The 48,225-nt window shown below is 62.2% G+C and carries 45 protein-coding genes and 3 pseudogenes (1 of these 48 running past the window's edge); 30 read left to right on the top strand and 18 right to left on the bottom strand.

Annotated features, from left to right (window positions below):
• The 5 genes from A3AC_RS0116475 to A3AC_RS0116495 form a co-directional block, all read left to right on the top strand.
• Window positions 1-617 carry the end of a S10 family peptidase gene (locus tag A3AC_RS0116475; protein WP_025600168.1) on the top strand. Its footprint begins 1,039 nt before the window's first position, so only the last 617 of its 1,656 coding nucleotides appear in the window; its start codon lies off the left edge, out of view; it ends in the stop codon at window positions 615-617.
• Between the two features lie 190 nt (window positions 618-807).
• Window positions 808-1,446, top strand: coding sequence for a hypothetical protein (locus A3AC_RS0116480; protein WP_025600170.1), 639 nt, complete (start codon window positions 808-810; stop codon window positions 1,444-1,446).
• A 303-nt stretch (window positions 1,447-1,749) separates the two neighbouring features.
• Window positions 1,750-2,109 (top strand): hypothetical protein, encoded by a 360-nt coding sequence (locus A3AC_RS0116485; protein WP_025600171.1) that lies wholly within the window; start codon window positions 1,750-1,752, stop codon window positions 2,107-2,109.
• 297 nt (window positions 2,110-2,406) lie between these two features.
• Entirely contained in the window at window positions 2,407-2,553 is a 147-nt protein-coding gene (locus A3AC_RS30700; protein WP_198017998.1) for a hypothetical protein, read from the top strand.
• 5 nt (window positions 2,554-2,558) lie between these two features.
• The gene (locus A3AC_RS0116495) at window positions 2,559-2,825 is read left to right on the top strand and encodes an RNA-binding protein (RefSeq protein WP_025600172.1); all 267 of its coding nucleotides are present in this window, start codon (window positions 2,559-2,561) and stop codon (window positions 2,823-2,825) included.
• Between the two features lie 239 nt (window positions 2,826-3,064).
• Here the strand turns inward: A3AC_RS0116495 and nadE are convergent, their stop codons facing one another.
• Window positions 3,065-3,925: an ammonia-dependent NAD(+) synthetase gene (nadE, locus tag A3AC_RS0116500; RefSeq protein ID WP_025600174.1), complete on the bottom strand. Its 861-nt coding sequence runs from the start codon at window positions 3,923-3,925 to the stop codon at window positions 3,065-3,067.
• 495 nt (window positions 3,926-4,420) lie between these two features.
• Here nadE and A3AC_RS0116505 point away from each other — a divergent pair, with 495 nt between their 5' ends.
• The gene (locus A3AC_RS0116505) at window positions 4,421-5,572 is read left to right on the top strand and encodes a L,D-transpeptidase (RefSeq protein WP_442856509.1); all 1,152 of its coding nucleotides are present in this window, start codon (window positions 4,421-4,423) and stop codon (window positions 5,570-5,572) included.
• A 304-nt stretch (window positions 5,573-5,876) separates the two neighbouring features.
• On the opposite strand, the gene A3AC_RS0116510 is transcribed toward A3AC_RS0116505, so the two are convergent.
• From A3AC_RS0116510 to A3AC_RS31030, 3 genes and pseudogenes are all read right to left on the bottom strand, one after another.
• Window positions 5,877-7,436 (bottom strand): ABC1 kinase family protein, encoded by a 1,560-nt coding sequence (locus tag A3AC_RS0116510; RefSeq protein ID WP_025600177.1) that lies wholly within the window; start codon window positions 7,434-7,436, stop codon window positions 5,877-5,879.
• 61 nt (window positions 7,437-7,497) lie between these two features.
• Window positions 7,498-7,803, bottom strand: a pseudogene (locus A3AC_RS0116515) (hypothetical protein); the annotation flags it as partial.
• A gap of 61 nt (window positions 7,804-7,864) precedes the next feature.
• A pseudogene (locus A3AC_RS31030) lies at window positions 7,865-8,107 on the bottom strand (sodium:solute symporter family transporter); the annotation flags it as partial.
• A gap of 110 nt (window positions 8,108-8,217) precedes the next feature.
• On the opposite strand from A3AC_RS31030, the gene A3AC_RS0116525 reads away from it, so the two are divergent.
• Window positions 8,218-9,747, top strand: a complete 1,530-nt coding sequence (locus A3AC_RS0116525) for a PAS domain-containing sensor histidine kinase (RefSeq protein ID WP_025600179.1) — start codon at window positions 8,218-8,220, stop codon at window positions 9,745-9,747.
• Window positions 9,748-10,178: 431 nt separating this feature from the next.
• Window positions 10,179-11,759 (top strand): trypsin-like peptidase domain-containing protein, encoded by a 1,581-nt coding sequence (locus tag A3AC_RS0116535; RefSeq protein ID WP_198017999.1) that lies wholly within the window; start codon window positions 10,179-10,181, stop codon window positions 11,757-11,759.
• 54 nt (window positions 11,760-11,813) lie between these two features.
• On the opposite strand, the gene A3AC_RS0116540 is transcribed toward A3AC_RS0116535, so the two are convergent.
• A complete protein-coding gene (locus tag A3AC_RS0116540; protein WP_442856508.1) occupies window positions 11,814-12,110 on the bottom strand; it encodes a hypothetical protein in 297 nt (98 codons plus the stop codon).
• Between the two features lie 146 nt (window positions 12,111-12,256).
• On the opposite strand from A3AC_RS0116540, the gene A3AC_RS0116550 reads away from it, so the two are divergent.
• The 3 genes from A3AC_RS0116550 (at window position 12,257) to oxlT (ending at window position 16,140) form a co-directional block, all read left to right on the top strand.
• A complete protein-coding gene (locus A3AC_RS0116550; RefSeq protein WP_025600183.1) occupies window positions 12,257-13,003 on the top strand; it encodes a GntR family transcriptional regulator in 747 nt (248 codons plus the stop codon).
• A gap of 168 nt (window positions 13,004-13,171) precedes the next feature.
• Window positions 13,172-14,740 (top strand): gamma-glutamyltransferase family protein, encoded by a 1,569-nt coding sequence (locus tag A3AC_RS0116555; protein ID WP_269664637.1) that lies wholly within the window; start codon window positions 13,172-13,174, stop codon window positions 14,738-14,740.
• A 110-nt stretch (window positions 14,741-14,850) separates the two neighbouring features.
• Entirely contained in the window at window positions 14,851-16,140 is a 1,290-nt protein-coding gene (gene oxlT / locus A3AC_RS0116560; protein WP_025600186.1) for an oxalate/formate MFS antiporter, read from the top strand.
• A 209-nt stretch (window positions 16,141-16,349) separates the two neighbouring features.
• Here oxlT and A3AC_RS0116565 read toward each other — a convergent pair whose 3' ends face one another.
• Entirely contained in the window at window positions 16,350-16,679 is a 330-nt protein-coding gene (locus A3AC_RS0116565; RefSeq protein ID WP_025600187.1) for a hypothetical protein, read from the bottom strand.
• Between the two features lie 180 nt (window positions 16,680-16,859).
• Window positions 16,860-17,810, bottom strand: coding sequence for a phosphodiester glycosidase family protein (locus A3AC_RS29680; protein WP_025600188.1), 951 nt, complete (start codon window positions 17,808-17,810; stop codon window positions 16,860-16,862).
• Between the two features lie 325 nt (window positions 17,811-18,135).
• On the opposite strand from A3AC_RS29680, the gene A3AC_RS0116575 reads away from it, so the two are divergent.
• Entirely contained in the window at window positions 18,136-18,429 is a 294-nt protein-coding gene (locus tag A3AC_RS0116575) for a hypothetical protein (RefSeq protein WP_025600190.1), read from the top strand.
• Window positions 18,426-18,683, top strand: coding sequence for a hypothetical protein (locus A3AC_RS30435; protein ID WP_156924628.1), 258 nt, complete (start codon window positions 18,426-18,428; stop codon window positions 18,681-18,683). The genes A3AC_RS0116575 and A3AC_RS30435 overlap by 4 nt, the downstream gene beginning before the upstream one ends.
• 15 nt (window positions 18,684-18,698) lie before the next feature.
• Here A3AC_RS30435 and A3AC_RS0116585 read toward each other — a convergent pair whose 3' ends face one another.
• Together A3AC_RS0116585 and A3AC_RS0116590 are read right to left on the bottom strand one after the other, a co-directional pair.
• A complete protein-coding gene (locus A3AC_RS0116585) occupies window positions 18,699-19,112 on the bottom strand; it encodes a RidA family protein (protein WP_025600191.1) in 414 nt (137 codons plus the stop codon).
• Between the two features lie 115 nt (window positions 19,113-19,227).
• Window positions 19,228-19,986, bottom strand: coding sequence for an IclR family transcriptional regulator (locus A3AC_RS0116590; RefSeq protein WP_025600192.1), 759 nt, complete (start codon window positions 19,984-19,986; stop codon window positions 19,228-19,230).
• A gap of 146 nt (window positions 19,987-20,132) precedes the next feature.
• Here A3AC_RS0116590 and A3AC_RS0116595 point away from each other — a divergent pair, with 146 nt between their 5' ends.
• The 5 genes from A3AC_RS0116595 to A3AC_RS0116615 all read left to right on the top strand — a co-directional run bounded on the left by A3AC_RS0116595 (window position 20,133) and on the right by A3AC_RS0116615 (window position 25,748).
• Complete coding sequence (locus A3AC_RS0116595; RefSeq protein ID WP_025600194.1) at window positions 20,133-21,404, top strand: aromatic ring-hydroxylating dioxygenase subunit alpha; 1,272 nt, start codon at window positions 20,133-20,135, stop codon at window positions 21,402-21,404.
• 60 nt (window positions 21,405-21,464) lie between these two features.
• A complete protein-coding gene (locus A3AC_RS0116600) occupies window positions 21,465-22,244 on the top strand; it encodes an SDR family NAD(P)-dependent oxidoreductase (RefSeq protein ID WP_025600195.1) in 780 nt (259 codons plus the stop codon).
• Window positions 22,245-22,255: 11 nt separating this feature from the next.
• Window positions 22,256-23,221: a PDR/VanB family oxidoreductase gene (locus tag A3AC_RS0116605; RefSeq protein WP_025600197.1), complete on the top strand. Its 966-nt coding sequence runs from the start codon at window positions 22,256-22,258 to the stop codon at window positions 23,219-23,221.
• The gene (locus tag A3AC_RS0116610; protein ID WP_232231949.1) at window positions 23,176-24,567 is read left to right on the top strand and encodes an MFS transporter; all 1,392 of its coding nucleotides are present in this window, start codon (window positions 23,176-23,178) and stop codon (window positions 24,565-24,567) included. Before A3AC_RS0116605 ends, A3AC_RS0116610 begins: the two co-directional genes overlap by 46 nt.
• A gap of 95 nt (window positions 24,568-24,662) precedes the next feature.
• Complete coding sequence (locus A3AC_RS0116615; protein WP_025600199.1) at window positions 24,663-25,748, top strand: porin; 1,086 nt, start codon at window positions 24,663-24,665, stop codon at window positions 25,746-25,748.
• Between the two features lie 65 nt (window positions 25,749-25,813).
• Here A3AC_RS0116615 and A3AC_RS0116620 read toward each other — a convergent pair whose 3' ends face one another.
• Genes A3AC_RS0116620 through A3AC_RS0116650 form a run of 7 tightly spaced genes read right to left on the bottom strand, consistent with a single transcriptional unit; the run spans window position 25,814 to window position 34,003 of the window.
• On the bottom strand, window positions 25,814-27,022 hold the full coding sequence (locus tag A3AC_RS0116620) for an HlyD family secretion protein (protein ID WP_025600201.1): 1,209 nt from the start codon (window positions 27,020-27,022) through the stop codon (window positions 25,814-25,816).
• A complete protein-coding gene (locus A3AC_RS0116625; RefSeq protein ID WP_025600202.1) occupies window positions 27,019-28,566 on the bottom strand; it encodes an efflux transporter outer membrane subunit in 1,548 nt (515 codons plus the stop codon). Before A3AC_RS0116625 ends, A3AC_RS0116620 begins: the two co-directional genes overlap by 4 nt.
• Window positions 28,567-28,626: 60 nt before the next feature.
• The gene (locus A3AC_RS0116630; RefSeq protein ID WP_051361635.1) at window positions 28,627-29,607 is read right to left on the bottom strand and encodes a glycosyltransferase family 2 protein; all 981 of its coding nucleotides are present in this window, start codon (window positions 29,605-29,607) and stop codon (window positions 28,627-28,629) included.
• A 22-nt stretch (window positions 29,608-29,629) separates the two neighbouring features.
• Window positions 29,630-31,198, bottom strand: a complete 1,569-nt coding sequence (locus A3AC_RS0116635; protein ID WP_025600205.1) for a DHA2 family efflux MFS transporter permease subunit — start codon at window positions 31,196-31,198, stop codon at window positions 29,630-29,632.
• A 24-nt stretch (window positions 31,199-31,222) separates the two neighbouring features.
• Entirely contained in the window at window positions 31,223-32,497 is a 1,275-nt protein-coding gene (locus A3AC_RS0116640) for a glycosyltransferase (RefSeq protein ID WP_025600207.1), read from the bottom strand.
• A gap of 17 nt (window positions 32,498-32,514) precedes the next feature.
• Window positions 32,515-33,081, bottom strand: coding sequence for a methyltransferase family protein (locus A3AC_RS0116645; protein ID WP_025600208.1), 567 nt, complete (start codon window positions 33,079-33,081; stop codon window positions 32,515-32,517).
• A 1-nt stretch (window position 33,082) separates the two neighbouring features.
• Window positions 33,083-34,003 carry an alpha/beta fold hydrolase gene (locus A3AC_RS0116650; protein ID WP_025600209.1) on the bottom strand — a complete coding sequence of 307 codons (921 nt, stop codon included), beginning with the start codon at window positions 34,001-34,003 and terminating at the stop codon, window positions 33,083-33,085.
• Window positions 34,004-34,641: 638 nt separating this feature from the next.
• On the opposite strand from A3AC_RS0116650, the gene A3AC_RS31035 reads away from it, so the two are divergent.
• The gene (locus A3AC_RS31035) at window positions 34,642-34,935 is read left to right on the top strand and encodes a four-helix bundle copper-binding protein (protein ID WP_084515491.1); all 294 of its coding nucleotides are present in this window, start codon (window positions 34,642-34,644) and stop codon (window positions 34,933-34,935) included.
• Between the two features lie 68 nt (window positions 34,936-35,003).
• Here the strand turns inward: A3AC_RS31035 and A3AC_RS0116655 are convergent, their stop codons facing one another.
• Window positions 35,004-36,221, bottom strand: a complete 1,218-nt coding sequence (locus A3AC_RS0116655; protein ID WP_025600210.1) for a permease — start codon at window positions 36,219-36,221, stop codon at window positions 35,004-35,006.
• A gap of 1,051 nt (window positions 36,222-37,272) precedes the next feature.
• Here A3AC_RS0116655 and A3AC_RS0116670 point away from each other — a divergent pair.
• From A3AC_RS0116670 to A3AC_RS31045, 5 genes and pseudogenes are all read left to right on the top strand, one after another.
• Window positions 37,273-37,584 carry a hypothetical protein gene (locus tag A3AC_RS0116670; protein ID WP_025600211.1) on the top strand — a complete coding sequence of 104 codons (312 nt, stop codon included), beginning with the start codon at window positions 37,273-37,275 and terminating at the stop codon, window positions 37,582-37,584.
• On the top strand, window positions 37,584-39,014 hold the full coding sequence (locus A3AC_RS0116675) for a TolC family protein (RefSeq protein ID WP_156924629.1): 1,431 nt from the start codon (window positions 37,584-37,586) through the stop codon (window positions 39,012-39,014). Before A3AC_RS0116670 ends, A3AC_RS0116675 begins: the two co-directional genes overlap by 1 nt.
• Window position 39,015: 1 nt before the next feature.
• Entirely contained in the window at window positions 39,016-40,311 is a 1,296-nt protein-coding gene (locus tag A3AC_RS0116680) for a multicopper oxidase family protein (RefSeq protein WP_025600214.1), read from the top strand.
• Between the two features lie 61 nt (window positions 40,312-40,372).
• Window positions 40,373-40,720 carry a copper-binding protein gene (locus A3AC_RS0116685; protein ID WP_025600216.1) on the top strand — a complete coding sequence of 116 codons (348 nt, stop codon included), beginning with the start codon at window positions 40,373-40,375 and terminating at the stop codon, window positions 40,718-40,720.
• 26 nt (window positions 40,721-40,746) lie between these two features.
• Window positions 40,747-40,935: pseudogene (locus A3AC_RS31045) on the top strand (diaminopropionate ammonia-lyase); the annotation flags it as partial.
• Between the two features lie 108 nt (window positions 40,936-41,043).
• Here the strand turns inward: A3AC_RS31045 and A3AC_RS31305 are convergent.
• On the bottom strand, window positions 41,044-41,499 hold the full coding sequence (locus tag A3AC_RS31305; RefSeq protein ID WP_084515484.1) for an Arm DNA-binding domain-containing protein: 456 nt from the start codon (window positions 41,497-41,499) through the stop codon (window positions 41,044-41,046).
• A 202-nt stretch (window positions 41,500-41,701) separates the two neighbouring features.
• On the opposite strand from A3AC_RS31305, the gene A3AC_RS0116695 reads away from it, so the two are divergent.
• The 6 genes from A3AC_RS0116695 (at window position 41,702) to A3AC_RS0116720 (ending at window position 47,634) form a co-directional block, all read left to right on the top strand.
• Window positions 41,702-42,457: a DeoR/GlpR family DNA-binding transcription regulator gene (locus A3AC_RS0116695; protein ID WP_025600217.1), complete on the top strand. Its 756-nt coding sequence runs from the start codon at window positions 41,702-41,704 to the stop codon at window positions 42,455-42,457.
• Between the two features lie 266 nt (window positions 42,458-42,723).
• Window positions 42,724-43,812 carry a 2-aminoethylphosphonate ABC transporter substrate-binding protein gene (gene phnS, locus A3AC_RS0116700; protein ID WP_025600218.1) on the top strand — a complete coding sequence of 363 codons (1,089 nt, stop codon included), beginning with the start codon at window positions 42,724-42,726 and terminating at the stop codon, window positions 43,810-43,812.
• A gap of 125 nt (window positions 43,813-43,937) precedes the next feature.
• The gene (phnT, locus tag A3AC_RS0116705) at window positions 43,938-45,038 is read left to right on the top strand and encodes a 2-aminoethylphosphonate ABC transport system ATP-binding subunit PhnT (RefSeq protein ID WP_025600220.1); all 1,101 of its coding nucleotides are present in this window, start codon (window positions 43,938-43,940) and stop codon (window positions 45,036-45,038) included.
• On the top strand, window positions 45,016-45,960 hold the full coding sequence (locus tag A3AC_RS0116710) for a 2-aminoethylphosphonate ABC transporter permease subunit (RefSeq protein ID WP_025600221.1): 945 nt from the start codon (window positions 45,016-45,018) through the stop codon (window positions 45,958-45,960). The genes phnT and A3AC_RS0116710 overlap by 23 nt, the downstream gene beginning before the upstream one ends.
• Complete coding sequence (gene phnV, locus A3AC_RS0116715) at window positions 45,950-46,813, top strand: 2-aminoethylphosphonate ABC transport system, membrane component PhnV (RefSeq protein ID WP_025600223.1); 864 nt, start codon at window positions 45,950-45,952, stop codon at window positions 46,811-46,813. Before A3AC_RS0116710 ends, phnV begins: the two co-directional genes overlap by 11 nt.
• Before the next feature lie 260 nt (window positions 46,814-47,073).
• On the top strand, window positions 47,074-47,634 hold the full coding sequence (locus A3AC_RS0116720) for a phosphonate degradation HD-domain oxygenase (protein WP_025600224.1): 561 nt from the start codon (window positions 47,074-47,076) through the stop codon (window positions 47,632-47,634).
• The last annotated feature ends 591 nt before the right edge of the window (window positions 47,635-48,225 follow it).

The raw sequence follows: 48,225 nt of genomic DNA on the forward strand, positions 1-48,225 counted from the left end.
TTCTGACCACGCTGCTCAAGCCCCAGGGCCTCGTGCTCGGTGCTTACGACGGCCGCGTTACCGCCATCGGAACCGGCATTGCCGGCAAGATCGACCCGAACTCGGGCGGCAACGACCCGACGATGACGGCGGTGTCGGGCGTCTATACGACAATGTGGAACGTCTATCTGAACGAGCAGTTGAAATACACGTCGAACTCGGCCTTCACGGATCTGAACGATCAGACGTTCCAGTTCTGGGACTTCAGCCACGTCGACCCGACCGGCGCGCAGAAGGGCGTGGACGACAAAGGGAACGTGATCCTTTACACGGCCGGCGATCTTGCCGCCGTCATGGCGTTGAACCCTGATCTCAAAGTACTGTCGGCAAACGGCTTTTATGATTTCGTCACGCCGTTCTATCAGACGGTGCTCGACCTGCAGCAAATGCCGCTGCTCAGTCAGCAGGTTCGGCAGAATCTGTCAGCACGCTTCTATCCGTCGGGCCACATGGTGTATCTCGACGGCGGCTCGCGCACGGCGCTGAAGGCGGATCTCGCGCAAATGTACGATGCGACGGTAGCCAACACCGAAGCGCTCAGCCGCATTCGTGCGCTTCAGGCCCGGGCGACGCAATAGACCAGACGGCGCGGTGTCAGTGCAACGGTTCGTCGCGGTGCGTAGTGAGTGATGGCGCCGGGGGAGCCAGTGGTGCGTAGTGGCGCTCGTGCAGGCCGCGCTTCGACCCGCTTTTTACGCATGCGGTTCGAATGTGTTTTAATTGCCTTGCGAATTGAACTATTGCGCGCCCCCGGCGGCGCGCCGACGAATGAAGGCAGGCATTGCAGACAGGCGTCGCAGCGGCTGTTGCGCCGACCATACCGGCACTATCTTTCGACCGTACCCACATACGTCGGCGCTGTCGCGCGCGCGGCATGCGCGTATCGCGCTGATGCTTGGGCTGACCGCGTTCGTCGCATTGCGAGTCGGTGCGGCGCATGCGCAGGACGCGGGCATGCTCGATCAACATGTCACTCAGCAGTCGATCGGCGAGACGATCTGCCGGCCCGGCTATGCCAGCACGGTTGCGCCGCCGTTTGATGAACTGATGGCGCACAAGGACCGCATGCTCGCCGAGCGTGGCATCGAAGCAGACGACGCAGCCGACTTCGCGCTGGACCGGCGCGTGCCGGTGGTGCTCGGCGGTTCGCCCGATGCGCCCGCCAACCTCGGCCTTCTGCCGTGGGCAGGGCGCCAAGGCGAGCGGCGCAAGGCGCGCGCGGCTGTCATGCTCAAGCGCTGCGTCTGCGAAGGCAAGCTGAGTCTCGCGGAAGCGCAAGCAGCGATCGTCGGCGACTGGTCGGTGGTCTATTCGGGCTACGGCCAGGAGTCCTGCAACATCAGCCGGCTCGACGTGGCCACCAGCGTCGAAGGCGGGCGTATCGCGGGACGCGTCACATCGCCGTGATGTAGCCTGGTTGCTGCGCGGCCTTGCGCGGACTGCGTTGCAGATGAGCGACGACAGGAAGAATGGGTGGCGGCGGCTACGGCTGCGGCTACGGCTGCGGCTGCGGCTGCGGCTGTAACTGTGGCGGTGACTGTGACTATGGCAATGGCTATGGCTACGACAGCGACAGCGACTGCGCAAACCAGGCTCCCTTTCTCTTGCGCGCGCCGTTTAGCCTGCGTTCCGGTAGCTTGCCGTCGTCTGGCTGGCGTGCCTTTTATTTCGCGTTCAACTCGCCGACCCAACTCATTCCGGAGAACCACCATGACCTATTCACATCTTGCCGCCGCGACGCTGGCTGCGCTGACCCTCGCGTGCGCCGCCGGCAGCGCGCCAGTATCAGCCGCCGAGTCGATCCGTTGCGGCAAAGCCGACTCGCTGCAGATTCGCGGCGACGTGCCCGCGGCCATCAGCTTCGATGTCTATCGCCAACTGCGTCCGCTCAATGCACAGCGCATCGCGCTTTTTGAGTCGGCCGGTGAAGTAAAGCGTCTGCCCGACGGCCTCGCGGTATGCGAAGTCGCGGACGACGGTGTCGACGACCCCTCGGCAGTTCTGGTCGAATTGCCGCAAGGCAGGAACGCGTGGTGGGTCAGCGCGGCCAACGTGCAGGACGCGGACTGACACTGACTGCTCGAGCCCGGTTTTTCCGCGTGTCCATCGACGCAATGCACACCGGCATGCACGGCGCGGCTCGCTCCTTGCGTCCGGCGTCTGGGTGACAAACGTCTGGAGCGCTGAGCACCGTCAAAGAGACAGCGCAGTTGCCGAACGGAGATTGTGCCGTTCGGGTACAGTGCATTGTTTGCCGTCGTCAATGCAGCTTGGTGTCCACACGCCGCGTCGCATCGCATTTGCGACCGCCAGTGGCTATCCTGAAACAGGAAACCTGGCGAACCTGTCGGAATACCGGAGATTCGAATGATTGCTTTCTACCTGTCGTTGGCCGCGCTGGGCGCGGCGGGCGCCGCCCTCATCCGCGAACTGGCCGCCGCACAGGCTAGACAGCGCGCGGCATTGCGCCCGGCGCGCGTGCGCGCCGACAGGCGCGGCAGCCGGCAAGGGTAGGCCGCATGAACCTGATCGTGCGCAACATCGCGCCGTCTTGCAGCGAGCAGGAAGTGCGCGAATTCCTCGAGCGCGAGCTCGGGCATTACGCGCGCCACGTCGAAGTGATCGACGCCGGCAAGCCCGGCGCGTACGCGACGGTCGAGCTCGACGCGCAGGTGCCGTATGTCGGCGAAGTCATCGCGCGGCAGATTCACGGCAAGCACCTGGGCGGCGTGGCGCTGGAGGCGAGCGCCGATCTTTTCACCGACGAGCCGCCGCCGGCTCACTGAGCGCGCCACACTTCCGGGGGCTGGGGCTGGGGCTGGGGCCGGGGCTGGGGCTGACGGCTGGCGGACTCGGCGTGCGCCTTGCGGACTGCGCCTTGCTGCGCGTGGCCCTCGGCTCAGGGCTCAGGGCCCTCGGCTCACGGCCCGCGTCGAGCGGCTCACGGCGCGCAGCCTGCGCCTCGCGGCGCACTGCTTTGCGCCTTGAGGCCCACGCCTCATGCCTCATGCCCACGCCTCTCGCCTCATTTCCCGCTCTCAGGCACCGGCCAGTCGAACGGCGTGTACGGCAGCGCCCGCTTGTGCCGCGTGACAGTGTAGAAACGCAAGATGATGTTGCGTGCCTCGTCGCTGACCGGTTTGCCTTCCAGGAAGTCGTCGATGGTCTCGTAGGGAACGCCGTACGCGTCTTCGTCGGGCCGTTGTGGACGCAACGCTTCGAGGTCGGCGGTCGGCACCTTGTGCGCGAGCGCGTCCGAGGCCCCCAGCGCCTTCGCGACCGCGCGCACGCGGCGCTTGTTGAGGCCGGCGAGCGGCAGCACGTCGGCGCCGCCGTCGCCGAACTTAGTGAAAAAGCCCATGAGCGATTCCGCCGCGTGGTCCGTGCCGATCACCGCGCCGGCGCGCGTGCTGGCCACCGCATACTGCGCGATCATTCTTTGCCGCGCCTTGATGTTCCCGTGGACGAAGTCTTCGTGCGCTTCGTCGGAGAAAGGCAGGCCGCTTTGACGCAGCGACGCAAGCATCGCGTCGGCGGCGGGCTTGATGTCGATGGTCAGCGTCTCGTCAGCGCGAATGAAGGCCAGCGCCTGCTGCGCGTCGGCCTCGTCTTTCTGCTCGCCGTGCGGCAGGCGGATCGCGACGAAACGTGCGTCGTAGTTGTCGGCGCGCAAGCGCTCGACGGCCAGCTGCGCGAGGCGCCCGGCCGTCGTCGAATCCACCCCGCCGCTAATGCCGAGCACATAGGTCTTCAGGCCATTGCTGCGCAGGTAATTCGCGAGAAAAGAGACTCGACGCCCGATCTCCTCGTTGGCGTCGAACCTGGCGGTCAAATGCAGTTCCGCTGCGATGTCCCTCTGGACAGCGGCTGGATCGGTGTGCTTCATGGTTCTCCTGCTCCTTGCTCGTGAACGCGATGTCTAACCAGCGACTTCCATGGCCTGCGAGCACGCAGCGGACCCGCCGGGCGCCATCGACAGATTTCGATGTGCTGCGTAACATCTCGGGTTCCGAGCGCCGCATCAACCTGCGAGCAGCCAATAATAAACACACATCAGTGCGAACCCGCGATGAACTACCCCAAGCGGCCTCGCCCGCCAGAACTGGACCGCCCGGCTTCCACACGAGTCGCGGCGCGCATGACCCGCTGTATACGGCGCGCATTCTGTTTGCTGTGCCGTCCGTCGTTGATCAGGAAGGCGTTGTGTCGACTGTCGGTCGTTGCACACGTGCTGCGCTGGCAGTCATTCTGGGTGCGGACGCCGCAGTCTCCGTTATTGAGCGGGCAGGCACGGTGTCGACCGTCATTCGCTGCGCAGATGTTGCGCCCGTTGCCGTTCTCGTTCCTTTTTGACGTGCAGGCGTCGCGTCGCGCGTCATCCATCGCGAAGGCGGCACGCCGTCCATCGCTTGACGCAAAGGCACCGCGCCGTCCGATGCATGCGCCGGCGTCGGTGTTCGCGAGCTTCTCTGTCGCCGGCGCGCTGGCTGTATCGGCTTGCGCGAGCCTCGCCGCCACGCTGCCCGAGGCAACCAGTGGAGCCGCTTCTCGCGGCGCCGCGTCATCGGGCGCTATGTCGTCGTCCGCCAGGTCGTCGTCCGCTGCGTCGTTGCCCGGTAGGTCGTCCTCCGCTCTGTCGTCGTCCGCTGAGTCATCAGGGGCTACGTCGTCGTCCGCCAAGTCGTCGTCCGCTGCGTCATCGGGCGCTGCATCGCCCGACGACGCATCGTCCCTCGCCGCGCCGGACGCCGCGGGCGTCGTGGATCCGCGCCGCGCATTGGCGTTGCGCGACATGTTCTCCCGCCAGGTCACGCGCCGGCTCAATGTGCCGGCCGCGGAGCAGCGCGCCTATGCCGGGCGTCTGCAGGCGGCGTTGCGCGAGCACGCGCTGGGCGAACTCTCGGGCGAGTATGTCGTGATGGTCGACCGCAACGCGAACGCGCAGGCGCTCTTCATCTATTTTCGCGCGACGCCCGCCGACGCCTGGCAGATGATCGGCGCATCGCCGGTATCCACCGGCCGGCCTGGCGAGTTCGACCATTTCGTGACGCCGCTCGGCGTGTTCGAACATACGCCGTCCAACATGGATTTCCGCTCCGAGGGCACGGAGAACCAGAACCACATTCGCGGCTATGGCAAGCGCGACATGCGCATCTTCGATCTCGGCTGGGCGCAGGCCGAGCGCGGCTGGGGCAAAGGCGGGATCTCGCAGATGCGCTTCCAGATGCACGCCACCGATCCAGACCGGCTCGAGCCGCTGCTCGGCGTGCGTCATTCGAAGGGCTGCGTGCGCATTCCCGCGTCGCTCAATACGTTCCTCGATCACTACGGGATTCTCGACGCGGAATATGCGGCGCTCGTCGATTCGGGCAAGTCGTTGTGGGTGTTGAAGAGCGATCGCCAGATCGTGCCGTGGGCGGGGCGCTATATCGTCGTGGTGGATTCGGAGCGCAAGGCGCGTCCCGCGTGGTCCCCCGCGCCGAGCGCAAAGGCGCACGCGAGGGTGCCGGCCGGCACGGATACGGCGGATTGATTCGTTGCGTCGCCGCGGCGACGCCAGACCGCCACATCGCGTCGCCACCGCACCACCACGCCCCCACGAGATCGCGAGATCATGAGATCATGAGATCATGAGATCATGAGATCATGAGATCATGAGATCACGCCCTCGGGTCATCATGTCACCGGTTCACCGCGCTACCACGCTACCACGCCACCGCTCCACCGCTCCACCGCGCCAATCAGCGCATCAGCGCCCCAGCACATCAGCACATCAGCACATCAGCACATCAGCACATCAGCACATCAGCACATCAGCGCATCAGCACATCAGCACATCAGCGCATCAGCAACATCGTGCCTGCGCCGAGAATCCCGCCGCACACCGCGCATGCCCACAACAGCGCGCGCGTGCGCCGATATTCCCGGCCGATTTCGGCCAGCAGTTGAGCGTTCTGCGCCGGCCTGCGCGCGCGATCGTGCTCGTGTTGCAGATAGCGCACCGCCAGTTGCGGCACGCGCGGCAGCATGTGCGCGAGATGCGGCAGCTCGCGCGAAATGCGCTTGAGCCAGCCGCGATGATCGACGTCGCGCCGCGCGATGTCCGCGAGCACGCGCCGCGCGATATTCCATGTATCGACGCCCGGATGCAGTGCGCGCGCCAGCATCTCGGCTTGCTGGAACGAGCGCTGCGCGGTGGCGAGGCGGCTGGACACGGCCCCGTCGAAGGGATGCACGGCGTGCAGCAGATGGTGAAACAGCGAGCCCGCCGAGCGGTCTTGCGGGGCCGCTGCGAAATGCGCTTCGGCACGCGTGCGCAATTCGGCTTCGATCAATTCGGCGCGCGTGTCGTGCGGCACATGGCCCGCCTCGCGATGCAGTTCCGCAAGCCGCCCGTAGTCCTGATCGAACAGCGCGGTCGCACCATGCACGAAGAACTCGCGCTCGCTGGTCGACAGGCTCGACATGATGGAAAACTCAGCCAGCACGAGCCGCCCCAGCGAATCGGGCGCGATGCTCACGCGAACGCGCCGCGCGTCGAGCGTGGCATGAAAGAAGCCGTGCTCGAAGGCCTGCTCGGTTACCACTTCGACGAGATGCGCGGCGAGCGGCGCCAGCTTCACGCCATGTGCATGCAGGCCGCTCAGGTCGCTTGCCGGCAGCGTGTCGATGCGCTGCATGGTCAGCGTATGGTTCGTGCACAGATCCCAGATCACGTTGGGCACGACGATGCGCGGGTCGCCGTCGAAGTGATGTCCGGTCTGGCTCAGGTTGGCGGCTTCGGCGCGCAGGTCGAAGCGGCGCAGGATGTCGTCGGTGAAAGTTTGCGCGAGCGCTCGCAGCCGCAGGCGGCGCGCCGTGCCCGACAGTTTTTCGAGCCAGCGCGCGACCCAGCGCAGCAACGCGAGCTCGTCGCCGATCTGTTGCAACTGGCCGGCGCGCAGCAGCTTGATCGCCACCTCGCGATGACCGTTGACGGGCATGATGAGCCGGGCGAAATGCGTCTGTTCGGCGAAACCGCTGCGCACCGGTATCAGGTCGACGGCGCTGAACAGGGTGGCGAGCGGGCGGCCGAACGCGCGCGCCAACGCTTCTTCGGACTCGCGGGGCGGCAGCGGCGTTTCCAGGTGATCCACCGCGTCGATCGCGTCGTGCAACGTGGCGCTTGCCAGTTCGGGACGCTCGGCCAGCGCCTTCGCGAAACGGCCGGCCAGCGGGCCGAGCGCCGGCAGGAGGCCGTGAACGCTGCGCGCGCCGTCCGCCGACGCATGCACGCGGCCGACCAGTTCGATCATCCAGTGGAGCTTGCGGCCGGGCGGCGCGGCGAGCCAGATCAGACGCGCGCCGTAACGCAGCGCGTGGTAGAGCAGCAGTAAGCGGCGAAACGGTGGCGGCATCGGCGTTCGATCGGCGGCAATGCGGCGCGCGCGAAAGCGCCACGCCGCGGGGCCAGGACGCTCAGATTATCAGGGATGCGCGCCCGCCGCCGTACCGACGACGAATTCTCCAGGACTCGATCCGCCGGCGCCGGCTGTCGCCCAAGAGCGGCATGCCGCGCACCCGCTGGCCGGTCGCGTCGAATAACGCGTTGGCGAGGGCTCCCGCAGTCGGTCCCATTGACGCTTCCGCTGCGCCGGGAAACGGCGCGCCGGGCCGGTCGATCAGGTGCACGTTGATGCTGCGAGGCGCGGCGGAGAATCGCAAGATCGGATAACTGCTCCAGTCGAAGCTGCGGATTTTCTGCGTGTCGAACTGCAGTTCTTCGCTTCGTATAGGCATCGAGAGCATCTCCGCCAGCCCATCGCGCAGCGGATACACGCCTTGCCTGGACCTGTACAGTGGGGCTCAGTACGGTGCGCGTCACCGCGCAAAGCAGGCCGAGCGAGCCGCCGATCACCGCGCCGCGAGTAGTGAGGCCGCGCGAGTAGATCGACAGCAGCAAGGGGGGAAATTCGAGCTTGCCGCGATCGACAACGTCAGGCTCACGATGGAGGCGATGTTCTGCTTCTCCGAACGCGATGCCGAGCAGGATCAACAGCACGCCAAGCACATGCGTAGCGATGCGCGACATGTTCAGGTCCTCGCGATACCGACGATGCCAATAAAACATGCCTCATAGGTGAGGCGTAAAATGTGCGCTGCCCATATATTTTTACGACCTCACCGGAACAGGCCCCCATGAGCCAGATTGACAACAGGCAGGACGCGACGCGCGAAACCGAGGAGCAGTTCCGGATCCTCGTTCAGGGCGTGACCGACTACGCAATCTTCATGCTTTCGCCCGCGGGCGTGGTGACCAGTTGGAACGTTGGAGCAGAGCGGATCAAAGGGTACCGGCAGGCGGAGATCATCGGCGAACATTTCTCGCGCTTTTACTCGGACGAAGACAAGGCAGCGGGTGCGCCGGCGCTGATTCTTGCGACAGCGGCGAGAGAAGGCCGTGCCGAACGCGAAGGGTGGCGCGTTCGCAAAGACGGCAGCCGCTTCTGGGCGCACGTCGTGGTGGATGCGATTCGCGACGACGCGGGTTCTCTCGTCGGATTCGCCAAAGTGACACGCGACATCACCGAGCGCAAGGAGGCGGCAGCCGCGCTGGAGAAGGCCAACACGGCGCTGTTCCAGGCGCAGAAGATGGAGGCCATCGGGCGCTTGACGGGCGGCGTCGCGCACGATTTCAACAATCTGCTGGCGATACTCTCCAACGGTCTCGAGGTGCTGGCCATCCAGTCACGGACGCCGGTCGAGAGAAGGATGATCGAAGGCATGCGCAGGGCTATCGACCGCGGCGCCTCGCTCACGCAGCAATTGCTTTCATTCGCGCGGCAGCAGCCATTGCAGGCCCAGGTACACGACCTGAATGCATTGATTCGCGAGTTCGCGCCCATGCTTTCTCGTGCGGGTAACCGCAGCACGCAAGTCGAGCTAGCCTTGCAACCCGGCGATACATTCGCAATGGTCGACGCAGCGCGCTTCGAGGCGGCGCTGCTCAATCTCGTTGTCAACGCGGTCGATGCGATGCCCACGGGCGGCACCGTCACGATCGGCACCGAGACTGTTCAGTCGGGCGCGGAACTGCCTCCGTCATTGCCGGACGGCAGCTACATCCGGATTTCCGTTGTGGATACCGGCATGGGCATGGCGGGCGACGTGCTGGCGCAGGCGTTCGAGCCGTTCTTCACCACCAAGCAGCCAGGCAAGGGAACCGGACTGGGGCTGAGCCAGGTGTATGGCTTCATCACGCAGTCGGGGGGCGACGTACATCTTTCGAGCGAAGCGGGCAAGGGCACGAAAGTCGATCTGTATCTGCCGGTCGCGCAGCGGGAGGCAGCCGTCAGTGTTCCGCATGTTGCGAAGCACGAGACGATTCTGCTCGTCGAGGACGAGCCCGATGTGCTCGGCGTCGCGTCGGAACTGTTGATGAGCATCGGCTATGAGGTGGTGCCCGCGAGCAGTGCGTCGGAGGCTGCACAGATTCTCAAGGAGCGAACCGATATCGCCGTTGTCTTCACCGACATAACGATGGCGCACGGCATCAGCGGGCTGGAACTGGCGCGCCTTGTCCGCTCGCAGTATCCGGGAATCAGGGTGGTGCTCACGTCGGGCTATTCGCCGGTTCCGCTGCGAGATGAAAAAAACGCGCTGGGCGATCTCATCTTTGTGCAAAAGCCATACCGCCTGGCCGATCTTGCGAAGGCGCTGCGAGCCTGAGCGGCGAGCCGCTGCTGGCGAAGCCTGGACTTCGGCCAGGCAGGCCGGTGCTGGTCAGAGCCCGGCCGGCCGTTGACATTCTTCAGCCGGGACTACGCGACGAGATTGCGACGTATGCAGCCGGCGGGTGAACCATGTCGATGCGCCGCCGCACGCCGGACCCCACACGCACTACGCCGCCCTGGATGCACGCCAGGATTTGTACTCGCTGCAATTCGCGCGCGGCTTCCCTATAAATAAAGCAGGCGAGTTGCAACAGGGCCGGTCGCATTCGAACGCGCGAGTCCTCTGCAATGCCTGGCGCCGTCACGCGCGAAATAAATTCTTCACAGTGCAAGGCATAAGGGAGGTGCGCTGTGTCTAACCTCACTCAATCGAGCCGGTCAACCCGGTCGCTGGTCTCTTTTTGCATTGCCGTGACCACGGCGTGTATGACGGTTGGTTCCATCGCGTACGCAGCGGAAGTCGCGATTTCACCGGCAGCCGCTTCTGGTGTTGCGCCCGCCGCTGCGTCGCCATCGGGACCTTCGTCGTCGTCTTCATCTGCACCCGCCGTCGCGCCTGCGAGGGCAAAGCGGGCTGCAACCGGCAGCATCGCCGCGCCTATCGACTTCCCGGCAATCGTCGAGCGTTATGGGCCGGCTGTCGTGCATATCCGCGCAACCGTGCCGTCGAATGCGCCCGCGAGCACGGCGCCCGCTTCGGGCCTGGGTGCAGACGTGATCGAAGGTGAGGATCCCATCCTGGCGTTCTTCAGGCAGGCCGTGCCGCAATCGCAAGACAGCCAGGGCGCTACTCCGCGCGCGATGTCGGGCGTCGGATCAGGCTTTATCGTGAGCGCGGACGGTCTCATTCTGACGACCGCGCATGTGATCGGCCAGTCGGATGACGTGACGGTGCGCCTGACCGACAGGCGCGAGTTCAAGGCGAAGGTCCTGGCCGTCGATACGCAGAGCGACATCGCCATGCTGCAGATCGAGGCGACGAAGCTGCCTACCGTCAAGCTCGGCGATTCGGCACGCGTGCGCATCGGTGAACAGGTGCTGACGATCGGTTCGCCGGACAGCTACCAGAACACGGTCACGGCGGGCATTGTCAGCGCGACGTCGCGCACGCTTGCCGACGGCAGCACCTTTCCGTTCTTCCAGACGGATGTGTCGCTGAACCCTGACAATTCGGGTGGTCCCGTGTTCAATCGCGCTGGCGAAGTGGTCGGCATCGACGTGCAGGTGTATGCCGACAGCGACCGCCTGCAGAGCCTCACGTTCGCGATCCCGATCAATATGGCGGACAAGCTGCGCTCGCAGTTGCAGGATGCACAGGCGCAACAGGGACAGGACCCGCAGGCCCAGCAAGCCCGGCAAGGCGCGCAAGGTGTTGCGCGCAGCAATCTGGGCATTCATGTACAGGACGTCGATGCGAATCTGGCCGGCGCGTTCGGCCTGCCGCGCGCGGCGGGTGCACTCGTGACTGCGGTCGAGCCGGGCAGCCCTGCCGCGGCGAGCAATCTGAAAACAGGCGACGTGATCGTGCAGCTTGCCGACAAGCCGATCGAGCACGCGGCTGACCTGAGCGGGCAGGACCTCGCGTTCCAGAACCGACGCAGTGTCCCGCTGAAGCTGATCCGCGAGCGCAGACCGGTCACAGTGATGGTCAGTGCCGGGCCAACGTCGCAACAGGCGAATGCAGGGGCGGGCGGGGTTGCTGGCCCACGTTCCGAAGCCGGTTCGCGGCAGCGTCACGGGCTCGATCGTCTCGGTCTCGCCATGCATGCTCTGACCGATGACGAGCGGCGCAGCCTGGACCTGCCTCAAGGCCTGATGGTGGATGAAGTATCGGGGACGGCTGCTGCTGTCGGCATCAAGCCGGGCGATGTCGTGCTGTCGTTGAACGGCACGCTGGTCGCGTCGCAGGACGAACTGGCGTCGCTTGCGGCGGGCGCCGGCAAACAGGCAGCGTTGCTGGTGCAGCGCAATCATGCACGACGCTTTGTCACGGTCGATCTGAGGTAGCGGAGTGGCGAGGTCTCAGTCCAATGAGAGCGACGGTTGGGGGCGCCGGAGATTTCACCGCGCGATCCCATAGACGACGCCGACCGCAGCGCCAACAAAAAGAGAAACAAGGTAGGACTTCATTGCAGTGTTTTCGGTGCCGGCCGCGACAGCGCGATAAGCGTCGGGACCATCGTCCAGGTTAAAGCGTTGCGCGATGACCGGGGCGCGCAGCTTGCCGCTTTCGAATCCGTCGGCGAGAGCGGTCATGAGAGGTGCGGCGTCCGCGACTCCGAGCGTGGCGCTATCCACGCCGAACAGTTGCGTTTCGTTGTGGTGGAAGCTGATCAAGTCGAAATCGACGCTGCTCATGGCAGCGTTCATATCGCGCTGCGCTGAATGGCGACGCGGTCCGCGCCGCCGTGCAGGTAATGGAGTTTTTTGTCCTCCGTTGACATCTCGTCTGCGGGTCGGACAATAATCTCAGCCTCAAGACTCGCCAAGCTCAGGTCCGACGCGTGAACGATATAACCGGCATTTCACCCTCGCGGGCTGATCACGTCTACTTCAGCGTACGCGACGATATCTTCGACATGCGTCTTCTGCCGGGTGACCGCGTGACCGAAGGCAGCATCGCAGAGCGCTTCGGCGTCTCGCGCACACCCGCGCGCGAAGCCCTGCAGCGTCTGCAAGGCGATGGTCTGATGCGCGGTTACGTGCGCGGCGGCTGGGAAGTGATGCCGGTAGATTTCAAGCGCTTCGAAGACCTCTACGAGATGCGCACGCTGATCGAGACGTTTGCGGTTTCCAAGCTTGCCAGTTCCGAAGGCGACCTTTCCGATGGCGTCGCACGAATGCTCGATCGCCTTGACCGAGTCTGGAAAATCCCGCATGCCCGACGCCGGCGTGATGGCCGCGAGATGGTCGCGCTCGACGAAGAATTTCACCACGCCCTCGTGCAGGCCGCCGATAACGCCGAACTGACCAACGCGATGCAGCGCGTGACCGATCGCATCCGCGTCGTGCGGCGGCTCGATCTCGTGTACGGCGACTGCATCGACGAAACCTACGACGAACATGTGGCGATTCTCGAGGCGGTTCGCCTTCGCGACACCGATCGTAGCGTGGCGTTGATCGCGCGCCATATTGAAGGCAGCCGCGCTGAGGTACGCACCTTGACCGAAGAACGCCTGCAACGGGCGCGCACCGCAATGGGGCCGAACACCGTCCCGTACGCACCACCGAGGATGCGCGGCACCAGATAGCGACATCACCGTCGCGGGAGTCTTCCCTGAAGTCCGCGTGCAGCGGAAATCGTCCGCCCGCTGCGTAGCTGGCATGCTTCTCGCATACATGGTCTGCATGTATACAAGCAAATCCCCGTCGAAACAATGTCATTGATTTCCCTGAACCCGACTCGCGGAATGCGCGGGATGGCTGTCGCGCCTCACGCGCTTGCGGCGCAAAGCGCGCTCGCGATCATGCGGGACGGCGGCAACGCAATCGAGGCGATGATCGCCGCTGCCGCAACCATCGCTGTCGTCTATCCGCACATGAACAGTATCGGCGGCGACGGCTTCTGGCTGATCTCGCGCCCCGGTGCGGAACCGGTGGGCATCGAGGCCTGCGGCGCCGCTGCGCTCGCCGCCACCATCGACGCCTACCGCACGCGCGGACACGCGACGATTCCGGCGCGTGGCCCGCTCGCTGCGAACACGGTTGCGGGCACGGTGTCCGGCTGGCAGCTCGCGCACAACTGGTCACGCGAAGTGCTCGGCGGCAAGCTGCCCATTGGGCGGCTGCTCGAGGACGCCATTTATTACGCGAAGTCCGGGGTGCCCGTGACGCGGAGCCAGGCGCAATGTGTCGACAGCCGGCGTGTCGAGCTGAGTCCGATCGCCGGTTTCGCGGATACCTATCTTCGCGATGGCCGTGCGCCTGCGACAGGCGAGCGCTTCGTCGCACCGCGCCTCGCCGCGACGCTGGAGCGCCTCGCCGAAGCGGGGTTGGACGACTTCTATCGCGGCGACCTCGCGCGCAGCATCGCCAGCGATCTGCAGTCCACCGGTTCGCTGCTTGCGCTTGCCGATCTCGAACGGCATGAGGCGCGCTTGCGCAAGCCGCTGGCGCTGCAACATTCGCTCGGCACCATCTACAACATGCCGCCGCCGACGCAGGGCCTCGTCTCGCTGCTGATCCTCGGCGTTCTCGACCGCGTGCTAAAGAGGGACATGGATCCACTTGGGCCCGAGTTCGTTCATGCCTGCGTCGAGGCGACCAAGCTGGCTTTCGCGATCCGGGACCAGCACATAACCGATCCGGACCACATGACGGCCGATCCGGCGACGCTGCTCGAACCGGCTGCGCTCGACGCGCTGGCGGCGCGCGTATCGCCAACGGAGGCCGCGCCCTGGGGCGCCGGTCGCGGACCCGGCGATACGGTCTGGCTGGGCGTCACCGACAGCGACGGCGTCGCGGTGAGTTTCATCCAGAGCATCTATCACGAGTTCGGCAGCGGCATTGTCCTGCGGGAGTCGGGCATCAACTGGCAGAACCGCGGTTGCAGTTTTTCGCTCGACGAGCGCGCGCTCAATCCGCTGATGCCGCTGCGCAGGCCGTTTCACACGCTCAATCCGGCGCTGGCGCGCTTTGTCGATGGCCGAACGATGGTGTACGGCAACATGGGCGGAGACGGCCAGCCGCAGTCGCAAAGCGCGGTGTTTTCACGCATCGCCAATTTCGGCTGGAATCCGCAGGCGGCGATCGACGCGCCTCGCTGGCTGCTTGGCCGCACATGGGGCCAGTCGACGGACACGCTCAAGCTCGAACCGCGCTTTGCCGCGCACACGGCAGCGGAGCTCACCGCGCTCGGTCACGAAGTCGAGCTGATGGCGCCATACGATGAAGCGATGGGGCATGCCGGCGCAATCGTTCGGCATGCTAATGGACTGATTGAAGCGGGCTACGACCCGCGCAGTGACGGGGCCGCTGCGGGCTGGTAGACACCGCGCGCTTTTTTCTCAAACGAGCCACAGTTCCGGCCCCTGGAGCCGGAGGACGCGGCACGTCTAGCGCATGCCAGCCGGCATGCGCCCAGCAAACGGAGAACAGCATGAGCACACGCTCGCAACCAATGACGCCCGAGATCGGGAATATCTCGACGTCGGCTACGCATAACCGCTGGATTCAGCTTGGGCTAGGCCTCATCTGCATGATGGCGATTTCGAGTCCGCAATACGTCTGGACACTGATGACCAAGCCGCTCGCCGCGAAACTCGGCATTGCGTTGCCTGAACTACAGGTTACCTTCTCGCTGCTTATCATCTTGCAGACGTTCTTTTCGCCGTTTCAGGGCAAGCTGATCGACCGCTTCGGTCCGCGTATGCTGATTTCCATCGGCACGGTGATGTCCGGCTTGAGCTGGGTGTTCGCGTCGCAAGTGCAGAGCGCGCCGATGCTGTATCTGACCTATGGCGTGATCGGCGGCCTCGGCACGGGCATTGTGTATGTCGGCGTGGTCGGGCTGATGGTGCGGTGGTTTCCGGCCCAGCGCGGCTTCGCGGCGGGCGCTGTCGCCGCCGGCTATGGGATGGGCGCGATCGTCACGACGTTTCCCATCGCGTCGTCGCTGCAAGCGCGCGGTGTCGACGCGACGCTTTGGATGTTCGGCATCGCGTTCGCGGTTGTGGGGCTGCTGGCATCGCAGGGCTTGCGTGTGCCGCCCGCGCATGATGCCGCCGGCAGCGAGGTGAACGATGCCGGTTTTTCCGTAGCTGATCTGCGCCCGTCGCAGACGCTCAGGACACCGATCTTCTGGCTGATGTTCGCAATGATGACGATGATGTCGACGTCCGGCCTGATGGTCACCTCGCAAATGGCAACCTTCGCGGCCGATTTCGGCGTGACCAAAGTGCTGGTGTTCGGCATGGCGGCGCTACCGCTTGCACTGACCATCGACCGCTTTACGAACGGGCTCACGCGGCCGCTTTTCGGCTGGATGTCGGACCGGCTCGGCCGGGAGAACACGATGTTCTTCGCGTTCGCACTGGAAGGCGTGGCGATGGCGCTGTGGCTGTTCACGCGCGATAACGCGGTGCTGTTCGTGATTCTGTCTGGCCTGGTGTTCTTCGGGTGGGGCGAAATCTTCTCGCTATTTCCGTCGACGCTGACTGACACGTTCGGCACGCGACACGCCACGGAAAATTATGGCTGGCTCTACATTTCGCAGGGGATCGGTTCCATTCTGGGCGGTCCGCTCGCCGCGTTGATGCATCAGCACGCGGGTAGCTGGTTGCCGGTTTTCGGCGCGGCGATTACGCTCGACATCGTGACCGCGTTGCTCGCGATAGCAGTGCTCAAGCCGATGCGCCGCAATTTTCTCTCTACGTCACGCGGCGTTTGACGGCAAAGAGCCGCTTGTCTCCTGGGCGGCTGAGACTGCTGATCACAATGCGCGGCGCTGATAGTGCGCGGCGGCGGTGCGCTGAATTTCGTGAGCTGGCGCCTGGCAGATTTCAACGCGCCTGCGTATCGGCAGCCGGATTGCGCGGCGCGTTCAGGGAATGCGCTGTTGTTATCGGGCGAGAAAGGCTGTCCGCTGGATGCCGCTTGTCACAGGCCGCCCTTCATCGTATGCATCAGGTCGCCAAAAGACTGCTGCGTGTTCACCGCATTGACAATGTCCGCGAGGAACCAGGGAAGGATCAATTGAGTGTCGGGATCGGTGACGCCGACACTGAGCACCGGCGGCTTTCGCGGCGGCGGCGGCGAAGGCTCGGTGCGCGACGTGCGTTGATCGGTGCGCGCGAGGCGGGGGCCAGTGTCTGCGGTAGCATGCTGCGCGGTTTGCTGCTGAGCAGGCGGCCATGTCGACGAACAGCCGCCGACCAGCACGAGGGCGGCGGCGCCAGTCATAACAGCGGAACAACAGAACGGCTTCATGATGTGAACTCCGGCCACATCACTTTGACAAAGACGTACGGCGACAAGTTCGTCCGCCTGCGTTGAAGTTGCTTTGAGCGCACGCTCGTCATTGGCAGGCCGCCCGTTCCACCAAAAAAGCCGGACGCGAGAGCGCCCGGCCATTTGAAGAAGCTGGCGTATCTTCAGAACTACGAGGTTCTAAAACGGCGAGCCGGGCAAATCGGGCAACTTCAAGGCATGTACGCCGATCGCCGACGCATCGAGCCGCTCCGCGCCGCCACTTGGCGTATTGACGATGAACGGCACGCCGGTCTGATCGGCGCGCACGAGCTCGGTCGACCCGCCGCCATCCAGGTTGATCGCATCATCCGCACCGATCGCCTTCATCAATTGTGCTGACTGCGCGTTGGTCGTGCCCGTTGAATAACCCGCGACACGCCCATCGATCACGGCCAGGTAGAGATACCGGCCTTGATTCGAGAGGCCGACCAGCGTCCGTGGATTCGGGTTCAGCGGATCGCCCTCGTTCGGGCTTTGCGCGCTGAGATCCTGGCCGTTTTTCAGCAGAACCGCCGAGCCCGCGACAGCCGTATCGATCAGCTTCAGGTCCTGCGCCGAGATCTGCGGTGCTTCTGCAATGTATGCGCGGCCCTGCCGCGTGATCGCGAGCACCGCTTCGCTTTGCGTCGGATCACTGGTCAACGGACTCACAACCTGGCCGTGTGACACAAGCAAGCCGATGATCGTCTTCGGCTCGGGCGTTGTTGCACAGCAAGGTGCGAAAAAGTTCGCATTGATCGCAAGACGCGCGCCAGTGCGAGCGGCGAACTGCGAAATCGTCTCCGAGGTCGTCATCAGCGGGCCACTATGCGCGGTCGTCTCGACGCTCACGCCCGGCGCGCGCAGATCGACGCGCATCACATACGCGCGGCTGATCGTGGGCTTGCCGCCGGCTGTCGCCGGATTTGACGGCACGGTTGCTGTTTCGGTATCGACGCCGATATACAAAGGCGTGTAGCCGCTTTGCGTGATCTGTGTAGTGGGATCGGGCACCTCGGCTTGCGCGCTCGGCGAAGCGAGTGCGATGACCGCCGCGGCGGCGGCGATCATCTTCAGGGTTGCCGGGGCGGGGAAGAGCGTACGCATCATGTAGTTTGTCTCCGTTGACGGCGGTGACGAAGCTGTCACGTGTTGCCGTGCGAAAGACCTTAGAGACACGATGTGACCATCACGTGATTTCTTTTTTTCATTGCGCTTTCGATGATCGGCTGCAGCGGCATAGGCTGGAAAAAATGCTGGACACCATCGCAATGCGACGTTTCCGGCGGTCTGCAATCGCCAGTTGCAATACTCACTGTGGCCCGCAGTACTCGGATGATTCAGCTTTTAAGCAGGACATAAGGTTTGGATCTTTATGCTCTTAATGCGCGCACAGCAAATCCGTTAATTTCCGCAAGTCCAATGGAGATAGAGCATGATGCGTCACATCACTATTACTTCCCGTGCCACTCTGTTTGTCACGGCACTGATGGGTGTCGTTGCCATATCCCAAACCGACGTCTCACGCGATAGCGCCTTGAGTGCGATCGGAGACATGCCTAAGGCAGTAACAGACTGGGCGGTCGAACTAACCTCGGACATGGACATTGCACAGCTGTCTCCCGTGCAGACTACGGTGTTGCTTGAAGGGTTCGATTGGCAAGCGCTCGTGGACGTAGCGAATTCCCGCTCGCAACCCAGTGCGCCCGCACGGAAGGCGCCGGCATGAAGTCGATGCCGCGTGCATGGGGTGCTTCGCGGCAAGCATCAGGTTTCTTTCAATCAACGACTCAAGCGGCTGAAAGCGGAACCATGTCCACCGTTGCGGGGAAGACTGCGAAGCGCCGGCTCACCAGGCCAGTGCCGACAGACGATACGAAATCGTGCGTGGTTGATCCGCTGAAAGACCTAGCGAGCTCCGGTGAGTCGATGGACGGCGTGATTAACGGCGTGATTAACGGCGTGATTAACGGCGCCTCGTGAGCAGGCGCCGGTTGGTTACTTGCGCGTGGCCGCGACGACTTTGATTTCAATGATGAGCTCTGGCCGCGCCAATGCGGCGATGCCGAGAATAGTCCAGGCAGGAAAGTCGGAACGGACATACTTCTCTTTCACTTCGCGGAATGCAGCGAGATTCGAGCCGACGTCCACGTGATACGAAACGAGTTCGACGACGTCCGTGAAGTCGAGGTCCAGATGCTTGAGCACTGCCTCGACGCGCCTGAACGCTAAATCGATTTGCTCCTTCGGGTCTTCCGGAATCGACCCGTCGGGACGCATGCCGATTTGGCCCGCGATAAAGACCAGGCCGTTAGCGGTGACGGCCGGCGAATACTGGAACAGGTCGAAAATGCGATTGCTTCCAAAGGTCGCGTCATCTTCAGGTAGACGCAGGCGCTCGATTTTGGTCATGGCAGTCCTTCAATCAGCTTGGAGTTTGAGAGTTTGATTCCAACGTAACTGAAAACGACGCGGCGACGCCGCTCATCGCGAAGGCGATGCCTCGAGCGTTGAGCGCAATCGCTCGTCAGGCATCCCGATGTCCGAGCAGTCGCGACAACTCCGTGGCTGCACGCTTCAGGAGCCCGGCGAACTGCTCGACCCGCTGCTCGTTGACGCGCACGCTCGGGCCAAAAATGCAGAGCGAACCGGCGACCTGATTGGCGCCATTGAAAAACGGTGCTGCTACTGCGACAGCGCCCTCAATCAGTTCGTGATGACTGGTACCGAAACCTTTCGCCCGGATCTGTTCAATGTCCTTCATGAGCGCCGTGACATCCTGACTGGGGTCGGCAAGATACCGCTGCAGTTCGTCTGGCGTGAGCTGCATCTGCGAAAGGATGGTGCGCCCGCTCGCCCCTCGCACAAGCTTTTCACGGTAGCCAACGCCGCGCCGAAAACTGAGCGGCTGGTTGCTCTCGAGCTCAGCCACGCACAGACGATAGGTGTCGTCGGGCACGAACAGCGCGACAGTTTCGGATGTCGCTTCCCACAGACTTCGCAGCACCGGCTGCGCGAGTTCGGCGATCCGGTGGTCGCTCAGCCAGACGTGAGCCAATTGGGCGACGGAGCTTCCAAGGTGAAAGCGCTGCGGCTCTCCCGAGGATGAGAGAAAACCGGCCTGTTCCAGCGTGTTCAGCAATCGATACAAGGTCGGACGGCTCAGGTTCACTCGCGTGAGCAACTCCGCGACGGTCAGAGATTTGTCTCCCGGCCTGAAGGCCAGAAGTATTTCCAATGCTCGCTCAACCGCGCGAACGCTCTCGTGCGCCTTCTTCTCTTCCATTGTTTTCGTGTCCCTGTGGGCGGTGCTGTCAGCGCCATTGTAGAGAAAATCCCTTACGTCCCAACGCTTGAACTTCGTGTTGTCTGTCCGTACAATGAAATCACATTCTCACCAGACGGACAACATCACACAAATCGGAGTAAAGCATGGACAGGAACATGTCGGAAACGCTGGTGCGCACCGGCCCGGGCACTGCGATGGGCAATCTGATGCGGCGTTACTGGGTGCCGATTCTGCTGGCGAGCGAAATCGCCGAGCCAGACTGCCCGCCGGTGCGCGTTCAGATCCTTGGCGAAAAGTTGCTGGCATTCCGCGACTCGGACGGCAATGCGGCGCTGATTGACGAGTTCTGCTCGCACCGCGGCGTCTCGCTTTATTTCGGACGCAATGAGGAAAACGGCATCCGCTGCTCGTATCACGGCCTGAAGTTCGACCGCAACGGGACCTGCGTCGAGGTGCCGTCCGCGCCGCAGGCGTGCAAGCACATGAGCATCACGGCGTACCCGTGCATCGAGCGCGCCGGCATTGTCTGGGCTTATATGGGGCCCAAGGACAAACAACCGGCACCGCCGGACCTCGAATGGTGCAACCTGCCAGCGGACCATGTGTTCGTATCCAAGCGTCTGCAGGAGTCCAATTATCTGCAGGCGATGGAAGGCGGTATCGACACGAGCCACGTCTCTTACGTGCACCGCTATGAAGTCGACGAAGACCCGATGCACCAGGGCACCAAGGCGCTCGAATACATCAAGGCGGACGGGAATGTGATCTTCGAAATTGAGAAGCAGCCCTTCGGCCTCACGCTTTTCGGGCGGCGTAACGGCGAGCCGGATTCCTATTACTGGCGAATTACGCAGTACCTTTTCCCGTGGTACACGCTCATTCCTCCATTCGGCGATCACTCTCTGGCAGGCCATGTCTGGGTGCCGATTGACGACCACACCTGCTGGGCATGGAGCATCAACTTCCGTCCCGACCGTCCGTTGTCCGCCGAAGAGATGAACGACCTGAAAGCAGGCAAGGGCATTCACTGCGAGTACGAGCCGGGAACGTTCCGCCCGAAGGCGAACAAGGACAACGACTATCTGATTGACCGTCAGGCGCAGAAGGACAAGCGCGCTTATTCCGGCGTTTTCGGGTTCGCCATGCAGGACGCGTCGCTGCAGGAAAGCATGGGTCCGATTCAGGACCACAGCAAAGAGAAGCTGCTGCCGACGGACCGCGCCATCGTCATGGCTCGACGCATGCTCTACGAAGCAGCTACTGCGTTGCAGGTGGACACTGACCCGCCCGCAATCGACGCAGACCAGCAGCGCGTGCGCGCAGCCGGTGCCTTGCTGCCGCGCGACCAGAAACCGCAAGAGTGGGCAGCCATCCATCTTTCGGACGGCAAAGGGCAGCCGATTTACTCCATCTGAGCGAGCGCAACGCTCATCATCCATCTGTGCATAAGGAGGCCGGCAGCACGCTGGCATGAGATGCAACGTTCAAGACTTAGAGACAAAGTCGCGCTGATCACGGGCGGGGGAGGCGGGATTGGAGCCGCAACCGCGCGTGTGTTCTGCGACGAAGGTGCGGCAGTCATCCTCGTCGATGCAAATTCGCAAGCGCTTGCGAGCGTCGCCGACGACCTGCTCAGCCGTGACCCCGCAGCGAAGGTTCAAACATTTGCCGCTGACGTTGCGAACGCTGACCAGGCGTTCGCGGCAGTCGAGCTTGCAGCACATGCGTTCGGCCAGCTTGACGTGCTCGTCAACAATGCCGCGATGCGCAACTACAGCGCACTCGCCGACGCGACGCCGCAAGAGTGGCATAGCATGGTCTCGGTAAATCTGGTGGGGACCTCGAACTACTGCAAGGCGGCTTTGCCCTTCTTGCGCAAAGCGGGGTCGGCCAGCATCGTCAATGTATCGTCCTGCTATGCGGTGACCGGCCGCAAGGGCATGGGCCTCTACGATGCGACCAAGGCGGGCATGCTTGCGATGACTCGCACGCTTGCCTTTGAAGAGGCGGCGCACGGTGTGCGCGCCAACGCAATATGTCCTGGTTCGACGCTGACTGATTTTCACGTCAACCGCGCGCAGGCGGCTGGCAAGAGCGTGGACGTGCTCAAGACGCAAAGGCAGGACACATCATTGATAGGCCGATGGGCGTCTCCCGAGGAAATCGCGTGGCCCATTTTATGGCTCGCGAGCGACGAGGCATCGTTTATCACCGGGACCACGCTGATGGTCGACGGCGGCTTGTCGATTATGTGACGGTGATGGCCATGAATGAGTCGACAATGACCGTGCGTGTGGCACGGCGCAATATCGAGGCCGACGGCATCGTCAGCTTCGAATTCACGAGTCTTGACGGTCGCGATTTGCCGGCGTTCGAGGCTGGTTCACATATCGATGTTCATTTGCCAACGGGACACGTGCGGCAATACTCGATTTGCAGCGCGCCCTACGAGCGGTCGCGGTATCGAATTGCTGTATTGCGCGAAGAGATGTCACGGGGTGGTTCGGCAGGCATGCACGAGGCAGTCAACGAGGGTGATGAACTGCGTGTGAGCATGCCGCGCAATCACTTCGCCCTAGCGTCCGGCGCTGTGAAGCATCTGCTGCTGGCCGGGGGCATCGGGCTGACTCCATTGCTTTGCATGGCGCAACATCTGGACAGAGCCTGCGAAGAATTCGAACTGCATTACTGCGCGCGCTCCCGTTCGCGTGCGGCGTTCCTCGAGCGGCTCGCCAATGCGTCCTGGTCGGAACGGGTCAAGTATCACTTTGACGACGAAGACGAGGGGCAACGACTCGCTCTCGATGCGCTGCTGAACGAAGCTACCGCGGACACGCATCTGTATGTCTGCGGACCGCAAGGCTTCATGAATGCGGTACTCGATGCGGCGCGTACAAGCGGATGGCCAGAGAGTCGACTGCATTATGAGTTCTTCTCGGCCGCGGCCGTCGACACGTCGTCCGACGACACCTTCGAAGTGTGCCTTGCACGCACAGGCAAGACCGTGAGCATTCCCGCGGACCGGACAGTGACGCAGGCGCTCGCAGACGCTGGGATCGACGTGCCGGTCTCGTGCGAGCAGGGCATCTGTGGAACCTGTGTTACCCGCGTGCTCGACGGTGAACCGGAACACCGCGACCTTTTTCTATCCCCGGAAGAGCAGTCGCGCAACGACCGGTTCCTGCCATGCTGTTCCCGCTCGAAGTCCCGCAGACTTGTGCTGGACCTGTAACGCGGCAATTTCGCAGTACTTGCCCGGCGCGCCTTCGGCGCTGGATGTTAAAACAGGAACAAGGGCGGCGCATGCACGCCCTGCATGGAGGAGTCGTGGAAAAGAACCTTGCGTCTTCGACTGACGCATCGGGCGCGGACTGGTCCGCGTCCAGCGCCCGGGAAACGGAAGCAAGCCCATACCGCTGGGTTGCTCTGTTCATCGTGTGGGCGGCATTTCTTCTGAGCTACGTCGACCGCGTCGCATGGAGCACGGTCGCAGCACCGGTGGGTGCATCCCTCGGTATCCAGGTGTCGCTATTGGGCGCCTTTGTCACCGCGTTTTATGCAGGATATGTAGTGGCAAACATCATCGGCGGCATGCTGACTGACTTTCTCGGCGGCCGGGCCATGATGACGCTCGCCTTGCTTCCACTGGGCGCTTGCACATTCTTCTTTGGCGCGACGACGTCGTTGAGCATGGGCATTCTCATTCAACTCGCGATGGGCTTTGCTGCAGGAGCAGACTATTCGGCCGGCATGAAGGTGATTCCTGCCTGGTTCACGCGAGACCGCGGTCGGGCGATGGGCATTTACACCACGGCGACATCGCTCGCGGTGGTGCTCGCCAATGCAATCGTGCCCACGATTTCCGCCCAGTATGGGTGGTCGAGCGCGTTTCGCATGCTTGGCGTTGCCACGGTCGCCTGGGGCATTGTCTCCCTTCTGTTTCTCAAGAATCGCCCGGGAGGCGAGCGAGCCCCGGCTCGCAACAGCGCGAAAGAGATGCTCGGTCTTTTGCGCAATCGGAACCTGATATTCCTCTCCATTGCAGGTTGCGGCGGTCTGTGGGCCACGGTTGGGTTCGGCGCATGGGGCAATGCGCTGATGACGCGGCAGTACGGCATTTCTCCTGTCGTGGCCGGGTCGATTATCGCGACCTTCGGCATCGGCGCGGTCATTGCGAAACCCACGCTCGGATGGATTTCCGACCTGCCGGGCATCTCCCGTCGGCTCATGTCCATTCTGGTTCTGGTCGCGTTCGCTATTACCCTCGTGGTCTTCGGCATGTGCTCGACGGTCACGCAGTTTTATATCGTCGCACCGATTCTGGGCGCGTTCTCCTATGGCTACCTGCCGGTGCTGATGGCGCAGGTGAGCGATGCATCCGGTAAACGGCTGGCGGGCGCGAGCGCTGGCTGGACAAACGCGATCTGGCAGATGGGCAGTGCGGTGTCGCCACTGGCCGTTGGGCACGTCTATGGCGGAACACATTCCGTCGTGCTCGCCGTGCTTACGCTGGCCATCGGGCCGGTAATCGGTCTTGTAGCGATGTTGTTCGTCAGCAAACGCATCACTCAGGTTTGATTCGCACAGCAGCGTGAGCCGCAGGAGGAAGAACCGGCTCGCGCTGCCGCACCGGTAAATTAGTATAACTACCGAATTAATGAAAGGAGACAAGCTTGAAATCGAATCACGCTGCGCGACTGGTGAGGACTGGATTCGCCGCTACGTTATGTTCGTTGGCCACATTTGCGGCTCACGCTCAGTCGTCGGTAACGCTCTATGGCATTCTTGACTCTGGCGTTGAGTACGTCACTCACGCAGGCAAGCAAGGCTCGGGCAACCTGTTTCGGGTCAACACTGGCAATCGCATCAATTCCCGTTGGGGGCTCACCGGTAAGGAAGACCTTGGCGCCGGTCTGCGTACGATATTCACGCTCGAATCCGGCTTCGCGACGAACAATGGCACTTTGCAGCAGGGCGGACGCTTGTTCGGTCGTCAGGCGTTCGTCGGACTGGAGAGCGAAAAGTTCGGTGCAGTGATGGCTGGCCGGCAGATGACGCCGATGTATCGGTTCTTTCTGGCACTAGACCCTCTCAACTATTCCAGCTATGGCTTGTCCGCCCAGGACGCGCAGTTTGTTGGACGAGCCGACAACGCGCTGGAGTATCTTGGACACGCCGGTCCGTTCGAGTTGAACGCGCTCTACAGCTTCGGCTACGATTCCACGATTGCGAATGGTGCCCAGGTGCCGGGCGAGTTCCGGGTCGGTAAGCAATTCGATGTTGGTGGCCGGTATCGAGAAGGTCCATTCAATCTGACCTTGGTTTATGAGCAACGTCAGGGTACGAGCATCGCCTCGTCCGGCAGTAGCGAGCGGCGCTATCTTGCGGGCGGCTCGTGGACCATTGGTAAAGCGACCCTCTATGCCGGTTACGAGCTGCTTCTGAACGACATCGCCGCTACGCTCGCGGCATCACCGCCGCAAACGATGGCATTCGGCGGCCTTCGCTACAAGATAACGCCAACGTTTCAGGTATCCGCCGCGTCGTACTATCACGCATTCCGGAAGGTTTCGGCGCATGCCATCAGTTCAGGCGTCAATGCAGATTATCTGTTGTCCAAACGAACCACGCTGTACACGGATATCACCTACGTCATCAATAGCGCGAAGTCTGCTTTGAGTGCGACGGGGTCGACCACTCCAGTCGCGACCGGCGCCAACCAACTCGCGGTGGTGGTCGGCATCGCCCATTCGTTCTAAGCCGCACGCATCGGCAGGACATTATGGGTTGTGCAGGGGCACGACCATTGCTGCCGCTGTCGAACTCAATCCGCACCGGAGTCATGAGCGCCCACGCTATTGCTCTGCCCGATCAGCTTTCTCGCGATGGCCTCCGCGCGCATCATGTCATCGTCAGGCGCCGGTGCCGCGTTCGGGGCTGCATGCACGGTGGCGCTAGTGCCTGGCGCTCCGTCGCGTTGATGCGTGTCGACCGATACTGTCATCGAGAGGCCGACTCGCAACGGATGCGCGGCCAGCTCCTGAGGGTCCAGAGAAATGGTTACGGGCACGCGCTGAACGACCTTGATCCAGTTGCCGGCCGCGTTCTGCGGCGGCAACATCGAAAATGCGTTGCCTGTTCCCGGTGACAGTCCGTCAACCCGGCCGTGAAAGACCACGCTCGATCCATAGAGATCGGCAGCCGCGGAAACCGGCTGACCGATACGCAGGTTGCGGACTTGCCCTTCCTTGAAGTTGGCCTCGATCCACAGCTGCCTGACGGGCACGACCGTCATCAGCTGTGCGCCGGCCGCAACCGGCTGGCCGATCTGTACCGAACGCTGCGCAACGGCGCCTTCGATCGGTGCAACCAGCGTCGTTCGCGTGGTCCTGACATAGGCAAGCTTCAGTTGCTGTACCGCCTGCATCACGGCCGGATCGTCTTCGATGTGGCCGGAGCCGCTTGAGGCGAGTCCGCTTGCAAGCTGACTGCGGGCCGATGCAAGATTGGCCCGCGCAACTTTCACCGATTCCTGCGCCCGCGCATACTCTTCCGCGGAGACCACCTCTACCGGTGCGCCCGAGCGCGCTTTCAAGGCCTGTTCGGCAAGCGCGAGCTCCGCGGCGCGCGACTCGACGGCAGCCCGGTACATCGCGTTGGAGAATCTGGCACTGCGCGCCTGCCGGACCGCGCGGATCAGCTGTCCCTCCGCCTCTTGCAGGGCAATGCGCGCCTCGGTGTCATCGAGCCGGACAAGTGGTTGACCGGCCTTGACGTATTGCGTATTGCCGACCAGCACTTCGCGCACCGTGCCTGCAATCTGCGCGGCGATCGGCACCACGTTGCCGCTGACACTGGCATTGTCCGTTTCCTCCACGTAACGCCCGGAGACGAACCAGTGCACGCCCGCCGCGACCGTCGCCACCGACACAATGCCGAACAGCAACGCGAGCCGCCGATTCCGGCGGCTCAGCTTCACGGTGTCGCGCTCCGTCATCGGCACGGGTTCGCCAAGCAGATTTTCTGTACTCATGAGACCGGGCTTAAGGAGGGAGGGGACGGAGAGCGGCTGCCCGAGCGGATGTCGCGCGTGTTTTCACGCGGCTCCCGATTCGCCGGGCTGACGGACGAGTCGGCCGCAGTTGCATCGAACCCGCCGCCGAGCGCCCGGATCAATGCGATATGAGCGTCGCGTCGTTGCCCGTCGAGTTCAACGAGCTGCAACTGGGCGTCGAGCCGCGTGTCGCGCAACGCCAGCACGTCCGCCTGCTGGACGAGGCCACGGCGTTGCCTTTCGGTGGCGACGACGAGCATCCTCTCGTGCGCAGCGACTATCTGTGTCTGCGCGTCCACGAGTCCAGTGACCTTGCGCATCGTCGCAATGGCGCGGGCGACCTCTGCAAGGGCGCCGTCAAGCGTCTTGTTATACAGCGCGATCATTTCGTCGGCTTGCGCGTAGTCGCCATGCAGTTGCGAGCGCAACCGCGCGCGTTCGAAGACGGGCAACGAGACGGCGGGACCCAATGCGAAAAAAAGCGACGCGCTCGAAAACAGCGAACCCAGGCTGAGCGACGTCAGGCCGCCCGCCGCAGACAAATTGATGTTCGGATAGAAGGCCGCGCGCGTTGCCGCAATTTTTGCGGTTGCGGCCTGCACGCGCAACTTTGCGGCGACCACGTCCGGGCGCCGCCCGAGCAGGTCCAATGGCAGGTTCGCGGGCACGGAGATGGCGTTGGCGTCGGCAAGCGCAGGGCGCCGCAATGCGAGGCCGCGTTCCGGTCCTTCTCCAGTCAGGACTCCGATCTGCAATTGCGTTTGTGTGATCGCATCGTCGGTTGTCTGCAATTGCATGCGCAGTGTGGCCTGATCGATACGTGCCTGCTGTGCGGCGTAGGTGCTGTCGATTCCCCTTGCCTCGCGTGTGCGCCGGATTTCGTCGAGTTGGTCCGCTTGTTGCCGCCTGGCCGCGATCAGATCCCGCTTTGCGTATTCATCCGCAAGACGGCCGTATAGCGTGACCAGCGAGGTAGTGATAATCAGGCGGGCCTGCTGTTCTTCGACACGTGCGGCGTCGCGTGTGGACACGAGTGCCTGGGTCACGGCGCGGTTCCTTCCCCACAGGTCCAGTTCGTAGTTCGCACCGGCGATAACGCTCGCGGGCGAGACCCACGGATCGCTGAAGAGATTGATGGGAACCGTGGTGCCCGCCACATTCACGTCCGCTGCGCCGTCAATGGCTGGCATGCGCGCCTTGTAGGCTGCTGCAGCGACGCCGCCCGTGAGTCCCGTGCCCGAAGCGAACTGGTCGAGTTGCGATTGCGCCTCAGCGAGACGCGCGCCTACGGCCTGGATGTCTGGATTGCCGGCGCACGCCTCGGCGATCAAAGCATCGAGTTGCGGGTCGTGAAACGACTCGAACCATTGCGCTTGCGGCCATGCGCCGTTTGCAGACTTCGCGTCCTGTACGGTCCGCGCGAGCGCCTCGGGGCCCGGCGAATGCATCGCAAGCGGATGATAAGGGCTGTTGTCCGCGCAACCCGCGACTGCGCACAGCGCGCATAGCGAAGCGGTGAACATGCACGCCGTCCATAGGCGCTTTGGCACGAAGCCGGTGCGGCAGGAATGTGTCGCCATCGCTCAGCCGTGTCCGAGGCGGGCGGCAAGCCGCGGGCGCGCCGTTTCGAGCGGACCCAGCCGGCCGAGAAAGCCGTCGACGATCCCCCATCCGATGCTGGATAGCTTCGCCAGTTTGCCCGACTCGAAGAGCAGCACCTGAAAGACTTGCAGCAACGTGACGAAATTGGGCACGAGCGCGACCGGCAGGGACGGGACGTATTGAACACACAGGTGCATGCCGTTACGCGCCATGTAATAGCGTCGAAAAGCGGGGTGGTTCATTGATGTGATGCGCACCGGGCCGAGACGATGTTGCCGCTTATAGCCGATGCGATGTGACAGCGTGAGCCGCGGCTCGACATAGAACTGGACGCCCCGCAGCAGTGCGCGCAACGAATATTCGGTGTCGACGTGATCAATGAACAGCGCTTCAGCGAACGCACCCAGGCGTTCATACGCGACGCGCGAGATCACGCAACCGGAGGACAGCAGAAAGGAGCACGGCTGCAATGAGGAGTCCGCTTCGAACGCCAGGGTTCGGATGGACAAGCCGTTGCTATACATCTGCGGCAGAAAGTGCTTGACGTTCTCGTCGTAAATGCGCGGACCGATCGCGAAGGCTCGCGTGCCGAGTGTCTTGCACGACTCGAGCATCAACCGGAAGTAATCGGCGCTCACCTGCGAATCCTGATCGAATAGCGCGACTGCGCCGAAGCCCTGTTCGAACATCCGCGCAAGGCCCCGGTTATATGCACCGGCAATGCCACCACGATTGGCGTTGCAGAGATACTCCACGCCCTGCGCGTTCAGCGCATCAGCCAACGCGGGGGAGGCCGCCGGCGAATTATCGACGACCAGCAACGGCGTGCCGTGCGCGCATAGGTCCAATAGATGAGTCAGGTGCCCGGAAGTTGGGCGATACAACACCACGAGCGCACCAAGCAGCGGCGCGGCGTGACCGGCGCTGGCCACGGGGCCGGGAGAGCAGATTGTTTGGCTCATGATCGTCACCCTGTCGGGAGTGTTAATGTCCGGCGCGCTGGGCCGACACGCCGCGCCAGGGTTTGGTGGTCCAGATCAGCGCAGCGAGCGCGAGGCATACGAGGCTCGCGATGTAAAAGAGGTCGTTGGTCGCCATCATGTACGCCTGTTGCTGAACGACCTCGCGTATGGCCGCTAATGGGTTACCGCCGAGTCCGACCGTGTCTAGCGATCGCGTGAAAAGGCTGGTGCCCTCGGATGCCCGCGTGACCGATTGCGCGAGCGTGCCGTAGTGATGCGCCGCGCGGTTGTCCCACCAGGTCACGCTGAGAGCGGTGCCGAACGCGGCGGACAGCGTGCGTAAGAAGTTCGACAGGCCCGACGCGGCAGCGAGCTTCTCGTTGGGGATGCGCGACAGAATCGCCGCGCTCAGCGGAATGAAAAAGCACGGCAGGCCGATGCCTTGAATAAAGGTCGGCGTAACGATTTGCCAGAAAGACATCGTCAGCGTGAAGTGCGCATCCCATGACAACACTGCGAAGAACACCAGAAAGCCGAAACACGTCACGACGCGGGCATCGAACCGGTCCAGAAAAATCCCTATCAGCATGGAAAAGACGAGGGCGAGGATGCCGAGCGGCGCAACCGTCAGTCCGGCCTGAAACGCGGAGTAGCCCATCACGGTTTGCAGCCACAGCGGAAAGATGACGCCGATCACCGAAAAACTCACCATCCCGAGACAAATGATGGCGACGCCGAAAGAGAAAGTGCGATCGCGGAACAGGTTCAGGTCGATGACTGGAAAGGGTTCAGCCGACTCCCAGATCAACAGGCAAGCCAGCGCGAGCGCGGCGATCAACGACAGCACAACGATCAGCGGCGAGTCGAACCAGCCGCGGTCGCGCCCGAGGTCGAGTACAGCCTGCAATGCGCCCACGCCGACGACGAGCAGCACGATGCCCATCATGTCGATCGGCGGCTGCCGCGCATCCGGACGCTCGCGCGGCAAGAGCGCGGCGCAGGCCGCGAACGCAAACAGGCCGATCGGCAGATTGATGAAGAAGATCCATGGCCAGGAGAATTGATCGATGATCCAGCCACCGAGCACCGGACCGAAGATCGGCGCGAGCAGAACCGTCATTGCCCACAGTGCAAGCGCCAGCACGCGCTTTTGCGGCGGAAACGCGCGTAGCAGGATGGCTTGCGACAGCGGCACCATCGGACCTGAACAGAGTCCCTGCATGGCGCGGCAGAGAACCAGCAGTTCCAGGTTGCCGGCGATCCCGCACAGCAGCGACGTCAGCGTGAACAGCAGCACTGACCAGACGAACAGGCGCGCTTCGCCGATCCTCTGCGACAGCCAGCCCGTCAGCGGAACCGCAATAGCCGCCGCGACCGAATAGGAACTGATGACCCACGTCGCCTGCGAATTCGACACGGCGAGACTGCCGGCAATGGAGGGCACGGCGACGTTCGTGACCGTCGAGTCGAGCACCTCGATGAAAGTGGCGAGCGAAAGCGCGAAGGTCAGCAACGCGAGCCACATGCCGCGCAATCGCGGCTCGTCGTGGCCGCCGACGCGCTCTATGACTGTGTCGCTCGAAGTGCTCATGTGGACGGGATTCCCTGAAGCCGTTCAGGCGACCGAATGGGTGCCGATGCCGCCGCGATGATCCGCACAGCGTTCGATATATCGCGCGGCCGCCCCGCAGGCTTCGGGCGCCGTGTCGATGAGCCGTTTGGCGATCGCGCAGCGGGCCCTCACGAGCTTGTCCGTGGTAATGCGCGAGAGTACTGACGCCAGCGCCTTGCCGCTGGCGGGACTGTCGATGCGAACGCCGCAGCCGCTTTTTGCCACACGCTGCGCATTGTCGAACTGGTCGTGCGCGAACGGGGTGACGACCTGTGGAATGCCGGCCGCGAATGCGAGCGCCGCCGTGCCGATGCCGCCGTGATGGACCATGGCTGCGCAGTGAGGCAGGAGCGTCCGCAAGGGTACGAAGTCGCGCACCAGCACGTCGCGGCGCGCGAGCGCCCGCGCGCCGGCAGTGCCGGAAAGCACGATCGCGCGGGTGCCCGTGCGGTGCAAGGCTTCCTCGACGGCGCGAAAATAGGTTCGCTCGTCGATCAGCGAGGACCCAGGCGTGAAGACGACCGGAGGCTCGCCGCACGAGACGAAGGCGCTCAGTTCGCCGTCGAAGGCGTTGGGCGCTACATCGTTGAAGAGGGGAAAGCCCGCCATGAAATGATTGCGCGGCCAGTCGGGTTGAGCAGGGGCAAACCAGTCCGGGAACAGACACAGCACGCTGTCCGGCGAGTGCAGCCACCGGCCTAGTATGCGGCTCGCGGGTGCGAGTCCGAGCTGTTCGCGGACCTGGTTCAGAGCAGGTCCGCACGCCTTGTCGAGCACGCCTTTTTCAATCATCTCCATGCATTTTGCCCTGACGGGCAGCGGCAGCCACATCGGCACGGTCAGACGCTTATGCGTGGGTGGAGCGCTTGCGGAAAGCAGCGTCGAAGGCGACACCTGGACGGAGACGTAGGGCGTGCCATGAACCTCCTGCATCAGACGCGCGGCGAACGCCCACAATGAGCCGACCAGAATGGTGTCCGAGGTCGCGAGAGCGGCGAGCGCATCGAAGTGAGGGCGGATGGTCGGCGCGATGACCGTCCATAGCGTGCGAAACGAGGTGCGCGGATTCCACAGCGCAGGGCTCGCAATCGCCCGCGCATACTCGTCCCACGTACCGATCGGCACAAACGCGAAGCCGTGTTGTTCCGCGAGCGCGGCGAATTGCGGATGTGTGCAGAATACGATCCGATGTCCGCGTTCGGCCAGGATTCGAGCAATGCCGATGAACGGATGAACGTCGCCTGCGGAGCCGATTGCGGTAATGACGATTTGTACCATGGCTTGCTTGCGATTCCTCAATAGAGCCACGGCACGAGCGCCGGCACTTCCTCGCGATAGGTACGGTACGGCGCACCAAAGTACTCGGAGAGCCACCGCTCCTCGACGCGCACCTTGTAGGCAAGCGAAGCGAAGATCAGTACGAAGCCGATAACGCCGCGCCATTGTTCGTTGACGAGCGCGGCGCCGGCAATCGCGAGCAGACAACCTGAGTAAATTGGATGACGCACGAGCGCGTAAGGACCGCTGCGGACGAGTTCGTGATTGGTTTTCAGCGTGACCGACACGCTCCAGTTAGGCCCGAGATGGCGACGGCCCCACACTGAGAAAGCGAGACCGGCAACAACGATCGCGAGGCCAATCCATTGCTGCAAATCGAAATGGGCGGCCGCCGGACTCGAGACGGTGACATGCTCCGGCAACACAATCAGCGCACAGCCCACGATCAGCGGAATTGACTGCAGCGTGCGTGAGAGCCGGTCCTCGCGTTTTGCGGTTTGCTTCACACCGGACGACGCTTTCATCCAGTAGGCAACCCAGAGGGCCCACGGGCCGAGAATGGCAAGCGTGTGATAGATCGTCATTTCAGCTCCCGAATTCGACGTTCAGTCCTGAGTGAGCAAACGTTTGCTCTTCCACTGCGGACGACAGCGCGTCGAGCCGTGAACGATCGAACTCCGGGTTGACGCCAAAGAAGCCGAGAATTTCCTCGCGCATCGTGGCGGCCTGTGCCCGTCCTTCGAGTTCGAGAAAATGCCCGGTGTTCGCTGCGGTCGCGAATTGCGCGTGAGTGACATAGCGTGCCAGGGTGCGAATGTCGTGCGCAGTGGTGTACTCGTCGAGCTCGCCGTTGATGAACTTGACCCGGCAGCGAATGTTCGCCAACTGATCCAGATAAGTCTCGGGCCTTAATGCCAGTATCTGCTCGACATGAAAGGCGACCTGGCTTTGCTCTTCCCTCGGTAGACTCGTCAGATAGCGGTAATTCAGGAGTTTCAGTATGCGCGGCAGATGTTTGCCCACTGTGTCGTTCAGCAGTTGCGCGGCTTGCAGATTCTCGCCTGTATTGAGCAGGTGCCGCGCCTGCGTCACATAGGCGATCATCGCCTCGTTGAGGAACGGCGAGAACGATCCGATTACCGCGCGCTCGATCGAAGCAGGCTGCCGCGCCAGCGCGAGCAATGACGCGAGCCCGCCCCACGACACGGAGTACAGAAAGCGAGGCTCGAAGTGATGAATCAGGTGCAGCAGGATGTCGACTTCGTCCTCTTTCGTCAGAAGCGAACCGGCCCGGTTGTGCTGCTTCGATTGCCCCGCATAAGGCAGGTCGAAGCAAATGACGTTGTATCGCTCGCCGAGATACTTGATTGTTTGCCCAAACGATGCCGTTGTCGCTAAAGCCCCATTTACCAGTATTACGGCCTTACGACCAACTTCAAAAATATGCTGTTCGACTTGCACATTAAGAGAGTTAGGCAAACGAAAGATAATTTTCTGGACGGACATAGAGCCCCCTGCATTCGGAAATGCATAACGATAGACGTTCAAGAGTCGACGGCAATGCAGCAGATATGACTGGAGAAGCCCAGCTAAGCTATTGAAAATAAACGAACTAAGAACGGTGCCGGGTAGAAGGCAAGTAAATATTGTCTGAACTAATTTGAAAAATCAAGCGAGTAATTATTTTGTTTGAAGAAATAAAAATGTCAAAAAGCTACTGAAAATGCCAAATGCATTTTTATTCGCAAATGAATTGTCGATACCGCCCGCTGAATCGCGGAATGCCGCTATATTGTTAAGAACCCGTAAGGTTCGCGGCCTGAAACATCTTTGGTTCGTGAATGTTCGTGAACCGGCATCGATCATCCGGTCGCACCGGCTATCCAAGCATTTTTCAAGCGTTCGCTGATCAGATCGGCGGTGCAGTCGTGAGCACGCGGTCGAAAGCGACCGTGCAAAGAATTCTCGAAGAACTTCCGCCCGGCGCCTCTTCCGCGGAGATTCAAGCTGCGTCGTATCGGCTCGTTCGGGAGGCCGCTTTATCCGAAGGTGCCGACATAGCGAGTCCTACGATGGAGCAGGCGGAACATCTTGGGTGTGGACTGGAACATCTTTCCGAACATGGTGCTGGTGTTCGGTCTGGACTGCACACTTGTTGCGCTGCTGCATGCGACCATTGCGCAACCGCCTGTCTGTCTGAAAGCAACGTATCCCAAATGGCTGAATGCATCAGGCAGGACATGGACTGTGCGAATGTTTGTCGTCTTGCTTCTGCCGTCATGGCGCGTGGCAGCCGACACGTCAAGGATATGTGTCAGCTTTGCGCATCGTGGTGCGAGGCGTGTGCTGCCGAGTGCGAGAAACACGAACACGAGCATTGCAAGCAATGCGCCGAAGCGTGCCATGCTTGCGCCAAGGAGTGCCGCGCGATGGCGTAGTCGCTACCAATCGCCATGCGAGTTGGAAGCGACCCGTATCTGCCGCCGTGCGTGGACGGCGGAAGCGGTTAACGTGATTTTGACTGGTCGTGATGGTGGTGATGTGCATGTTCAGCGTGCGGACCATGCATGCCGTGCCCGTCGTGGTCATGCTCGCCCGCGTCCATCATTCGCATCATCTCCGGGCCGCCGGTCCGGAAAAATATGACCAGCAAAACGATGAAGACCGCAGCAAAGACGATGTCGAGGACGGTCGTGTAGTTGAATGTAATCACCGCGTCGACGACTGCCGTCTGCCGTTCCGTGGGGACCCAGCCAAGCGACTGGAATAGTGCTTCGACCACGAGCGCAGCGGAGACCATCGCAATATAGAAGACCACGGCGAGGAAAACCGTCATCCTGCCACCATAGTATTTTCTGTAGATGTTCAAAATCGGGAGAATGATGAGGTCGCCGAAGATGAACGAAGCGACGCCCCCGAAGCTGATGCCGCCGTTCCACAGCACTGCGGCCAGCGGCACGTTGCCGACAGAACACGTGAATGACGCAACCGCAATCAGCGGACCGACAAAGGCACCCCAAATCATGGCTGCCGTGGGGTGGCTAACGAGGAAGAACTTCTGCCAGAAACTGTCGGGCACCCACGCGCCAAGCGCGCCTGCAATGAGTAGCCCAACACCGATGTCGCGCCATAGCATCGACCAGTTCATTACATAGCTTTGGCTAATGGCTATCCAACCGTCCCTGGAACGGAGACGTTGCTTCCAGGTGCCGTGCTGTCCGCCCATCGACATAGCCGCATGCCCCTCCATGCTGCCCGCAATGCCCTTATCTGCCTGCTCAATGGCTTCCTTCTTCAGCGAGTCCTTGAGAAAGAGCCGGAAAACCAGCACCAGAACAACAATCATGATCGGACCGCCGATGAACTCAGCGGCGGCGAACTGCCAGGAAATCAGCACCCACATCAGCACGCCAAGCTCCAGCACAAGATTCGTGGCCGCAAACTGGAATGCCATGGCGGCGGTGAAGTCGCCGCCCTTACGCACGATGGAGCGGGCCATGGCAACGGCGGCATAGGAGCAGGAGGACGACGCCGCGCCGAGCAGGCTGGCGACGGTCAGCGAGCGGGGGGAAGCGTCTGGCAGCAGCTTCGACATCTCAGATTTCGAGACGGCAACTTCAATCACGGCGGAGAACAGAAAGCCCAGGCTCAGCCCCCAGAAAATCTGCCATAGCATCGTGAAGGCCATCCAGAGAGCATGGCCCAGAGCGGTGAGAATCTGCATCGCAACCTCCTGCCCAGTCGCTTGTATGCTAACGGTGCGCGGTTGTAGAAATAGATGCCGTTCGGGCTGTCCGACCCTCGACGGTATTGAACAGCCGTAGCGCTTCCATGTCTATCACGCCAACATATCGGCTGACCCGACCGGTAGCTGCCCGATGCCGGTGACCGCGCGAGTGATGGCGTTTGCACAGCCGCCGCACGCCGTATCCTGCACTTCGCGCATTGCATTTCGGGCTCCAGGAATAACCGATGTTGCCTAATTTAGACCTTCTCATCATGGGAAGGCCAAGTGGCAACGGCAATTTCCTTGACGGAAAAACCGCACGACAATCGTGAGCCGCTGCGCGCCGGCGCACAAGGTTTTGATGGCGATTAAATGACATGCCCCAGCACCCTCCCGGCTGGAACGCCGAGCAACTGGCATTCGCAAACTGCGCGTGGGGAGCGCTCCACTTTGCGTATGCGCACTGACTGGCGAGCGGGCTCGCTCCACGCTCTTGCAGTTACACACTGACACTTGCCCAACCTTACAGCTTCCATAGGTGCGTGCTAGACTTCGCAGCTATGGCGTACTGGTGCAAAGTCCTTCTCGTCGTGCTGTTGGCACTGAGCCTTCCGGTTCAGTCGTTCGCGGCCGTCTCGGTGAGATGCGATTCCTCGCATTCCTATGAAGATGTGACGTCAGCAGAGCATGCCGTTGAAGAGACGCCTCATACACATCACGTGCAAGGCGATTTGTTGGCAGACGTTGACCATGCCGGTCATCACCATGACGGCATACACCATGTGCATCAATGCTCTGCCTGCGCGTCCTGCTGTGTCGGTGCGGCTTTGCCAGTGTCCGCAAGTGTGGCTGCAGCAATCGCAGCAGTCCGTTTTGCTCCTCCTTCGCAGCTCCCCGTTGCCGTCGTCCGGTTCCTGACTGACGGCATCGAACGACCTCCCCGACTCACTCTCGTCTAGTCCATCGCCCGCGGGCTCGACTGCGGCGCGCCGATTCATTCTGGTTGCCCGTGACCGGCCAGCCAGCTGACTGACGACGAGAGAAATTCATGCGAACGTTTTCTGCCACGCTATTGAGCGCGGTGGCAGCTTTGCCCGCGCTCGCGCACGCGACGACACTACTGCCCGACCCGACGGACCCCGCTGCGTCTGTCCCGGCGGTGAGTGCGCCGTCCGTTTTTGCGGACTACCAGCCGTATCAGGACAAGAAAGCCCCTTCCTGGCAGGAGCTCAATAAATCAGTTATCAACGGCTCAATAAAGCAGGGGATGGCCGGGATGAACGATGGCGGCGCGCCTGCCAGCGGAGCCGCGACGAATCACGGCGAGCACCCCGTTGGCCATGAGGGGGCGACGAAATGATGCGACCGTCATATCCAGGCGGCCGCATCATTGCCGCCGCCGGCATCCTTCTGTTATTCGCCGGCTGCAACACCTTTTCCAAAGACGGTGGTTTCGACACGGTTGCTGCAACTGCGTCCGGGCGACTAGGGAAAGACGCCGTATTGGTGAAGACCGACCAGGACCGGGATGCTGTCGCCAAACGCACAGACGAGCTTCTCTCGAAGCCGCTCGGTATGGACGACGCCGTGCAGATTGCGCTGCTGAACAATCGAGGACTGCAGGTTTCTTACGACGAACTCGGCATATCCGAGGCGGACCTTGTAGAGGCGGGGCGACTGCCGAACCCGAGCTTCTCCTTCACTCGTACGCATGGAGGCAACGACCTCAGCATCAACCGTACTTTCATGCTCGGTCTTTTGAACGTGCTGACGCTGCCGCTCGCGACGCGCATGGAAAGCCGCCGCTTCGAGCAGACCAGGCTGCTCGCCGCAGATGCGATGCTCAAGGTCGCAGCTGACGCACGACGTGCCTATGTCAACGCAGTCGCCGCCGAGCAGGCTGCGACATATGCCGCGCAGGTGAAGGATTCGGCCGAAGCGGGAGCTGAACTGGCGTTGCGGATGCAGCAGGCCGGCAATTTCAGCAAGCTCGACTACGCACGTGAGCAGGCTTTCTATGCTGATGCAGTCGCCCAACTGGCGAAAGTCCGCCAGCAATCTCTTGCCGCACGAGAAAAGCTGACGCGAACGATGGGCCTGTGGGGCGCGGCAACACAATACAAGCTTCCCGAGCGGCTGCCGGACCTGCCTGGAACCAGGCCTGAGCTGAACGACCTTGAGAGCTTTGCCATGCAGAACCGACTGGACATCCAGGCGGCGAAACTGCAGACGCAGAGTGTCGCCAGTTCGTTGGGGCTTAGCAGGGCGACACGATTCATCAACGCGCTGGACGTCGGGTACCAGAACAATTTCACGACCCTGGATGGCCACGAGCAGGGCTACGAAATTAGCGTCGAGATACCCATCTTCAACTGGGGCGGGTCGAAGGTCGCACGCGCCGAAGCGATTTACATGCAATCGGTCAATCGCGTTGCCGAAACTGCGATTAACGCGCGGTCGGAAGTGCGTGAGTCCTATTCGGCTTACGTGACCAATTACGACGTCGCAAAGCACTACCGTGACGAAGTGGTGCCAATCCGCAAAACCATTTCAGACGAGCTCCTGCTTCGCTACAACGGCATGCTCGCGAGCGTCTTCGAGCTGCTCGCCGATTCTCGCGACCAGGTGGGAGCGGTCAACAGCTACATCGACGCGCTGAAAGAATACTGGCTAGCGGAGACCGACCTGCAGCAGGCGGTTGGCGGCCGTCTCCCTCCGCTTGCTATGGCCTCGGCGCCATCCGCACCCGCGATGCAGCCTGCGTCGCCTACAGATTCCGAAGGTAAATGAAATGGTGTCACGTCGAAACTTTCTCGGCGGCTCGGGGGCCGCGCTGCTGGGAGCCGCAATAGTTAGCAAGGCGGGCGCTGCGTCGCTGCCTGAGGCGCCCACTATGACCAAGGCCACGATGCAACCGCCGCTAGCGCCTTCCAACGGCCGTCCCTACACGCCGGTCGCGACGCTCAACGGCTGGTCGCTGCCATGGCGCATGAAGAATGGGTGGAAAGAGTTTCACCTGATTGCCGAGCCGGTCGTGCGCGAGATGGCGCCGGGCATGAACGCGAATCTATGGGGTTATAACGGCCAGGCGCCCGGGCCCACCATCGAGGCAGTCGAAGGCGACAAGGTCCGCATCTTCGTGACCAACAAGCTCCCCGAGCACACCACGGTTCACTGGCATGGGATGCTGTTGCCATCGGGAATGGACGGTGTCGGGGGGCTCACGCAGCCACATATCCCGCCGGGCAAGACGTTCGTCTACGAGTTTCAGCTGGAGAAGCACGGCACCTTCATGTATCACCCGCACGCCGATGAGATGGTGCAGATGGCGATGGGGATGATGGGGACGTTCATCGTCCATCCGAAAGACCCACGCGTCATGCCGGTGGACCGTGACTTCGTCTTCATCATGTCCGCCTACGACATCGACCCGGGCAGCTTCACGCCGCGCGTCAACGAGATGACCGACTTCAACATGTGGACGTGGAATTCACGTGTGTTTCCGGGCATCGACCCATTGCCGGTGCGCGCAGGAGACCGCGTGCGTATCCGGTTCGGCAATCTGACGATGACCAACCACCCCATTCATCTGCACGGCTATCACTTCGAAGTCGCGGGCACGGATGGCGGATGGATTCCGCCGGCCGCTCGCTGGCCCGAAGTGACCGCCGACGTGGCGGTCGGCCAGATGCGTGCCATCGAATTTACGGCGAACCGGCCCGGCGATTGGGCATTTCACTGCCACAAATCGCACCACACGATGAATGCGATGGGGCATCAGGTACCTAACCTGATTGGCGTGCCGCAGAAAGACCTCGCGAAACGCATCAGCAAGCTGGTGCCGGACTACATGGCGATGGGCAGCACCGGCGGCTCGATGGGGGAGATGGAGATGCCCTTGCCGGACAACACGCTGCCGATGATGACCGGCACCGGCCCATTCGGTCCTCTGGAAATGGGCGGAATGTTCACCGTGGTGAAAGTTCGCGACGGATTGAAGCGTAACGACTATCGCGACCCTGGCTGGTTCAGGCATCCAAAGGGAACCGTTGCCTACGAATACACCGGCGAGTTGCCTGAGAGCTGATTTTTGTCCGGCCGGGCGTCCAGTCCGGCACAACTTTTTATCCAACGCAGGAGAACGGGTAATGAACAACGTCTTTGCATCGATTGCGGTCAGTTGCGCATTGGCAATCTCAGCATCGGCCTATGCGGCTCGTGATATGGGGAACATGAAAATGGGCTCAAGCAGTGCCCAACCGGGCGGTGAGAAGGCGGCCATGTCACATGGGGAAATCAGGAAAGTCGACGCCGCAGCGGGAAAACTGACCATCAAGCACGGCCCGCTGGAAAACCTTGGGATGGAGGCCATGACGATGGTGTTCAAGGTCAAGGACCCGGCAATGATTTCGCAGGTCAAGGTCGGCGACAAAGTCGACTTCGTCGCTGAAGAAGTCGACGGCGCGCTTACGGTCACCAAACTGCAGAAGCAGTAAGAGTCGGAGGGTGTTGCCGTCCGCAAGCTGGTCTCATCCTGTTGCAGCAGGATCGGCAACTGGCGACTCAGGTGGGCCTCGATGCTTCTTCCCGCGTATTGCTGGTCAACACCGAGGGCGCGACGGCACCCGCAACCTATGAGCAGCTAGTCGGCGAGACCGCCGAATCCGTGCTCAAGCGCCAATTGGCCTGGCGTGCGAAAACGATAGCCTGAGCGAACTCCAGCCAGCCGTCATCTCCGACCCGATGACGGCATCCACTGCCATAAACGAAAAGGAAAAGCGCCGCGTGGCGAGGGTCGGTCACATCCAGCGGACGCGTATCAGGAGACAAACGGATGAAGCAAAACGTCAACCGAAGCATCGGTCTCGGCTGGCAAACGTGCAATCGGGGCGATCCTGGTCGTGAGGCGCCGGCGGGACCGGGCTGCACCGACAGAGTCTCGGTGCCGTTCAATATGGCCTGTTAGGAAGTCCTCGCAGAGTTCCTGCACCGTGTATGATTCCCGCGTCAAAGCCACCTCATGGCGGTTCGATGCCCTGCGGGTGAGCGCGGGGTCTTCGCCAGCGTCACGGCGCGCTCGAATGTCTTGCCATTTGGCTATCGCGGACGCATAAGACATTGCTGGCCATTCTCCCAGCTTCCGCTGACGCATCCGCCCGTCGACCGGCGATTTGAATCGGTACGTCCAACTGCGCCGCGATGCGGTTGCTTCCAGACGAAGACCTTGAAACGCATCGAAGGTCATATACGTAGAGCTGTTTTGCGGCTTTGGCATCGAATCGCATGGTCGGCGTAGGTTTTTCCGCGAATGAGAGAAAAGAGTTACGCCAGCGTTCGAAGTTTAGCAACCTGTAGACGAGTGTAGGTGCGGTTCATGGCATGGGCCATAAACGCTGGCAGCCTTTGCGGGCGGGCTTTTTATGCAGAAGTGCCCCGCTCGACGCACCTCTCGCAAAATGACGAAGGAAACGTCCTGAATGCTCGCAGAACAACGTCACCAATACATTCTGGCGCAAGTCGCCAAAACCGGCGCGCTCTCGGTGGCCGAGCTGGTGCGCGAATTGAACGTATCGCGCGAGACGATCCGTCGTGACCTGAATGCGCTGGCCGGGCGCGGCCTGCTCGTCACGACTCACGGCGGCGCACTTTCCAGCGACCGGCGCGAACCCGACCTCGACACGCGCGAAGCCGCGAATGCCGGCGCGAAGCGCGCAATCGGCGAACGCGCGGCGGAGTTTGTTCCGGACGGCGCGTCGCTGATCGTCGACTCCGGCAGCACCACGCAGGCGGTCGCGCGAGCCTTGCTCGACAGGCACCGGCTGTCGATCTACACGAATGACTGGCGCATCGCGCTGCTGCTCGGCCGGCGCAACGAGAACCGCGTGACGCTGTTGGGCGGCGAGCTCTCCGACATCGAAGACGCCACCTTCGGGCTCGACACAGTGCAGCAACTCACCCAGTATCACGCGGATTTCGCTTTCATCGGCGCAGGCGGCATCTCGCCTGACGGCTATCTGACCGACTACAGCCGCATGGCCGCCGAGGTGCGCAGCCGCATGATCGCAGCGGCCGACACAGTGGTGATCGTCGCAGACCATTCCAAGTTTGGCCGCGTCACGCCCGTGCGCATTAACGGCATCGAATCGGCTCGCTATCTCGTGACCGAACTGGCACCCGAGCGCTCGCTCGCCAAGGCAATAACGGCGCACGGCCCTGAAATCGTGATTGCGTGAGCGGCGCGCGTAGCGCCCATGGTCTTTACTCGCTCGGCCACTATTGGCAAATTGTGTCGTTTTTTGGAATTCGACCGAATAGTCACGGCGTTGTCACCGATACCTGCAATTCTCTCAGGGCCCACATTCAGGCTCCGCAAGCAGCGCGCACGCAAGCACGCAAGCAGCAGCCAAAGCGCAAGCGGCGCGCAGCACACACCATTCAATCACAACAGGGATCGGGTTCTTCCCGGCCGTCTGGTTTTTTTGCCTTTCGGAGAAGCGACATGACAAAGACAAATTCCCCTCAGACCACGGGGCTCGCACGCAAACTGTTGCCGGCGCTCGTTGCCGCTGCGGTCTTTGGCGGCGCGGCCATGCAGGCTCATGCGGCCGATGCTGTGGTGCTGTACACCGCCGACGGCCTGGAAAATCTCTACAAGGACGTGCTGCCAGCCTTCGAAAAGAAAGAAGGCGTCAAGGTGAACATCGTGACGGCGGGCAGCGGTGAAGTGGTGAACCGCGCCACTATCGAGAAAGATCAGCCCAAGGCCGACGTCATCGTGACCCTGCCGCCGTTCATCCAGCAAGCGGACCAGAACGGTCTGCTGCAGGCGTATCAAAGCGCAAACTACAAGAACGTGCCGGCGATCGCCAAGGCCCCCGACGGCGCGTGGGCGACCTTCGTGAACAACTACTTCTCGTTCGCGATCAACCCCGAAGTCACGAAGAGCCAGCCGAAGACCTTCGCCGATCTGCTGCATCCGGACTATAGCGGCAAGATCGCCTACTCGAATCCGGCGACGGCGGGCGACGGCATGGCCGTGATCATTCTGACGTCGTCGCTGATGGGCGAGGACAAGGCGTTCGACTATCTGAAGAAGCTCGAGCAAAGCGCGAAGTTCCACACCAAGGGCACGGGTTACCTCGACGTTCTGCTCTCGCGCAACGAAATCGCGTTCGCAAACGGCGACCTGCAGATGGATCTCGACGACGCCGCCAACGGCGGTCTGTCGCTCAAGCCGGTATTCCTCGCTGCGGCATCAGGCGGCCAGCCGACCACGTTCCAGTTGCCATACGCGATTGGTCTCATCAAGAACGGTCCGAATCAGGCGCAAGGCAAGAAACTGGTCGACTATCTGATGTCGACCGACGTGCAGTCCAGGGTGCCCGACATCTTCGGCATTCCCGGCCGCAGCGACGTGCCGCTCGCGGGCAAGAACGGCGAAACGGTCAAGCAGGCGATTGCGGGCGTGAAGCTGATACCGGTCGACTGGAATCAGGTCATGGCTAAGAAAGCCAATTGGACCGCGCGGTGGAAGAACGAAGTGATCGGTTCGTCGGGCAAGCAGACGGAAGTCGTCAAGCCGAAGTAAGCCGCTCTTTGCTGACCGGTCGACTGTCGGGTCGACCGGTCAGTCGAGATACGCAGCGTCGTCGCGATCTCTCTTGAATCGCCACTTGGTTGCACAAGCATCAATCTTGTTGGAGGATCAATCCGGTGAATCCGGCCAGTCTTGCTGATCCCGGCCCGCTCGGCGTCTCGCCGCAAGCGCTCGACGCCACCCGTTCCGATGTGCCCGGCGGCGTGCAGATCGACCATCTGACAGTGCGCTTCGGCTCGCGTACCGTACTCGACGATCTGTCGTTGACGATCCGGCGCGGGGAACTGCTCACCGTGCTCGGTCGCAGCGGCTGCGGCAAGACCACGCTGCTGCGGTTCATTGCCGGTTTCATCGAGGCGGACGAATTGTCCGGCACGCTGACCGTCGCGGGGCACGATCTCACGCATGTGCCGCCGCATAAGCGCAACCTCGGCCTGCTGTTTCAGAGCTATGCGCTGTTTCCGCATCTGTCGGTGTTCGAGAACGTCGCGTTCGGCCTGCGTGCGCGACGCATTTCGTCGAAAGAGATCGCGCGGCGCGTCGCGGACGCGCTCAAGCTCGTGCAGCTCGGCGACGCCGGACACGTGATGCCCGCGCAGCTTTCCGGCGGCATGCAGCAGCGCGTCGCCCTGGCGCGCGCGCTCGTAATCGAGCCTGACGTGTTGCTGCTCGACGAGCCGCTTTCCGCGCTCGACGCCAACCTCCGCGCGTCGGTGCGTTCGGAATTGAAGGCGCTGCACGAACGCCTGCCGAACCTGACAATCGTCTGCGTGACGCACGATCAGGACGACGCGCTGGTGTTGTCGGACCGCACACTGTTGATGCGCGACGGCCGCATCGCGCAACTCGGTACGCCACAACAGTTGTACGACGCTCCCGACGACGCGTTTGTCGCGCGCTATCTCGGCGCGGCAAACCTGCTGCCGCCGCACGTCGCCTTCAGCATGGACGACGTCCGCTACAGCGATCGCGATCGTGTCGCGTGCCTGCGGCCCGAAGCGCTGCGCATCGTGCCGCTCGGGGAGGGGCAGTTGCATGGCGCGATTGCGTCGGTGGAATGGTATGGCGCCGTCCTGTCGGTGTCCGTCGTGCTCGACGCAATGCGGGGCGAACCGGTGCTCGTCACCACGCAGCGCGGCCACGGCATGATGCCCGAGAAAGGCGCGCGTATTTCCCTGCGTTACGAGGCAGACGATGTCGTCCTTATCAAGCCCTGAGGCGTCGACTTCTCTTCCCGGATTGGCCGCCGCAGACGCTCCCCGCAACGCGAGCGTCGCGTCGCACCGGGCCGCGGCGAAGCGCCGCCGGCGCACGGCACAATGGCATCTGCTGTTCATCGCGCTGTTCGTGCTCGGGCCGCTCGTGATTTATCCGCTGGTGCGGCTCGTGGCACTCAGTTTGAGCGGGCCGCATGGCATTGGTCTGCAGGCGTATGCGGCATTCTTCGGCAATCCGGAGACGCGCGGCGTGATTGGCACGACGCTGTGGATTCTGTTCGCGAGCGCGGGACTTGCGTCGCTGCTCGGCGTGGCGCTTGCGTCGCTATTGTTCTTCAAGCCGTTTCCCGGCGCGCGCATCGTCACACGCTTTCTCGAACTGTTCGTCGCGTTCCCATCGTTTCTGGTCGCCTTTACGTTGATCTTTCTGTACGGCTCGCAAGGCTCGGTCAGCATCGCGTTGCAGCGGCTTTTTCATCTTCAGGCGCCGCTCGATTTTCTGTTCGGCGTGGGCGGCGTCATTCTCGCGGAAGTGGTGTTCTATGCGCCGTTCGTCGTGCGGCCAACGTTGGCGTCGTTCGCCACGCTCGACATGCGCCTCATCGAAGCCGCCCGCAGTCTCGGTGCAAGCAGCTGGATGGTCGCGTTCAAAGTGATCCTGCCGCTCGCGTGGCCAGGCATCGCGGCGGGGACGATTCTGTGCTTTCTGCTCACGCTCAACGAATTCGGCATTCTGCTCGTGCTCGGCAGCGCGCATCTGATCACACTGCCGGTCGCAATTTATAGCTCGGCCACCGTCGATCTCGACCTGCCGGCGGCCGCCGCCGGCGCGGTGGTCATGCTGTCCATGTCTTTGTCGCTGTACGCGTTGTATCGCCAGGTTAATCGTCGCAAGGTCAAAGGAGTGGGCCATGGCCGATGAACTCGACCCGGCGGTGCTGCCGGTCATGCATATGAAGGCGCGGCCGGTACGCCCGAGTTTCGTCGCGCGGCTGCTTAGTGGACTGTTTCTCGGCTTTGCCGCGCTGTTGTGTTTCTGGCTGTTCGTGTTGCCGGTGATCGTGGTCGCGCTCTCGAGTGTCGCCGCTCATTGGTCGGGCACCATACTGCCCGACGGCTTCAGCACGCGCTGGTTCGAGCGGCTCTCTTCGAGCGACTTCGACGCGCTGACGACGAGCCTCGAAATCGGCATGGGCGTCGCGGTGCTCGGCACCGTGCTCGGGCTGTGGCTCGCGCTTGCACTGGAAGGACGAGACCGGCGCGGCCTCGGCGCTTTCGTCGACACCATCGCGATGATGCCCAACGGCGTGCCGAGCGTGGTGCTCGGGCTCGCGGTGCTGATTGCGTATCACAAGCGGCCGGTGGATCTGTCGAGCTCCGCGGCGATCGTCGTGTTCGTGCAGCTCGCGCTCGTGCTGCCGTTCTGCTACCGCTGTGCGGCCGCCGCGTTGCGCCCCGAGCTGACGGTGTTGCGCGAAGCGGCTGCGAGCCTTGGCGCGCCTCCGTCGATGGTATTGCGCCGGGTCGTGCTGCCGCAGCTCGTGCCCGCTATCCGCGCCAGTCTTGCGCTGGGTTTCGCGTTGTCGCTCGGCGAACTGGGCGCGACGCTCACTGTTTATCCGCCCGGTTTTGCGACGGTGCCGATTGTCGTCGTTGGTCAGGTGGAGCGCGGTTACTACCTGCCTGCGTCCGCGCTGTCGCTGATTCTGCTGCTGGTGTCGCTGGCGGCGCTGCTGCTGATCGCGGCGCGCGTGCCGCGGCGTCGGAGCGATTGAGCGTGCAGTTGCGGTTTCGCTGCTTGCGTTTGTCGGCGATGAGCGGCTTCTGGCCAACGTGTTTTTGGATGCTGCGGGATTGTATGAACGGCCAACGGCCGTGAACAGAGGCCGTCGGTGGATCCTTGGGGACAACGTCTGCGATGCCGCCTTCGATATGCGGCATTTGCGTGACTTACTACTTATGGGTCCGGGATGCGAACGGCGTCATGAACGTGTTACCAACCTGAAGACGTTTTCATTACCGTGGGGGTAAAAGTGTGGCATTGACTGTGAGCGACATTCGATCCCTGTTCGAGCAATACGGCGACATCGCTTATAGCGGCGAACCGGTCACGCAACTTCAGCATGCATTGCAGACCGGCGCGCTGGCGGAGGAAGCCGGCGCGGATGACGAACTGGTCGTCGCCGCTTTTTTGCATGACCTTGGTCATCTGCTCAATCTGCAAGGCGAGACGCCGACGCAGCGGGGCGTCGACGATTTGCACCAGTACTTCGCGTTGCCGTTTCTGCGGACGGTGCTGGCGGACGCAATACTCGAGCCGATCCGCCTGCATGTGGACGCCAAACGCTGCCTTTGCGCCATCGACGACACATATATCGGCCAGCTTTCCGCCGATTCGCTGCGGAGTCTGGCGCTGCAAGGCGGGATATTTAGCCGCGAGGAAGCAGATGCGTTTTTGCAGAAAGACTACGCGCAGGACGCGCTGCGTCTGCGCAAATGGGACGACCTCGCAAAAGAGCCAGATCGCGCGACGCCGGATCTTGCTCACTACCTTGGCGTGGTCGAGCGCGTGATGAGTAAGAGCTCGATTGCCTGATTGCAAACGACGTAGTTCACGTCGCTTCGGCCAATCTGCTCACACCATTTCTTGCACGATTTGCGCTTGTCAAATAACGCTTGCAAGGCGTCGCCCGTCTCGCTAGAATCTCGCTCTTTCGTGCTCCGGACGCCGGGGCACGGGAAGCGGGAAAGCCAGCAGTGGCAAGGCTTCCGGCGGTGGCGGCAGGTTCAGGCAGTAGCAAAAACCTGTTGACGGCGCAGCGGAAGTTCTGCATAATTCCGCTTCTCTGCTGCTGATGCAGCGACGCAGAACGAAGCAGTGCCGGGTAGTTGGAACAGGCGCTTGCGGAGGATGCGAACCGATCTTTAAAAACTAACAGCCGATAAGTGTGGGCGCTTGATGCGCGACGCGAGCCGGGTTCTTCGGAGCCGGGCGTTAAAGCGAAAGTATCAAGTCTCACACAGTAATGAAAGGAAGGTTTTTCTGTCGGAAGATAGAGAGATCATTCGTCAGTACGTTGAGTGAGCGACCGGTCTCGGAAGAGACCGAAAACAGTAACAGGTTTGAACTGAAGAGTTTGATCCTGGCTCAGATTGAACGCTGGCGGCATGCCTTACACATGCAAGT

This window comes from Burkholderia sp. WSM2230, from assembly GCF_000472445.1.
Classification (GTDB): domain Bacteria; phylum Pseudomonadota; class Gammaproteobacteria; order Burkholderiales; family Burkholderiaceae; genus Paraburkholderia.

Bases quoted from the DNA above. Each gene is read 5' to 3' on its own strand.
- A3AC_RS0116555 (WP_269664637.1), top strand. From the start codon at position 13,172: ATGGCTGTCGCGCCTCACGCGCTTGCGGCGCAAAGCGCGCTCGCGATC.
- A3AC_RS0116695 (WP_025600217.1), top strand. From the start codon at position 41,702: ATGCTCGCAGAACAACGTCACCAATACATTCTGGCGCAAGTCGCCAAA.
- A3AC_RS29680 (WP_025600188.1), bottom strand. From the start codon at position 17,810: ATGATGCGTACGCTCTTCCCCGCCCCGGCAACCCTGAAGATGATCGCC.
- phnV (WP_025600223.1), top strand. From the start codon at position 45,950: ATGGCCGATGAACTCGACCCGGCGGTGCTGCCGGTCATGCATATGAAG.
- A3AC_RS0116600 (WP_025600195.1), top strand. From the start codon at position 21,465: ATGCAACGTTCAAGACTTAGAGACAAAGTCGCGCTGATCACGGGCGGG.
- A3AC_RS0116675 (WP_156924629.1), top strand. From the start codon at position 37,584: ATGCGACCGTCATATCCAGGCGGCCGCATCATTGCCGCCGCCGGCATC.
- A3AC_RS0116620 (WP_025600201.1), bottom strand. From the start codon at position 27,022: ATGAGTACAGAAAATCTGCTTGGCGAACCCGTGCCGATGACGGAGCGC.
- A3AC_RS0116605 (WP_025600197.1), top strand. From the start codon at position 22,256: ATGAATGAGTCGACAATGACCGTGCGTGTGGCACGGCGCAATATCGAG.
- A3AC_RS0116565 (WP_025600187.1), bottom strand. From the start codon at position 16,679: ATGAAGCCGTTCTGTTGTTCCGCTGTTATGACTGGCGCCGCCGCCCTC.
- phnS (WP_025600218.1), top strand. From the start codon at position 42,724: ATGACAAAGACAAATTCCCCTCAGACCACGGGGCTCGCACGCAAACTG.
- A3AC_RS0116650 (WP_025600209.1), bottom strand. From the start codon at position 34,003: ATGTCCGTCCAGAAAATTATCTTTCGTTTGCCTAACTCTCTTAATGTG.
- oxlT (WP_025600186.1), top strand. From the start codon at position 14,851: ATGAGCACACGCTCGCAACCAATGACGCCCGAGATCGGGAATATCTCG.
- A3AC_RS0116655 (WP_025600210.1), bottom strand. From the start codon at position 36,221: ATGCAGATTCTCACCGCTCTGGGCCATGCTCTCTGGATGGCCTTCACG.
- A3AC_RS0116485 (WP_025600171.1), top strand. From the start codon at position 1,750: ATGACCTATTCACATCTTGCCGCCGCGACGCTGGCTGCGCTGACCCTC.
- A3AC_RS0116585 (WP_025600191.1), bottom strand. From the start codon at position 19,112: ATGACCAAAATCGAGCGCCTGCGTCTACCTGAAGATGACGCGACCTTT.
- A3AC_RS0116680 (WP_025600214.1), top strand. From the start codon at position 39,016: ATGGTGTCACGTCGAAACTTTCTCGGCGGCTCGGGGGCCGCGCTGCTG.
- A3AC_RS30700 (WP_198017998.1), top strand. From the start codon at position 2,407: ATGATTGCTTTCTACCTGTCGTTGGCCGCGCTGGGCGCGGCGGGCGCC.
- A3AC_RS0116635 (WP_025600205.1), bottom strand. From the start codon at position 31,198: ATGAGCACTTCGAGCGACACAGTCATAGAGCGCGTCGGCGGCCACGAC.
- A3AC_RS0116685 (WP_025600216.1), top strand. From the start codon at position 40,373: ATGAACAACGTCTTTGCATCGATTGCGGTCAGTTGCGCATTGGCAATC.
- A3AC_RS0116595 (WP_025600194.1), top strand. From the start codon at position 20,133: ATGGACAGGAACATGTCGGAAACGCTGGTGCGCACCGGCCCGGGCACT.
- A3AC_RS0116535 (WP_198017999.1), top strand. From the start codon at position 10,179: ATGACGGTTGGTTCCATCGCGTACGCAGCGGAAGTCGCGATTTCACCG.
- A3AC_RS0116710 (WP_025600221.1), top strand. From the start codon at position 45,016: ATGTCGTCCTTATCAAGCCCTGAGGCGTCGACTTCTCTTCCCGGATTG.
- A3AC_RS0116495 (WP_025600172.1), top strand. From the start codon at position 2,559: ATGAACCTGATCGTGCGCAACATCGCGCCGTCTTGCAGCGAGCAGGAA.
- A3AC_RS0116590 (WP_025600192.1), bottom strand. From the start codon at position 19,986: ATGGAAGAGAAGAAGGCGCACGAGAGCGTTCGCGCGGTTGAGCGAGCA.
- A3AC_RS0116540 (WP_442856508.1), bottom strand. From the start codon at position 12,110: ATGAGCAGCGTCGATTTCGACTTGATCAGCTTCCACCACAACGAAACG.
- A3AC_RS31305 (WP_084515484.1), bottom strand. From the start codon at position 41,499: ATGCCAAAGCCGCAAAACAGCTCTACGTATATGACCTTCGATGCGTTT.
- A3AC_RS0116525 (WP_025600179.1), top strand. From the start codon at position 8,218: ATGAGCCAGATTGACAACAGGCAGGACGCGACGCGCGAAACCGAGGAG.
- A3AC_RS0116625 (WP_025600202.1), bottom strand. From the start codon at position 28,566: ATGTTCACCGCTTCGCTATGCGCGCTGTGCGCAGTCGCGGGTTGCGCG.
- A3AC_RS0116630 (WP_051361635.1), bottom strand. From the start codon at position 29,607: ATGAGCCAAACAATCTGCTCTCCCGGCCCCGTGGCCAGCGCCGGTCAC.
- nadE (WP_025600174.1), bottom strand. From the start codon at position 3,925: ATGAAGCACACCGATCCAGCCGCTGTCCAGAGGGACATCGCAGCGGAA.
- A3AC_RS30435 (WP_156924628.1), top strand. From the start codon at position 18,426: ATGAAGTCGATGCCGCGTGCATGGGGTGCTTCGCGGCAAGCATCAGGT.
- A3AC_RS0116575 (WP_025600190.1), top strand. From the start codon at position 18,136: ATGATGCGTCACATCACTATTACTTCCCGTGCCACTCTGTTTGTCACG.
- A3AC_RS0116480 (WP_025600170.1), top strand. From the start codon at position 808: ATGAAGGCAGGCATTGCAGACAGGCGTCGCAGCGGCTGTTGCGCCGAC.
- A3AC_RS0116510 (WP_025600177.1), bottom strand. From the start codon at position 7,436: ATGCCGCCACCGTTTCGCCGCTTACTGCTGCTCTACCACGCGCTGCGT.
- A3AC_RS0116670 (WP_025600211.1), top strand. From the start codon at position 37,273: ATGCGAACGTTTTCTGCCACGCTATTGAGCGCGGTGGCAGCTTTGCCC.
- A3AC_RS0116610 (WP_232231949.1), top strand. From the start codon at position 23,176: ATGCTGTTCCCGCTCGAAGTCCCGCAGACTTGTGCTGGACCTGTAACG.
- A3AC_RS0116645 (WP_025600208.1), bottom strand. From the start codon at position 33,081: ATGACGATCTATCACACGCTTGCCATTCTCGGCCCGTGGGCCCTCTGG.
- A3AC_RS0116640 (WP_025600207.1), bottom strand. From the start codon at position 32,497: ATGGTACAAATCGTCATTACCGCAATCGGCTCCGCAGGCGACGTTCAT.